This window comes from Mesorhizobium sp. P2_D1, assembly GCF_056404455.1.
Genome location: NZ_JBFUDZ010000028.1, coordinates 1 through 57,671, shown reverse-complemented (window position 1 = coordinate 57,671; position 57,671 = coordinate 1). Strand labels below are relative to the sequence as shown.

Here is a 57,671-nt window from a genome sequence, read left to right as displayed (position 1 = left end):
ACTGGATTTCGGCCAGCTCGGCCGGCAGGTTGTCGGCGGTCGCCTGGCCGGCGGTGAGGATCGCCTCGCTGATCGACCAGCCGCCCTGGTGCGGCAGCATGGAATCGCGCAGCGCCTTGGACGCCATGTACATCATCATGAGCGCGTCGTTGGCGCCGGGCGCGCGCACCGCCGAATGCGCCTGCGGAATGGGCGCCGCGCCGCCCGCCGCGCTCGCCCAGCGCTCCGGTTGGTCGCAGATGAAGCGATAGATCATGGCGTAGGCCGCACCGCAATGCGTGTCCCAGCGCGCCGTGTTGCAGAGCGGCAGCATGTAGAACGGATGGAAGGAGATCATGCCGGCAAGGCCGTCATAATAGCCCTTGGCGGCATGGATCGGCTTTGACCCGCGCACCTTTTCCGCCGGCTCGCCGGTGAAGCGCAGTGTGCCTGGAATGCCGTGGCGCTGCATCGCCGCCTTGGTCGCCAGCAGCCCGCCAAGGCCCGAAATGCCCAGCCCGGAATGCGGGTCGGTATGACCCCCGGCATGTTCGGAGAGGCCTGGGCGCGGACGCTTGACGGTGGCGGCATCCTGGCAATTGCCCGGCACCGCGTCGTATTCGGCGTACATGCCGATGGTCGGGCCGGGACCGTTGGTCCAATGGGCACAGAAGGCGGTGGGCATGCCGCCGGAACCCTCTTCGACGGAAAAGCCTTCGCGCCTCAGCCGCTCCACGTACCAGGCGGCAGATTGATACTCGCGCCATGCGGTCTCGCCGAAGTCGAAAATGGTCCGCGTCCACGCCGACAGCAACGGCTGGATGTCGTCGAGACAGGCAAGGGCGGTTGTTTGCGCCGAGGTGGCCACGGGTTCCTCCATGAGACGAGAAGAAAGCAGTGAAGCGGTTCGCTAGAAAGTGATATGTTTTCCCGGCTCAYGCAAATTCGGTTCACCTGAGGTCTCTTGCGCATACCATCCACCCAGGCGCTGCGTGCGCTCGACAGCTTCGCTCGTCATGGCAGCGTCTGGCGCGCCGCCGACGAGTTGCATCTGACCCGCAGCGCGGTGAGCCATCAGCTTCGCCTGCTTGAACGCGACCTTGGCTTCGATCTGCTCGAACGCATCGGCAAGGGCGTGGCGCTGACGCCGCGTGGCCAGCGCTATGCCAGCGACGTGCGCAAAGCGTTGACCGTGCTGGGCGATGCGGTGACGCGCCATGCCGGCACAGGCGTCGGCGGCTCGTTCAGCATCAGCTGCACGCCGGGCTTCGCCTCGCTGTTCCTGTGCACCCATATCGGCGAGTTCAGGCAGATGTACCCCGATGTCGCGCTGCGCATCCTGACGCCGCGTCGGCTGGATGACGTCAGCAATGCCGACGCCGACGCCTTCATCGCCTTTGGCGTTGGCAATTGGCCGAACCGGGCCGCCGAACTGTTGTGCGAGATTTCCTTTACGCCGCTCTGCAGTCCGATGCTCCTCAACAAGGTCGGCGGATTCTCCAAGCCCGCCGATGTGCTGCGCGCCACTCTCCTGCATCTCGGCGACACCGAGGATTGGGCGCGCTGGCTGGCTCTATCCAAGGTCGAGAACCCCGACCCGGAAGGCGGAATCTTCTTTTCCGACATGAATCTCGTCTTCTCGGCCGCGATCGCCGGCCAGGGAATGGCCATGGGCGACGAACTGACCAGCGGCAAGGCCCTGGCCGAAGGCAGGCTCGTGCGTCCCTTCGACATCGCGATCAAATCGCCGCGCTCCTACTTCCTCGTCTCAGAACACGCCAAGGCGACGCATCCGGTGCTTGACGCGTTTGCCGGATGGCTGCGATCGAAACTCGCGGAGAGCATTGCCAAGGTCATGGCCGACCACGGGCGCCACCGATTGGACAGATGAATGGAATTTGCCGATCCGGCGAAAACTATTTGGTTGCGGTGAGGCCGCACGCTGCCCTACGATTTCTTTTTGGAATTGAGGAAACAGGCAGGATGCAGCAACCCGGCCGGGCCGCAGAGATCAAGGCAATCGGAATCGGCAAGAGCTTTGGCTCGTTCCGTGCGCTGGACAATCTGACGCTCGATATTGGCCGTGGCGAGTTCCTTACCCTGCTCGGGCCGTCTGGTTCGGGCAAGACCACCTTCCTGATGATCCTGGCCGGCTTCGTGCAACCGACCGAGGGCCGGCTGTTCAGCGACGGCGTCGACATCACCGACCGACCGGCCGAACAGCGCGCGGCCGGCATGGTGTTCCAGGGCTATGCGCTGTTCCCGCATATGAGCGTGGAAGCCAACATCGCCTTCCCACTCAAGGTGCGCAAGAAATCGGCGGCCGACATCAAGCGCCGAGTCGGCGAGATGATCGAGCGCGTGGGCCTTAAGGGCCACGAGAAGAAGCTACCGGCGCAACTTTCAGGCGGTCAGCAGCAGCGCGTCGCGCTCGCCCGCGCGCTGGTGTTCGAGCCGGGCGTGCTGTTGCTCGACGAGCCGTTTTCCGCGCTCGACAAGGGCCTGCGCGGCCAGATGCAGGCCGAGATGAAGCGGCTGCACCAAGAGACCGGCACCACCTTCGTCTTCGTCACCCACGACCAGAGCGAGGCGCTGGCGCTGTCGTCGCGCGTCGCCATCTTCAATCATGGCAAACTGCTGCAGGTCGGAGCGCCCGACGAGGTCTACGACAGGCCAGACAACCGCTTCGTCGCCGAGTTCCTCGGCGAGATCAACATGCTGCCGCTGAAGGGGGTGCGCCCGGCCGACAATGGCTCGACCGGCCTCTGCGAAGACCGCGCGGTCTCCATGCGCTGCAAGGCTGAGACGGTGCGCGGCGATGCAATCCTGGCGATCCGGCCCGAATACATGTCGATATCAGGCGAGGCGGCAGCCGGCGAGAACGGCATCGCCGCGACCGCGACCAACTCCACCTATCTTGGCGCGGCAACGCGGCTTGACCTGACGACGCGGCAAGGCGCGAAGGTCACGGTCTCGGTGCCCAACGAGATAGCTGCCGCCGCCTTGAGCAAGGGCAACTCCGTCTGGCTCACCTGGCCTGCGGAAAAGGGTTTCCTCCTTCCGCATGGAGGACAATGACGAACGGTGTGGCGAGATATCGGCGCCACCGCTTTCCGGTACTATCAACGACAAAAAAGGGGAACTGACATGACAAATGACACCAAGAAACAAGCCATCGAGAGCCTGTCCGCAAGGGCAGGGCGCGGCGAGATCTCGCGCCGGCAATTCGCGCAGCTGGCGGCAATCGTGCTGGCCGGCACGCCGATGCTGTTGCGCTCGACCGGAGCCTTCGCCGCTGCGAAGGAACTGGTACTGGTCAACTGGGGCGGCGACGCCATCACGGCCTATGATGCCGCCTATGGCCAGGCCTTCACCAAGGACACCGGGATCACCGTCAAGATGGACGGCTCCGGCCCGACCGAAGGCGCGATCGCCGCGCAGTTCAAGAGCGGCGCGCCGACCTGGGACCTCGTCGACGTCGACCCGTTCTCCGCCATCACGCTCGGCGCGCAAGGCATGCTCGAGCCGATCGACTACAACATCGTCGACAAGAAGAAGATGCGGCCCGGCTTCGGCTGGGACTTTGCCGCTTCGACCTATTTCTTCTCCTATGTCATCGCCTATGATTCCGAGAAATACGGCAAGGACGCGCCGACCGGCATGGCCGATTTCTTCGACGTGAAGAAATTCCCCGGCAAGCGCTCGCTCTACAAATGGGGCGTGTCGAGCTGGGAGGCAGCGCTTCTGGCCGACGGCATCGCGCCCGCCTCGCTCTATCCGCTCGACCTGAAGCGCGCGCACGACAAGATCGCCGCCTTCAAGGAGAACGTCGTTGCCTATTGGGGCGGCGGTGCCGAAAGCCAGAGCGTGCTGCTCAATGGCGAGGCCTCGATGGCGATCGTCTGGTCGACCCGCGCCTCGCTGATCGAGCAGGATTCCGGCGGCAAGATCAAGTTCATCTGGGACCAGGGGCTGATCTCGCCCGGCGCGCTCGCCGTGCTCAAGGGCAATCCCGGCGGCAAGGACGCGGCGATGAAGTTCATCGCCAGCGCCCAGGACCCGCAAAAGCAGCTGGTCATGTTCGACAAGCTCGGCCAGGGCCCAGCAAACCCGGCCGCCGACGCGCTGATCCCCGCCGACAAGAAGCGCATCAACCCGGTCGACCCCGAGAACATGAAGAAGCAGATCGCGCTCGATATGGACTGGTACGCCAAGAACTACGGGCCAGCGCTCGACGAATACACCAAGATCATCTCCGCCTGACCGAGGCAGGGATTATCGGGTCGACATGAGAGCATATCTCTCCGACAGGATGGGCGCGGCGCTGTTGATGGCGCCGCTGCTCCTGTTTCTTGTCCTGGCCTATGCCTGGCCGTTCCTCGGCGTCGTCAAATGGAGCTTTACGCTGCCGACGCCGGGGCTCGGCCAGTATGAGGCGCTGCTCACCGACGATCTGGTGCAGTCGGTGTTCATCCGCACGCTGCGCATCGCGGCGGTCGTCACCGTGGTCTCGGTGGCCGCTGCCTATGCCATCACCGTCGTCTGGGTGCGCGGAACCCCGGCTCAGCGCCTGGTTGCCGAGTTCTGCATTCTCGTTCCCTTCTGGATCTCGGTGCTGACCCGCGCCTTCGGCTGGGTGGCGCTACTGTCCAATCGCGGCCTGATCAACACCTGGCTGCAGGCGATCGGCTTCATTTCCGAACCGCTGGCGCTGGTGCGCAACGAATTCGGCGTCATCGTCGGCATGACGCATTTCCTCATTCCTTTCGCCGTCTTTCCGCTGGCGTCTGCCATGCGCAGCCTCGACGACCGCGTGCTGTTGGCAGCGCGCGGGCTCGGCTCCAGCCGCATGCGCACCTTCTGGTCGGTCTTCGTGCCCATGACCCGCTCCGGCATCATCGGCGCGGCCCTCATCGTCTTCGTGTTTTCGCTGGGCTTCTTCGTGACGCCGGCGATCCTCGGCGGCGGCCGCAGCGTCATGGTCGCCGAGCTGATCTATCTGAGGATATTCCAGAGCCCGGACTGGGGGCTGGGCGCGGCGATCAGCGTCGTGCTGGTGCTGTTCGTCGGCGCGCTGATGGCGCTCTTGTTCCGTTATGTCAGACCGAAGCAATTGATCTGATGCCGACTTATCGCCCCGGTCCCGTCTCCCTAATCATCGCGGCCTTCGTGGCGCTGTTCCTGCTGATGCCCTTGCTCGCCGTCATCCCGGTGTCGCTGACGCCGAGCCGCATGCTGGCCATGCCATCAGGCGAACTGTCGCTGCGCCACTACAGGGCGCTGATCGAGGATCCGCGCTGGATCGATTCGATCCTGCTCAGCATCCGCATCGGCATCGTCAGCAGCGCCTTTTCCACCGTGCTGGCGCTGTGCTTCAGCCTCGGCGTGTGGATGTTCCAGCCGCGTTTCACTGCTGCACTCGTCGGCTTCGTGCTGCTGCCCATGGTCGTGCCGCCGGTGGTCTCGGCCATCACGCTCTACTTCCTGCTCACCTCGATCTCCGGCTTCAGCTCGCTCTTCGGCTACGACACGTGGCTTGGCGTTGCCATGGCCCATTCGGTGATGACGGTGCCCTTCGCCACCGTGCTGATGCTGGTCTCGCTCAGCCAGCTCGACCGGCGCATCGACCTCGCCGCGCGCGGCCTTGGCGCGTCGGTATGGGAGCGAGCCACCCGCATCATCATGCCCAACATCAAGTTCGGCATCATCACCGCGGCACTTTTGTCCTTCGTGCTGTCCTGGGAAGAGATCGGCGTCACGCTGTTCATCACCTCGGTCAACGCCATCACGCTGCCCAGGCTGATGTGGATGGGGCTGCGCGACAACATCGATCCGGCGATCGCCGCGCTTTCCGTGATTCTGATCATCATCACGGTGCTGGTGCTTGCGCTGCGCAGTTTCGTGGTTAGGTTGCGCGGCGTCCGCTGATTGGCAAGCCGGGCAGAATCCGGATACCCTTGGAGGCGATCCCGGCACATGATCGGCAAGCCGCTACGATGAAGGAAAACGATGACCGCGTCCGGCGACTTGCAGCAGGCCTTGTTCCAGAGATTGAGGAGCGATGCATCGCTGTCGGCGCTGCTGGGCGGCGCCGGGCTGCTCGAACACGCGGCCGACAACGCCGCCTTTCCCCACGTAACCTGCGGCCAGACCAGCGCCTTCGACTGGGATACCGGGGTCCAGAACGATGCCGACCAGTTGGTCACGCTGCACGTCTGGTCGAAAACCCATGGCGAGGCCGAAACGCGTGCCATCATGGACAGCATCAAGGCGCGCCTCGCCGACGCGGTGCTGATCATCGGCCCGCGTGGACAGACACGCCTCGTGCTGGAATTCGCCGAGGCCCGCTATGACGAGGACCTGCTCGTGCATCATGGTTTGCTGCGTTTTCGCGCCATAACGCAGGATAGTGACTGATGCGCTTTCAATATGGTCCAAACGGGGTCTAGACTGACACTTCCGGGATTTCGTCGGGTGGGCGGCGAAATTCGATCGGTCGTCTCGCGTTCCAGGGGGTAGCGGGCATGGTCTTGGTGGCGTTCACTGTTCATTTCACGTTCAGCACCGATGCGTTACAACGCCAGCCATGAAAACGCTTCGCTCCCACTTCCGAACCGCGACACTGGCGCTCTGTGCTGCCGGGCTGTTTGCGTCGCAGGCGATGGCGACACCGGTCATCACGCCTGACCAGGGCGGCCCGATCGTTTTGGCGGCTTCCGATTGCTACGCCATCGGCCAGCAGGTGGCCGCGCAGAATGGCGGAACGCTGGCCAAGGCCTCGCAATCGACCCGCGGCGGCCAGCCGGTCTGCGTCATCGTCGTGCTCGTCCCGGGCAAGGACGGGCAGCGTCCGCGCCGCTCCGAAATCGTCGTGCCGCAGAACTGACCAATCTTTCATCTTACAGGCCTTCGTTTCCCAGGCCGCCGGAATCGGCCTATATCTGCCCCCAGCTCATCAACAGGTATCGATTTTCGCATGCGCGTACTCGTCGTCGAGGATGACAAGGATCTCAACCGGCAGATATCGGACGCGCTGGTCGATGCCGGCTATGTCGTCGACCGCGCCTTCGATGGCGAGGAGGGGCATTTCCTCGGCGACACCGAGCCCTACGATGCCGTCGTGCTCGACATCGGCCTGCCGCAAATGGATGGCATTAGCGTGGTCGAGCGGTGGCGTCGCGGCGGCCGCAAGATGCCGGTGCTGATCCTGACGGCGCGCGATCGCTGGAGCGACAAGGTCTCCGGCATCGACGCCGGCGCCGACGACTATGTCACCAAGCCGTTCCACATCGAGGAGGTGCTGGCGAGGCTCAGGGCCCTGATCCGGCGCGCCGCCGGCCATGCCTCGTCCGAACTGACCTGCGGGCCGCTACGCCTCGACACCAAGGCGTCGAAGGCCGATGTCGACGGCGTGCCGCTGAAACTGACCTCGCACGAGTTTCGCCTGCTTGCCTATCTGATGCATCATATGGGCGAGGTGGTCTCGCGGACCGAACTGGTCGAACATCTCTACGACCAGGATTTCGACCGCGATTCCAACACCATCGAGGTCTTTGTCGGGCGACTGCGCAAGAAGATGGGCATCGACATGATCGAAACCGTGCGCGGCATGGGCTACCGCATGCGTGAGCCGGAGGCGTAACTCGGAACCGCTCAAACAAACCGCAAGGACGCCGCTTTCGCTGCGTTTGTGGCCGCGTTCGCTGACGTTCCGTGTGATCGCCTTTTCCACGGTGTGGGCGATCGTGACCCTTGTCATCATCTTCACCCTGATCACCACGCTCTATCGCCAGGCCAGCGAGCGCGGCTTCGACAGCCTGCTTTCGGCGCATCTGTTCAACCTGATCGGCTCCATCGGCATTTCCGACAGCGGTGCGCTCACCGGTGCTCCCGATCTCGGCGACCTCCGGTTCTCGGAGCCGAATTCGGGCTGGTACTGGTCGGTGGAACCTGCTTCGGAAGGCGTGCACGGAGATCTTCACTCGTCGTCGATGACCAAGACGATCCCATCGCCCGATGTCGCCGATGTGCCCTTCAATTCCAGTTTCCAGCGCAGCTATGCGACCGAAGGCATCAACGGCGAGCAGCTCGAAGTGTTCGAGAGCGAATTCGTTCTCGACTCCAAGAACCGCGCCGCGCGCTTCCGCGTCATGGGCAACCAGAGCGAACTCGAACAGGAAATCTCGACCTTCCAGCGCCGCCTGCTGACCTATCTCAGCCTGTTCGGTGTTGGCATGATCGCGATCAACGCGATCGCCATCCTGCTCGGCCTGCAGCCGCTGCGCCGGGTCAGGAATGCACTTGCCATGGTGCGCGAGGGCACTGCGCACAGGCTCGACGGCCAGTTTCCGGCCGAGATCGAACCGCTTGCCAACGAAACCAATGCGTTGATCGAAAACAACAGGCGCATCGTCGAGCGGTCGCGAACCCAGGTCGGCAATCTCGCCCACTCGCTGAAGACGCCGCTGGCGGTGCTGCTCAACGAGGGCCGGGCGCTTGGCGGCGCCAAGGGGCAGTTGATTGCCGAACAGGCCGCTTCGATGCAGAAGCAGGTCGATCACTACCTGCAGCGAGCCCGTGTCGCGGCGCAGCGCGACAGCGTCGTCTACCGCACGCCGGTGGCGCCCCTGGTGCAGCGCATGGTGCGGGTTTTGCAGAAACTCAACCCGCAGACCAACCTGTCGCTGGCGCTGCCGGCGACCGATATCGTCTTCGCCGGCGAGCGCGAAGACCTTGAGGAATTGCTCGGCAATCTGCTCGAAAACGCGATAAAATGGGCCAGGAGCGCGGTGTTGGTATCGGTCGTGCCTTCGACCGGCAAGGACGAGGCGGCCAGCCTGTTTGAGATCAGCATCGAGGATGACGGCCCGGGCATTCCCGAGGACAAGGCGCGCGAGGCGATGAAGCGTGGACGGCGCCTCGATGAGACAAAGCCCGGAACAGGCCTGGGGCTGGCCATTGTCGCCGACCTCGTCAACGAGTATGGAGGCGTTCTGGCGCTCGAACGGTCCGGCATGGGCGGATTGAAGGCGGTGGTGCGATTGCGGAGCCTTCAATGATGCCTTCCCGGATCAATCCGAGTTCGACGGACAGTATTTACTATGGCGGCATGTCGATTGATCCAAGCGGCCAAATTTCCGACAAATATCAATACTATGGCCACGCCGACTTCTTCGATGACGCGGCCCCCGGCTCATCCATGACAGGCTCCAACTCAAGAAAACCGGTTGTTGGCATGAAGATTCGCGTCGCGCTTGTTTCCGCATTGCTGGCCGTTTCCGGCTGCACCACCCTGAGCGGCAAGGGCCCCTCGGTTGCGCCGACGCCGGCCTCGACGCCTCCGTCCGGCGGCAAGGTCACCACGACGATCATTTCGGCAATGGACGGCGGCCTGGTAGGCGGCTCGATCGGCAACGGCCTGAGCGAGACCGAGAAGCGCAGCGCGCTCGAGGCGGAATACAAGGCGCTCGAATATACGACCAGTGGCCAGAAGGTGGCGTGGAAGGGCGACCAGGCCTCGCACTATGGCGAGGTGGTTCCCGGCCAGCCCTACCGCGTCGGTTCGCAGGACTGCCGCCAGTACACGCAGACGGTGTTTGCCGGCGGAGCCGGCGTCACGGCGCGCGGTACCGCTTGCCGCAACGCCGACGGTAGCTGGACGCCGCTGACCTGACGATCAACCGGATCCGGCTGATGTCCGGCCGGTTGATGTCGATCAAGGACATGCGGCGCGCCTGCCGTCAAAGCGTCGCAGGATGCATCTGTTGGCAGGGCATGGCTCTGCCTTTATTGGAAGAACCATGCTGTTTTGGGTCATAGCCGCAATTCTCACGCTGGGTGCGAGCCTGGCGGTGCTGCTGCCGCTGGCCGCCARCTCGAAGGGCGCGTCGTCGACCGGCGATCACGATCTGGAAGTCTATCGCGATCAGTTGTCCGAACTCGATCGCGATGCCGCGCGCGGCTTGATCCAGCCGGCCGAAGCGACTGAAGCGCGCGCCGAGATCGCGCGCCGCATCCTTCGCCTCGACAATGCGGCAGCGGCCGGCAAGGCATCCGTCAGGCAGGCCTCGGTCGCGGCGAGGCTGGTGGCAACCGCGGCCGTTCTGGCGGTCCCGCTGGTCAGCTGGGGGCTCTACAGCCAGCTCGGGTCTCCCGACCTGCCGTCGCAGCCACTCAGTGAACGCTTGGCCAAGAATCCGGCCGACAGTTCGGTGGACGAGTTGGTGGCGCGGGCCGAGGCCCATCTCGCCGCCAATCCATCCGATGGCAGGGGGTGGGATGTGCTCGCCCCCGTCTATCTGCGCATGCAGCGCTTTTCCGATGCTGCGGCGGCCTATCGCAATGCCATTCGCCTCGACGGCGACAGCGCGGTCCGCAGGGCAGGTCTTGGCGAGGCGATCGCCAATGCGGCAGGCGGCATCGTCTCGGCCGATGCCCAGGATGCCTTTGAGGCCGCACTGAAGCTCGATCCGGCCAATGCGAAAGCCAGCTTCTACCTGGCCATGGCGCTGGCGCAGGAGGGCCGCGCCAAGGAGGCGGTCGCGGCCTGGCAGGCGATGCTGGGCAGGCTGCCGCCGGATTCGCCATGGCGCGGTGCGGTCGAACAGGCGCTGGCCAAATCCGGCAGCACCGAAGTCGCCTCCGGCGGCGCCACCAACGGTCCCGATGCCGGCGATGTCGACGCCGCATCCTCCATGTCTCCCGCCGACAGGGAAGCCATGATCAACACCATGGTCGCCGGTCTCGACGACAAACTGCGGCAAAATCCGCGTGACCCGGAAGGATGGATGCGGCTCGTGCGTTCGTATGTCGTGCTCGGCAAGGCCGACCAAGCGCGTGACGCGCTGGGTCGCGCTATTGCCGTCTTCGGAGCCGACAGTGACGAAGCCAAGAAATTCACCGCCTTTGCCGCTTCGCTTGGCCTGACGGCGACGGAGTAGGACTGACATGACGCGCAAGCAGAAACGATTGTCGGTGATCGCGGGCGGACTGGCCTTCCTGGGCGCGGCCACCGGGCTGACCTTCTATGCGCTTGGCCAGAAGGCGTCCTATTTCTACATGCCGGCCGACCTCACCACCGCCAGTGTCCAGCCCGGCCAGCGCATCAGGCTGGGCGGACTGGTCGAAAAAGGCACGATCCAGCGCGGGCAGGGGGCGACGGTCGCCTTTTCGGTCACCGACACGCACAAATCGGTCAAAGTCACCTACACCGGCATCCTGCCCGACCTTTTCCGCGAAGAGCAGGGCGTCATCACCGAGGGCAGTTTCGGCCCTGACGGCACCTTCGTTGCCGACAGCGTGCTGGCCAAGCATGATGAGCGCTACATGCCCAAGGAGGTGGCCGACGGCCTGAAGGCCAAGGGCGTCTGGCAGGAGAGCAAGAGTGAATAAGCCGGTTCCGCAAAGGGATCCCACGGTTTTGCGGCAAGAACCTGCGGCAAAACAAAAGTCTGGGCCCAACCATGGTTGAAACCGGACATTTCGCGCTGGTCCTGGCGTTTGCGCTTTCGCTGGTGCAGACCATCGTGCCGTTGTTTGGCGCACGCCTGAACAACCAGCGCCTGATGGCTGTCGGCGGTCCGGTCGCGGTGACCGGCTTTGCCTTGACGGCGCTGTCCTTCGTGGCGCTCGCGAGCGCCTATGCGAGTTCCGATTTCTCGGTGGCGAGCGTGTGGGAAAACWCGCATTCGCTGCAGCCGCTGATCTACAAGATCACCGGAACCTGGGGCAATCACGAAGGCTCGATGCTGCTCTGGGTGCTGATCCTGACCTTCTTCGGCGCGCTTGTCGCCGCCTTCGGATCAAACCTGCCGGCGACGCTGCGCGCCAATGTGCTTGCCGTACAAGGCGCCATCGGTGCCGCCTTCTTCCTGTTCATCCTGGCGACGTCCAACCCGTTCATCCGGCTCAATCCGGCGCCGATCGAAGGCCGCGATCTCAACCCGATCCTGCAGGACCTCGGCCTCGCCATTCACCCGCCGTTTCTCTATCTCGGCTATGTCGGCTTCTCGATCTGCTTTTCCTTCTCGGTCGCCGCCCTCATCGAAGGGCGCATCGACGCATCCTGGGCGCGCTGGGTGCGGCCGTGGACGCTGGTCGCCTGGATGTTCCTGACCGGCGGCATCGCCATGGGATCGTACTGGGCCTATTACGAGCTCGGCTGGGGTGGTTTCTGGTTCTGGGACCCGGTCGAGAACGCCTCCTTCATGCCGTGGTTGGCCGGCACCGCGCTGCTGCATTCGGCCATCGTCATGGAAAAGCGCTCGGCGCTGAAGATCTGGACGCTGCTGCTCGCCATCCTGACTTTTTCGCTGTCGCTGCTCGGCACCTTCCTGGTCCGCTCGGGCGTGCTGACCTCCGTCCACGCCTTCGCCACCGATCCGACACGCGGCGTCTTCATCCTGTGCATCCTGACGCTGTTCATCGGCGGTTCGCTGGCGCTGTTCGCGCTGCGTGCCTCCCGGTTGACGGCCGGCGGCCTGTTTCACCCGATTTCGCGCGAAGGTGCGCTCGTCCTCAACAATCTGTTCCTGACCACGGCSACCGCGACCGTGCTCGTCGGCACGCTCTATCCGCTCGCCGTCGAGGCTTTCTCGGCCGACAAGATCTCGGTCGGCGCGCCGTTCTTCAACCTGACCTTCGGCCCGCTGATGGCGCCGCTGCTGGTGATGGTTCCGTTCGGGCCGCTGCTGGCCTGGAAGCGCGGCGATGTCTTCGCCGTAGCCCAACGCCTGATGGTGGCCTTTGCCGCCGCCCTTCTGGCGACGCTGGTCACCGCTCTGTTCATCGACGGCGCCTCGGTGTTCGCCGCACTTGGCGTCGGCCTCGCCGTCTGGCTGATCCTTGGCGCGCTCACTGATCTCGCGGTCAAGTCAGGCTTCGGCAACGTTGCTGCCGGGAACGTGGTCAGGCGCCTGCTCGGCTTGCCACGCTCGGTCTTCGGCACTGCCTTTGCGCATCTCGGCCTTGGCCTTACCACGCTCGGCATCGTCGGCACGCTTTGCTTCGGCACGGAAAAAATCCTGTCGATGCATGCCGGCGAAACCGTCGAACTGTCCGGCCACACGCTGCGTTTCGTCGGGCTTTACCCTGCCCAGGGTCCGAACTACAGCGAGGATCGCGGCCGCTTCGAACTGATCGGCGTCAGCGGCAGCGCGATTGGCGAAATCAGCTCTGCCAAGCGTTTCTATCCGGTGCGGCAGATGACGACGACGGAGTCCGGCATCAGGACGATGGGCCTTTCCCAGCTCTACATCTCGCTCGGCGACGAGGGCAAGGACGGCTCCGTCGTGGTGCGCCTGTGGTGGAAGCCGCTGGTGACGCTGATCTGGGGCGGTGGCCTGGTGATGATGGCAGGCGCGGCCATGTCGCTGATGGACAGGCGCCTGCGTGTCGGCGCGCCGTCGCGCCGGCGCAAGCAGGCCAGTGCCGTGCCGTCCGCGGGCCTGCCATGAGCGCACGGCTTTCGCTGACCTCGATCGTGCTGCTGCTGGCGCTGCTTTTCGCCGGCGCGGCACAGGCGGTGAAGCCAGACGAGATGCTGGCCGATCCGGCGCTCGAGGCGAGGGCGCGGGCGCTGTCCGAAGGCCTGCGCTGCATGGTCTGCCAGAACCAGTCGATCGACGAATCCGACGCCGATCTGGCCCGCGACCTGCGCATCCTTGTGCGCCAGCGCCTCGTTGCCGGCGATACCGATCAGCAAGTGATGGACTATGTCGTGTCGCGCTACGGCGAGTTCGTCCTGCTGAAGCCGCGCTTCGAACTGCGCAATGCCTTGCTGTGGGGTACGCCGGTCATCCTGCTGCTCGTTGGCGGCATTTTCATTGCAATGACCGCGCGGTCGCGTCGCACGCTGGCAACAAAATCCCTGTCCGCCGAAGAGCAGGCATCGTTGGACGCCATTTTGCGCCGCGACTGACGGTCGCGAACGTCCCCAAACATTACCAAAATTTCATGCGTCGGAAATAGCGCTGTAATGTGCGCCTCTCTAATTCTGTTTTCCGAGGATGCCGATCAAGGGCGTCCATTTGAAAGAGGATACGAGACCCCATGAGTATTGCCCCCAATTCATATTCCGTCACCCGCAAGCGTCTGATGGCCGCCGTCGCATCCATCGCCGTTGCCGGCGCGATCGGCATCGGTGCGCTGACGACTGGAACAGGGCCCGTTCTGGCCGATGCCGTGCGTGTCGAGGCGCCGCAGGTGCCGGGCTTCGCCGACGTCGTCGAGCGCGTTTCTCCGGCTGTGGTCAGCGTCAAGGTCAAGGCCAAGATCAGCCCGGTGGCCGATGACGGCTCCGATCAGTCCGACGATCCGGACGGCATGAACAACCTGCCCAACAATCCGCAGTTGCGCCGCTTCTTCAAGGAATTCCGTGGTTTTGGCGATCAGAACGGCGAGGGTGGCGGTAACCGCCGCTTCAGCCACCGCGACCACAACAACGACCAGCCGCGACCGGTTGCACAGGGTTCCGGCTTCTTCATCTCCGATGATGGCTATCTGGTCACCAACAACCACGTCGTCGAGGAAGGCTCGGCCTTCACCGTGGTGATGAATGACGGCAAGGAACTCGACGCCAAACTGATCGGCACCGACCCACGCACCGATCTCGCCGTGCTCAAGGTCGACGGCGTCGGCAAGTTCACCTATGTCGACTTCGCGGACGACTCCAAGGTTCGCGTCGGTGACTGGGTGGTGGCCGTCGGCAATCCGTTCGGCCTCGGCGGCACGGTTACCGCCGGCATCGTCTCGGCCCGTGGCCGCGACATCGGCGCTGGCCCCTATGACGACTTCATCCAGATCGATGCTTCGGTCAATCGCGGCAATTCGGGCGGCCCGACCTTCAACCTCAACGGTCAGGTCGTCGGCATCAACACCGCGATCTTCTCGCCGTCAGGTGGCAGCGTCGGCATCGCCTTCGACATTCCGGCTTCGACCGCCAAGCAGGTCGTTCAGGACCTGATGAAGAGCGGTTCCGTGCAGCGTGGCTGGCTCGGTGTCGAAATTCAGCCGGTCACCTCCGACATCGCCGAATCGCTGGGCCTGAAGTCGCAGAATGGGGCCCTGGTTTCCAGCGCCCAGGATGAGGGTCCCGGCAAGAAGGCCGGCATCATTGCTGGTGACGTGATCACCCAGGTCGACGGCAAGGACGTTGCATCGCCGAAGGAACTGGCCCGGCTGATCGGCGCCTACTCGCCTGGCAAGTCGGTCGACGTCACCGTATGGCGTGATGGCAAGAGCCAGACGGTCAAGGTCGACCTCGGCAAACTGCCTTCGAGCGACAAGCAGGCATCGGCCGACCAGCAGCAGCCCGCCGCTCCGGCCAAGCCCGACTCGCTGGCCGATCTCGGCCTGACCGTCACCAAGTCCGAAAACGGCAAGGGACTGGTGGTGACCGATGTCGATCCCGACAGCGATGCCGCCGACCGCGGCATCCAGCCGGGCGACATCATCACGTCGGTCAATTCGACCGAAGTGAATGCCACCGACGACGTCACCAAGGCGATGACCGAGGCGGTCAAGTCCGGCCGCAAGGCCGTGCTGATGCAGATCACCCGCGACGACAACAATCGTTTCGTCGCGCTGCCCGTCGCCAAGGGCTGAGACACGTCTCCGGAGCGTTCTTGCCCTTCTCCATGCGGATGAGGGCGCTCCGGCGGCAGGTTCGACTTTTCCAGTGCGGCGATTTCAACACCCCCGAGCCGCCGTACGGGAAAGCATGGAGGAGTGCGCGTTAGTCAGTCATCGCGCTCTCCCCGGCGGCAGCGGGCTTCCTACCGCCCGCTGCCGCACCTCAAGGCATGTCGTCAAAAAGCGTTTCAGCGGTCTTGGCGCAACGAGGTCTGGACAGGATTTTTATCGCGCGCGGCTTCGGATGATCTTGATCGCGATGCGCTTTGGCAAAGGCCACAATGCAGATGTCTGCCACTCAACCTTCCAGCGAAATCGCGTATAACGGTCCTATGAAGATTCTCGTCATAGAAGACGATCGCGAGGCTGCGGATTACTTGCAGAAAGCCTTCGCCGAGGCCGGTCACACTGCCCATGTTGCCGGAGACGGCGAGACCGGCTTTGCGCTCGCCGACGCTGGCGACTACGACGTGATGGTCATCGACCGGATGATGCCGCGCCGCGACGGCCTGTCGGTCATTGCCGGCCTGAGGTCCAGGGGCAACACGACGCCGGTGCTGATCCTGTCGGCGCTCGGCGAGGTCGACGACCGGGTCACCGGCCTGCGCGCCGGCGGCGACGATTATCTGACCAAGCCCTATGCCTTCTCGGAGCTTCTGGCCCGCGTCGAGGTGCTGAACCGCCGCGCCAGCGCCAAGGAAGCCGAAACCGTCTACCGCGTCGGCGATCTGGAACTCGACAGGCTGTCGCACTCAGTCCGCCGCGCGGCGCGCGAGATCACGCTGCAGCCGCGCGAATTCCGCCTGCTGGAATATCTGATGCGCCATGCCGGCCAGGTGGTGACGCGCACCATGCTGCTCGAAAATGTCTGGGACTATCATTTCGATCCGCAGACCAATGTCATCGACGTCCATGTTTCGCGGCTGCGCGGCAAGATCGAGAAGGGCTTCGACAAGTCCATACTGCATACCGTTCGCGGCGCCGGCTACATGCTGAAGAGCGGCTAGCAGCAGCATGGCCCTTTCCGTGCCAGCCATCATGAAGACGACGGCAGCGCGGCTTTCGGCGCTCTATCTCCTGCTCTTCGCGCTCTGCGCCGTGCTGCTCGTCTTCTACATGACCTCGCTGTCGGCGCGCATGCTGACCGCGCAGACGCAGGAGACCATCAACGACGAGGTGCTCGGCCTCGCTCGCGCCTATCAGCGTGGCGGCCTGCCGATCCTGGTGCGCGTCGTCGAGCAGCGCTCGCGCCAGCCCGGCGCCAACCTCTATCTGATCGCCGACGCCAACGGCCAGATCCTGACCGGCAACGTGCAGAGCCTGGAGCCGGGCGTGCTCGAAACCGAAGGCTGGACCAACAGCCCGTTCTCCTATCAGCGCTTTGGTGAGGGAGAGCTCGAGCGGCAGCGCAATCTGCCGGCGGACCAGAGCACCACTCAATCCGACCCGAACGAAGCGCAGGCGCAGGGCGAAAAGGGCCACAACGCCATTGCGCTGGTGCTTCGGCTGCCCAACCAGATGATCATGCTGGTCGGCCGCGACCTCGGCGAGCCGGAGCGGTTCCGCGCCGTCATCCGCCGCGCCCTGATGCTGGCGCTTGGCATGATGGGGCTGGGCGGACTGCTGATCTGGTTCTTTGTCGGTCGCGCCGCGCTGAAGCGCATCGACAGCGTGTCGGAAGCCAGCCGCCGCATCATGGGCGGCGATCTTTCCGGCCGGTTACCGGTGACAGGCGCCGRTGACGAGTTCGACCGGCTCTCCGAAAACCTCAATTCCATGCTGGCCAGGATCGCCACGCTCAACGAAGGCCTGAAACAGGTTTCCGACAACATCGCRCATGATTTGAAGACGCCGCTGACCAGGCTGCGCAACCGGGCCGAGGCGACGCTTGCGGGCAAGCACAAGACCACCGATTACCGTCAGGCGCTGGAAGGCACGATTGCCGAATCCGACCAGCTGATAAAAACCTTCAACGCCATCCTGATGATCTCCCGGCTGGAGGCTGGGTACTCCTCAGAGAACACCAACCGCGTCGATCTTGCGGAAGCCGTGCGCGATGTCGTCGAGCTCTACGAACCGGTGGCGGAGGAGGCAGGCGTCTCGCTGGAGACAGACGTGCGGGAAACGGTCTTCGTCAACGGCAACCGCGAATTGATCGGCCAGGCACTGTCGAACATCGTCGACAACGCCATCAAATATTCGACCGACTCCAACGCCCAACCGGCCGTGCGCGTGGCTGTTGAGCGGATCGGTACCGAAGTTCGACTGTCGGTTGCCGACAATGGTCAGGGCATTCCGGACGATGGCGACCGTGCCCGCGCGACCGAGCGTTTCGTGCGGCTGGAGAAAAGCCGTTCGCAGCCGGGTTCCGGTCTTGGCCTGAGCCTCGCCAAGGCGGTCATGACCTTCCACAATGGCCGGCTTGATCTCTTGCCTGGCAATCCCGGATTATCCGTGGTCATGAGTTTCCCCTCGCGGGAGGATCACTGATGAGTGCGGCTGCGAAGCAGGTAGAGACGGATTGGCTGCTGAAGCCGCTCGCCAGCCTTGCTCTGCTCGACGAAAATCGGGCGCGGCAAGAGCTGGCCGAGATCACTTCCGCGGCGCGGGAAGAAGGGCTGGCGAGGTTGGCCAATTTCCTGGCCGGCCAGGGGGCAGGCCAGGATTTCCTGGCAGCCGTCTTCGATCTGTCGCCGTTCCTGCGCGATACGGCGCGTCGTCGGCCGCAGATTTTGGACGGCCTGTTCGAACAGACGGTCGAGGCGCGGCTGAAAGCGATCGGCACCGCCATCGGCCAGGCGCATTTGGTCGAGGCGGTCTCGGAATCCGGCCTGATGATGGAACTTCGCCAGTGGAAGGCCGAGGCGCATTTCCTGATCGCGTTGGCCGATCTTGCCGGCGAAGCCGAAACGGCGCTGACGGTGCGGCGGTTGAGCGACCTTGCCGACGCCTGCACCCGCGCTGCCGTCGACTTCCTGCTGCGCGACGCGCATGGCCAGGGCAAGCTCAAGCTGCCGGATCTCGACGATCCGCCGAGGCAATCGGGCTGGATCCTGCTCGGCATGGGCAAGCTTGGCGCGCACGAGCTGAATTTTTCCTCCGACATCGATCTCGTCGTCTTCTTCGATCCGGAAGCGCCCGCCGTCGTCGATCCGCTTGATGCCACCGAGCTGTTTTCGCGCCTGACGCGTCGCCTGGTGCGCATCCTGCAGGACCGCACCGAGCACGGTTATGTCTTCCGCACCGATCTGAGGTTGCGCCCTGATCCAGGTTCGACACCGCTGGCGATCCCGGTCGAGGCAGCGCTGCGCTATTATGAGGCGCGCGGCCAGAACTGGGAGCGCGCCGCGATGATCAAGGCGCGTCCAGTCGCCGGCGACCTCGCCGCGGGCGCTGCCTTCCTCAAGGAGTTGCAGCCCTATATCTGGCGCAAATACATGGACTATGCGGCGATTGCCGATGTCCATTCGATCAAGCGCCAGATCCACGCCCACAAGGGCCATGGCGAGATCGCCGTGAAGGGCCACAACGTCAAGCTCGGGCGCGGCGGCATCCGAGAGATCGAGTTCTTCGTCCAGACCCAGCAGCTCATCGCCGGCGGACGTTTCCCGGAACTGCGCGGGCGAGAGACCGTGCCGATGCTCGGCCAGCTTGCGGCGCGCAGCTGGATTACATCAGACGCCCGCGATGCGCTGGCTCGTCAGTACTGGTTCCTGCGGCGTGTCGAACATGCCGTGCAGATGGTTGCCGACGAGCAGACGCACACGCTGCCGGAAGACGATGAAGGGCTGGAGCGCATCGCCCACATGCTCGGCTTTGCCGACGCCGCCGCCTTTTCCCAGGCCTTCCGCGCCTCGCTGCAACAGGTCGAGCGCCATTACGCCGCCCTGTTTGAAACCGCGCCGGAGCTTTCGACGGGCATCGGCAATCTGGTCTTCACCGGCGATGTCGATGATCCCGACACGCTGCGGACCTTGCACGGTCTCGGCTTTCAGCGGCCGAGTGACATCTGCCGCGTCATCCGCGGCTGGCATTTCGGCCGCTATCGCGTCACCCGGTCGGCGGAAGCGCGCGAACGGCTGACGGAACTGACGCCGGCGCTGCTGCGATCCTTCGGCCAGACCCGCCGGGCCGACGAAGCCTTGATACGCTTCGACGAGTTTCTCGCCGGCCTGCCTGCCGGTATCCAGCTGTTCTCCTTGCTGCAATCCAATTCGGCGCTGTTGAAGCTCATGGCGACGATCATGGGTGCCGCACCCCGGCTGGCGGCGATCATCACGCGCCGGCCGCATGTCTTCGATGGCTTGCTCGACCCGGCCTTGCTGACCGAATTGCCGGACCGTGCCTATCTGTCGGCTCGGCTTTCCGCCTTTGTCGAGGGCGACCGGCCCTATGAGGACGTGCTCGACCGGCTGCGCATTTTTGCCTCCGAACAGAAGTTCCTGATCGGTGTCCGGCTGCTGGCCGGCTCGATCGATCCGGCTCGGGCCGGCCGCGCCTTTTCCGATCTTGCGGATCTCACGATCGAGGCGGCATTGCAGGCGGTGACCGCCGAATTCGCGACACGCCACGGCACGATTGCCGGCGGCGTGGTTTCGCTGCTCGGCATGGGTAAGCTCGGCAGCCGCGAGCTGACCGCCGGATCGGACGTCGACCTCATCCTGCTCTACGACCACGCGCCAAATGCCGAGGAATCCGATGGCGACAAGCCGCTGGCGCCTTCGCATTACTACACCCGCATGACGCAGCGGCTGATCGCGGCCGTGTCCGCGCCAACCGCGGAAGGCGTGCTCTACGAACTCGACCTGCGCCTGCGGCCATCCGGCAACAAGGGGCCCGTGGCCACCCATGTCGATGCCTTCAAGAAGTACCAGCGCCAGGAGGCCTGGACGTGGGAGCACATGGCGCTGTCGCGGGCGCGTGCCATTGCCGGCGATTCCGGCCTGTGCAGCGAGGTCGAGGCGGAAGTGGCGGCAGTGCTTGGCCAGCCGCGCGACGCGGCAAAGGTGATGGCCGGGGCCACGGATATGCGCGCCATGATCGAAAAGGAAAAGCCGCCGCGCGACCTATGGGACATCAAGCTGATCCCCGGCGGCCTGATCGATCTCGAATTCATCGCCCAGGTGGCCGTGCTCACCGGGCAGGTCGAAGCCCGGCCGCGTGCTCCGGCCGTGCCAATTGTACGTGCCCCGGCCGTGCCGCTCGCACGTGCCACCGGCACGGCCGAAATCCTGTCGCGCCTGGCGCCGGGCTTTGCCGATGCTGAGGTCAGGCAGGAACTTGGCGAAGCCTACGCGCTCTATCTGGCGCTGACCCAGATGACGCGGCTGTGCCTCACTGGAGCCTTCGAGCGCGACGATGTTCCGCCGGGGCTTTCGGATCTGCTTCTGGCGGTGACCGATCTGCCGGATTTCGGTGTGCTGGAAGCGCACCTCAAGGAGACGTCGCAAAAGGTCAGGAAGGACTTTGACCTTTTGCTTCGTACGGGATGATCGCGACGAGCGGTTATCTCTGACCGCATCGGGGGTGACGATGCAACAGGAGAAGACCATGAGAACGTCGACCAAACTTGCCCTTGCCTTCGTCGCCCTAGCCGGCGCCGTCGGCACCACGGCCTATGCCGAAAACAATGCCAGTGAAAAGCTGCGCGAGGGCACGATGATGCGCCTCAGCAAGGCGATGAGCGATACCAACGGCACCATCACCTTCGACCAGTTTTCCGACGCCATGAACACGCGGCTGAAGAAACTCGTCGCCGACAATGGCGGCAAACTGACCGTCGCCCAACTCGCCGATGCGCTGGAGAAGGCGCGTTTTGAGCACATGGCCAAACGCATCATCGCCCGCTACGACACCAGGGGCGATGGCACGCTGACATCAGACGACATCACCAGTCGCCAGAAGAAGGTCTTTGCCATGCTCGACAGGAACAATGACGGCAAGATCGAGAAGAGCGAACTGCCGAAAGGCGACCGCTTTGGCCGTCATCGTGAACGGGAAGGCGACGACAACGAAGGCGGCATGCAGTGAGGCTGTCCGATCCAGGCTCCGGCGCGTCAGTCGGAGCCTGTGGTTGCTCAGGCCGCGGCCTTGATCGCCGGCGCGGCCTTCTTGACCGGAATGCGCACCGACACGATCGTGCCGACGCCTTCGGTCGAACGGATTTTCAGCGCGCCACCTTGGAGCTCGGCCAGCGAGCGTGAGATGGCGAGGCCGAGGCCGGACCCGGCATGGCTCTTGGAGAACTGGTTCTGCACCTGTTCGAAGGGACGGCCGAGCTTGCCGAGCGCGTCTTTCGGGATGCCGCAGCCATTGTCCTCGATTGTCAGCACCAGTGCGCCGGAGGTGTTGCGGGCCCTGACCGATATGTGGCCGCCCTGACCGGTGAATTTCACCGCGTTGGACAAGAGGTTGATGACAATCTGCTTGATCGCACGGCGATCTGCGAACAGCGTCAGCGCGTCGGCGATGCGTGTTTCCACGGTGATCGCCTTTTGCGCCGCCTGCAGCGAGACGACGCGAACCGTCTCGCTGATCAGCGGACCGAGGTCGATCTGTTCCTGGTCCAGCGAGAATTGGCCAGCCTCGATCTTGGACATGTCGAGAATGTCGTTGATGACGCCCAGCAGATATTTGCCACTGCTGTTGATGTCGGTGGCATATTCCTCGTAGCGCTCCGACCCCAGCGGACCGAACAGGCCCTGTTCCATCAGTTCGGAGAAGCCGATGATGGCGTTCAGCGGCGTGCGCAGTTCGTGTGACATATTGGCGAGGAATTCGGACTTCGCCCGGTTCGCCGCCTCGGCGCGTTCGGTTTCCTTCATGTATTTGCGGTTGAGGTCGACCAGTTCGCGCGATCGCTCCTCTTCGGCCCGGCGGGCGAGGCTCAGATCATGGATCGTCGCCATCAGCCGGCGCTCGCTGTCGACCAGTTTCTCCTGGTGCAGCTTGATCTGGGTGATGTCGGAGCCGACTGAGACGATGCCGCCGTCCCGGGTCTTCAGTTCGTTGACCTGCAGCCAGCGGCCGTCGGCCAGCTGCCGCTCGAAGGTGGCGCCGCCCTGCAGCCCGCTGGTGTTGGCAAGCCGCCGTTCGGAAGCAAAGGCCAGCATCCGGTCTTCCAGCACCGCGCGCGCGGTGCCCGGCATGACGTCGCGGTCCGAAAGCCCGTTGTCCTGCTGGTATTTGGAATTGCACATGATCAGGCGCTGGGCCGAATCCCACAACACGAAGGATTCGTTGATGTTTTCGATCGCCGTTCTGAGGCGAAGGTCGGCCGCCTCGGACCGCAGTGCCAGATGGCGCTGTTCGGTGACGTCGACGGCGATGCCGATCAACTGAATCTCGGGCGCTTCGGGATCGATGACCTGTGCCCGGGCGCGCATCCACACCCATTGGCCGTCGGCGTGGCGCATGCGGAACACCTGGTCGATATGGTCGATTTCGCGGGCGACGATTCTGTTGGCGAGCTCGAACAGGTCGCCGTCCTCGGGATGGATGATCTCGTCGACCTCGCCGAAGGACAGCATCGTGTCGCACGGCTTGTAGCCGAGCATGTCGTACATCGAGCGCGACCAGTACATCTTGCCACGCACCATGTCCCAGTCCCACAGACCGCAGCGGCCGCGAACCAGCGCCATGTCGATGCGCTGATGCGCTTCGAGATAGATGCGATCGGCCGCCTGCGCGCGTGCCGCCTGACCGAAATAGGCGTAGAGGATGATGATCAGCACGCCGGCCGTCAGCACGAACAGGGTGACGTTCAGCGAGACAGTCTTGCGCCAGGCGTCGAAAACCGCGTCCTGCGGTACCAGTGCCGCCGCGGCACCCTTTCGCCCATTCGCCAGGCTGACCGCCGCATACCAGTCCCGTCCGCCGATGTTGACCTCCATGACGCCTGCGCGGTCGCCGAACATGAACAATGGCTGGCCGCCCTCGACGAGGCCGTCGAGCGAATGGCTCTGCCATGGCACCGAGCGCGGTGTCACCGCGATGATCTTGAAAGCGCTGTCTGTGATGACGAGCACATGGCTGCGGCCCATCGCGCCCTGGCGGCTGGTGGTTTCCAACAGGTCCTGGATGGCGCCCGGCACCGTGTCCGAAGTGATGGCGAGCGAACTCGCCAGTTGACCCGCCGCCAGCGTGAGGATCGCCTTGGCGCTGCGTTCGATATCGTCGCGCTCGTTCATCAGCGACAGGACCCGCAGCGCCGCGATGACGATCAGGAAGGTGATGATGAGGGCAGGTATCGATCGGCGCAGCAGCGGCTCGGCGGCCAGAAGCCGCCGGTAGGCCGGTTCGGCGATGAGCCGCGTGTTCCCGGCAAGGCCGTCGCTTCGCGTCTCGCGATGCGCAAAAACCTTCCCCCCGGGCGCGCCCCACGCGTCCGCCTTCGCCATAAATGGCACTCCCCGAAGTTGCCTATGCTGCTTTGATCCGGCAAACGCCGCACATCCGAATCGTCAGTAAAGAATCAAAGGTGATTCGCCTTGTCCAGTGGTCCGGCGAAAAAAGATTAAAAATTGCCTAAAATAGTGCCGAAACGGCCCTTTCCGGACGAGAGCGCACGCCTACGCCAGCGTGCGATCGACAATATCGCTCAGATCAGCTGACAGGTCTCCGGCTTTCGCGATCGAAAGCAGCGCTTCCCTGGCCTTGGCCTGTCGGCCAGGTTCGAGTGAACGCCACGAGCGGAGTGCCGTCGCCAGCCTCGCGGCCAATTGCGGATTGCGCTTTTCGACCTCGAGCACGGTCTGCGAGAAGAACCGGTAGCCCTCGCCGTCCGCACGGTGGAAGCCGGTCTGGTTGGCGCTGGAAAAGGTGCCGATCAACGAGCGCACCCGGTTCGGATTGTGCATCGAGAAAGCGGGATGAGCGGTCAGCGCGCGCACCGTGTCGACGGCCTGCGGACCGGGCACGCTGGCCTGGATCTGGAACCATTTGTCCATGATCAGCGGGTCGGAGCCATAAGTCGTCTCGAATGCAACCAGCGCCTGGATCGCCTGGGGCGAACCGTGGTGGCGATGCGCAAGCACGGCAAGGGCCGCCGCGCGGTCGGTCATGTTGGTCGCCGATTGGAAATGTCCGGCGGCAAGTGCTGCTCCCCCCGGCTGCATCGAGAGATAGTCCAGCAGGGTGTTGCGCAAGGCCCGTCGTCCGGCGCTCGCCGCATCCGGGCTGAACGCCGCTTTGTCGGCAAGCCTGTCGTAGAGGCCGGCAAAATTGTCAGAGTTGGCCGTGCCTATTGCCAGTGCAAGCGCCTCGCGGGCAGCGTAGATGGCGTCGGGGTCAATGTTGCTGCCGATATCGCGGGCAATGTCGGCTTCGCCAGGCAACGCCAGCGCCAGCGCCCGGTAGGCCGGCTCCAGCGTCTCGTCGGCGGCGATGCCGCCGGCGAGTTCAGTCAGCCGCGACGCGAAAACAGGCTGCCTGCCGCCGAGGATCTCGCGGAAGGCGGCAATCAGCGCGTCGGTCAGCAGCGTGTTGAAGGCCTGCCACCGCGAGAAGGCGTCGCTGTCATGGCGGGCGAGGAAGAACTGGTCGTCGGCCTTCTGCTCGACGGACAGCGTCACCGGTGCCGAAAAACCGCGGTTGAGCGACACCGCCGGGCGTTCGGCAACACCTGAGAACCGCACCATGTGGCGGCGCTTGCGGACATGGATGACGCCGTCCTCGACGCTGGCGCCCTCGACGCCGCTGTAGTCGACCGGCTGGCCACCGGCGCCGATCAGGCCGAAGGCGAGCGGGATGTGCATCAGCCGCTTGCGGCTCTCGGAAGGTGTCGGCGGCACCGACTGCTCGATTTCGAGCATGAACTCCTGCGACGCCGGATTGTGCGTCGAACTTATGGTCAAATTGGGCGTTCCCGCCTGGTGATACCAGAGCGCGAACTGCGACAGGTCGCGGCCGGACGCGTCCTCGAACACCTTGATGAAATCCTCGATCGTCGCCGCGTCGCCGTCGTGCCGCTCGAAATAGAGGTCCATGCCGGCACGAAAGGCATCAGGCCCGAGAATGGTGCGGATCATGCGCACCACTTCGGAGCCTTTCTCATAGACAGTGGCCGTGTAGAAATTGTTGATCTCGCGGTAGCGGCGTGGCCGCACCGGATGCGCCAGCGGGCCCTGGTCCTCGGGAAACTGGTGGGAGCGCAGCGTGCGCACTTCGGCGATCCGCTTGACCGCGCGCGAGCGCTGATCAGCGGAGAATTCGTGGTCGCGGAAAACCGTCAGCCCTTCCTTCAGGCAGAGCTGGAACCAGTCGCGGCAAGTGATTCTGTTGCCTGTCCAATTGTGAAAATACTCATGCGCGATGATCGCCTCGATATTGGCGAAATCGGCGTCGGCCGCTGTCTCCTGATCGGCCAGCACATATTTGTCGTTGAAGATGTTGAGGCCCTTGTTCTCCATCGCGCCCATGTTGAAGTCGGACACGGCGACGATGTTGAAGACGTCGAGGTCGTATTCGCGGCCGAACGCATCTTCGTCCCATTTCATCGACCGCTTCAGGGCGTCCATCGCGTAGCCGGCCAGCTTTTCCTTGCCGGGCTCGACATAGATGCCGAGCTCGACCATGCGGCCGGAAAGGGTGACGAAACTGTCGGCGACTTTGCCGAGATTGCCCGCCACCAGCGCGAACAGATAGGACGGCTTGGGGAAGGGGTCGTGCCATCTAGCAAAGTGCCAGCCATCGCYGATGTCACCCTTGTCGACCAGGTTGCCGTTGGACAAAAGCAGCGGCGCCTCGTCGCGCAGGGCTTCGATGCGCACCGTGTAGACAGACAGGATGTCGGGGCGATCGAGGAAATAGGTGATGCGGCGAAAGCCCTCGGCCTCGCATTGCGTACAGTAGACATTGCTCGAGCGGTAAAGGCCCATGAGCGCTTCGTTGCCCACCGGCGCCAATTCGGTCTCGATGAGCAGCTGGAAGCGCCGCGCGGCCGGCGGCTCGAGGATGGTCAGCTGGTCTGGCGTCACCAGAATATCGGCCGGTTTCGCTTTCTTGCCGCCGATTTCGATGCGCTTGAGCGTCAGCCCGTCGCCGTCGAGCACCAGTGGAGCCGACGCGGATACGCCGTCACGGCGCTCGACCGTGAGCACGGCGGTGACGCGCGTTGCGTCTGGCGAAAGGCGGAAGGTGAGGCTGGTTTGCGGAATGAGGTAATCATTGGGGCGGTAGTCTTCGAGCTTGAAGACCTGGCCGGTGTCCGTGCGCATTCCGTGGGTTTTCCTGTCGATTGCCTTGGCGGCGGATTGTTTCCGCTGGTCCAAGAAATTTGAAGTCCGCGCTCTTTACACGAAACAGCCCCTCGACAAAACTGAGACGGCGCCTATTTCAGGCGTTCCTCCTCCCATTCATCATCACGAGGCCTCCATGACCGTCGTCACGCCGAAATTCGGGATGGGCGCATCCGTGCTGCGGCGCGAGGATGCTGCCTTCATCCAGGGCCAGGGCCGCTACACCGACGACATCCAGCCGGCTGGCGTCCTGCATGGCTATGTCTTGCGCTCGCCGGTCGCCAAGGCCAGCTTCACCATCGGTTCGACCGAGGCGGCGAAGGCAGCACCAGGCGTGCATCTGGTCCTGACCGGCAAGGACCTTGCCCATCTCGGCGATCTCAAGTCCGGCGTCATGCAGCAACAGCCGGACGGCACCAAGGCGCCGACCCGCGACATTCCGGTCCTGTGCCGTGATCGCGTCAACTATGTCGGCGACGCCGTTGCCTTCGTCGTCGCCGACAGCCGCGCCTTGGCGCAGGATGCCGCCGAACTGATCGACGTCGACTATGACAGCGAAGATGCGGCGTCCGGAACGGCGACGGCGCTCGCCGAAGGCACGCCGCTGGTCTGGCCGGAACTCGGCTCGAATCGGGCCTTCTCCTACCATACGGGCGACAGGAAAAAGACGGACGCGGCTTTCGCCAGGGCCGCCCATGTCACCCGCATCGAATTCGTCAACAACCGGCTGGTCTGCAACTACATGGAGCCGCGCTCGGCGATCGGCGAGTGGAACGTTGAGGAGAACCGCTTCGTGCTGACCACGGGGTCGCAGGGCGTGCATTCCATGCAGTACATCCTGGCCAGCCTGTTCAAGATCAAGAAGGACCAGCTGCGTGTCATCACGCCGGATGTCGGCGGCGGTTTCGGGCCGAAGAGCTTCGTCTACCGCGAATATCCGCTGGTGCTCGAGGCGGCGAAGCGGCTTGGCCGTCCGGTGAAATGGGCGGGCGACCGCACCGAACACTTCCTGACCGACGCGCAAGGCCGCGACAATGTCGTGAAGGCCGAGATGGCTCTGGACAAGGATGGCCGCTTCCTTGGCATGAAGGTGGACCTGCTCGCCAATATGGGCGCCTATGTCTCGCAATACGGTCCCTACATTCCCTATATCGGCGTCACCATGTCGACCGGCGTCTACGACATCCAGGCGCTCGACGTGTCGGTCACCGGCCTCTACACCAACACCTGCCCGGTCGATGCCTATCGCGGCGCCGGTCGCCCGGAAGCGGCGTTCCTGCTGGAAAAGCTCGTCGACGCCTGCGCCCACGATCTGGGTCTGCCCGTCGAAGAAATCCGGCGCCGCAATTTCATCCGGCCCGAGCAATTTCCCTACCGCACGCAGACCGGCCGCCTCTACGACACTGGCGAGTTTGAAGGCCATATGACCCGCGCCATCGAACAGGCGGAATGGAAGGCCTTTCCGCAGCGGCTCGAACAGTCGAAAGCAGGTGGAAAGATCCGCGGCCTCGGCATGGCGACCTATATCGAGGCCTGCGCCTTTCCGGGGTCGGAACCGGCGTTTGTCGAACTCAACGGCGACGGCACGGTGACGTTGAAGATCGGCACCCAGACCAACGGGCAGGGGCATGCCACCGCCTACGCGCAGTTCCTGTCGGAAAAGCTCAATCTCGACATCGACAAGATCCATGTCCGCCAGGGTGATACCGATGAGCTGAAGGCTGGCGGCGGCACTGGCGGCTCGCGCTCCATTCCGCTCGGCGGCGTTTCGGCGTCGCGCGCCGGGGAGGATCTGGCCAACAAGATCAAGCGCATCGCCGCCGATGAGCTGGAGGCCTCGGCCGGCGACATCGAATTGTCGGACGGCGTTGCCCGCATCGTCGGCACCGACCGTACGATCGATTTTTCCGCCATCGCCAAGGCCGCCAGGACGCCGGATGATCTCAAGGGGTTCGGCGAGTTCGTGCAGGACGAGTGCACCTATCCCAACGGTACCCATATCTGCGAGGTCGAGATCGACCCCGAGACCGGCACCACCGACATCGTCCGCTACACCATAGTCGACGATTTCGGCGTCACCGTGAATCCGATCCTGCTCGCCGGTCAGGTGCATGGCGGCGTCGTGCAAGGCATTGGCCAGGCGCTGACCGAGGACACCATCTATGGCGAGGATGGACAGCTCTTGACGGCGAGCTTCATGGACTACGCCATGCCGCGCGCCGACAATTTCCCATTCTTCCATTTCGAGACCCGCAACGTGCCTTCGACGACCAATGCGCTGGGCATCAAGGGGGCAGGCGAAGCCGGCACCATCGGCTCGACGCCGGCAGCACTCAATGCGGTGACGGACGCGCTCTGGCGCGCCTACGGTGTCAAGCACATCGACATGCCGGCGACGCCAGCGCGCATCTGGGCAACGATCCGGGGAGCGGCTAGACCATGATCCCGAAAAGTGGGAACCGGTTTTCGGAAAAGATTATGGTCAGGCAAGAAAACAGAGATCCATTCCGATCATATCGGGGTGGATCAGACTCGTGACAGCAAAACCAGGTCAGGCCGTAGCAGCCAGCGACCATCCCGTCGGGCACAGCACGCTCACCGGCATCACGCTCAAGATCGTTTCGGTGGCGGTCTTCGTCGGCATGTCGACCTGCATCAAGGCGGCGGGCACCGTGCCGGCGGGCCAGATCGTCTTCTTCCGCTCCTTCTTCGCCATCTTTCCGATCATTGCCTTTCTCGCCTTCAAGGGAAAACTCGCCACTGCGTTTTCGACCAAGCGCCCGCTCAATCACATTGCGCGCGGTGTCGTCGGCGTCTGCGCCATGGGACTTGGCTTTTTCGCGCTGACGCGGCTGCCGCTGCCGGAGGCGATCACGCTGAACTATGCGCAGCCGCTTCTGGTGGTGGTGTTCAGCTCGATCTTCCTCGGCGAAGCCATCCGCGTCTATCGCTGGAGCGCGGTCGCCGTCGGCCTGGTCGGCGTGTTGATCATCTCCTGGCCGGAATTGACGCTGCTGAGTTCCGACGAGGCGCTCGACGACCAGGAAGTGCTCGGCGTCATTGCCGCTCTTGTCGCGGCGGCGATCTCGGCCGTCGCCATGCTGCTGGTGCGCAATCTCGTGCAAAGCGAGCGCACCGCGACCATCGTGCTGTGGTTTTCGGTGACGGCGAGCGTCATGGCGCTGCTCTCGCTGCCGTTCGGCTGGCAGGCGCTGACGCCGCTCCAGGCGGCTCTTCTGGTTGCTGCCGGGTTCTGCGGCGGCCTCGGCCAAATCCTGATGACTTCGGCCTATCGCCATGCCGAAGCCTCGGTCGTGGCGCCCTTCGAATACACCTCGATGATCCTTGGCGTCGTCGTCGGTTATCTCGTCTTTGGCGACGTTGCCACGCTCAACATGCTTGTCGGTGGCGTGATCGTCATTGCCGCTGGGATCTTCATCATCTGGCGCGAGCGCCAGCTTGGTCTGCAGCGCACCCGCACGCGAAGGGCGACTCTGCCTCAGGGGTGAGGAGAGGTCCGCATAGCGGACGGAAAGCCAATTGCTTGGCTTTCCGAACGACCAGCGCCCGGAGCGATAGCGAAGGGCCGGGTCAGGCTTCCCTGCTACGATCGTTCGGCCCGCTCCTTCGCCAGTCGCACCAGCACCGTCCTCGTCTGTTCGTCGGCCGGGAAAAACGATTCGATCGCCAGTTCCGACAGCGTCACGTCGAGCGGCGTCCCGAACACTGTGATGGTGCTGATGAACGACAGCACCTGATCGCCATGCGCCAGCCTGAGCGGGTGCACTATGGCATTCGGCTCGACCGGCGCCGGCCGGCTGCCGTTCAAGCCGGACGGATAAGTCCGCAGTTCGCGCTCCAGGTCGATCAGCACCGGGTCGCCGCTGGCGTCGTTCTGGTGTTTGAGGCGCTCGAGCAGGTGCGTGCGCCATTCCTTGAGATTGACGATGCGCGGTGCGATGCCGCCCGGATGCAGGCTGAGCCGAAGCACGTTGACCGGCGGTGTCAGCAGCGAAGCCTCGCTGACATCGGCAAGGAAGGGAGCGATGGCGGCATTCGCCGAAACCAGGTTCCAGTGCCGGTCGACGGCGAGCGCCGGGAAGGGCTCGTGTCCCTTGAGCACGATCTCGACGGCCGCCATTGCCGGCGCCAGCGTCGTGTCGCTGAGCGACCGCTCGCCGAAGCTCGGCGCAAAGCCCGCGGCAAGCAGCAACTGGTTGCGCTGCCGGAGCGGGATCGACAATTGCTCGGCCAGATGCAGCACCATGTCGCGCGAGGGCGCGGCACGCCCGCTCTCGACGAAGCTCAGATGGCGCTGCGAGATTTCGGCTTCCATGGCGAGGTCGAGCTGGCTCATGCGACGGCGGGTGCGCCATTCCCGAATGAGGCTGCCGGCGGAATTTTGAAGTGGTGTCATAGGGGCATGGTTAGTGCGGCGAACGGCGCTTTTCAATTACCTGCGAGGTCATGGTTCTGTCCTTCTCCCCTTGTGGGAGAAGGTGGCCGAGCGGAGCTCGGTCGGATGAGGGTGTTGGCAGGATCGCTACTTTGAAGACCAAACACACAGAATCATTAGATTTTTTTACGCCGCGCTTCGTCCAGCACCCCTCATCCGTCTCGGCGCTGCGCGCCGATCCACCTTCTCCCACAAGGGGAGAAGGGAAGGGCGCCAGGCCCTCAACCAATCGCCCGCAGCTTCGCCTTCACTTCGAGAAAATCCCGCCACGCCAGCTTCTTGTGCGCCGGGGCCCGCAGGAGATACGCCGGGTGCAGGGTTGGCATGGCCGGGATGGCGATGCCGGAAGCTGTCGTGTGGACGCGCCAGTTGCCGCGCAGCCGCAAGATGCCTTCCGAAGTGTTGAGCAAGGTCTTGGCTGACGGGCCGCCGAGATTGATCAGCACCTTCGGATTGACCAGCTCGATCTGCCGCTCGATGAACGGCCGGCAGATTTCGGTCTCATGCGGCGTCGGCGTGCGATTGCCCGGCGGCCGCCACGGAATGACGTTGGCGATATAGACCGACGTGCGGTCGAGGCCGATCGCCGCCAGCATTTGGTCGAGCAGCCGGCCCGAGCGACCGACGAAGGGCAGGCCCTCGATGTCCTCGTCGCGGCCGGGGGCTTCGCCCACCAGCATGACGGCGGCCTCCGGGTTGCCGTCGGCGAACACCAGGTTCTTGGCGGTGGCCTTCAGATTGCAGCCGTCGAAGGCCACCATGTGCTGGCGAAGCTCGTCCAGGGTCGTTGCCGTCGTTGCCAGGTGGCGCGCCAGCGCCGCCTGCGCCTCGTCGGGAACCGCAGCGGTTATCGACGGTGCACGCGCCACGGGCGGAAGATTTGCTCTGTCGGCCGGCTCGGGGCGCGACGCGTTCGTCGAACCAGGTGGCGCAACGGCGTCGGTGGACGGCGCCACCGGCCGCTCCGCCGGTTTGGGCGCCTCTGCGAACCGGTTCACCGGCTGGTCTTCAAGCGCCTCGTCGACACCGGCGCTGGCATAAAAGGCCAGCAGGTCGGCAAGGTCCTGTCTGTTGTTTGGGGAAGCGGCAGTCATGGCGGCACATTCGTCCGCATGACGGGAATTTGCAAGGCTGGCCGCTTGCTCTAGCCCGTCGGTATGCGTGGGTCCTGCACCAGATAGAAGGTCCAGCGCGGCGTATAGTCGGTCATCAGGAATTCGAACCTGGCGGTTTTCAGCGGGTCGACTTTACCGTTCTTGAACAGCAGGCGGTCATAGGGTTCGAAATCGCGGTCGAAATCGGCGAAACTGCTCGACCAGATATTGTCGGGTGTCTTGTTGCGCTGGTCGAACGAAAGTCCGTCGCCGAACACGCTTGGCTGGTTCAGGATTTCCTGCAGCTCGAACTGGAATTCAACCCAGGCCTGGCCGCTGTTGTTGAGCACGTCGATGCGCATATACATGACGCCATTGGCGAATTCGCCGGCCTTGCCGAAGGCCTGGATCGGCTTTGTCGTGCGGATGGTGAGCGTTACCGGCGTTGACGAATTCAGCTCTTCGGTGATGACCAGCGGATCGTCCTTGGTGCCGATGCCCGAAGCGCCGGTGATGTGGAAGCCGCCGAGCTCGTCGGAGAAAGAGTAGGCGCCCGTCGCCCAGACTTTCACCTCGTCCGCGGCGACGTGACCCGGTGCCAGCATCGGAAGGGCCAAAAGAAGCGCCCGGCAGGCCCGGCCGGGCGTCGATGGAAAGCGCGTCGATGAAAAGCCGCCTGGCCCAGGAATGCGCATGGCACGAAGTATGGCCGATAAGCGAGCCGTCAAACAATTAAAAACGTAAGCGCAGACGGCTCTGCAAGACGAAAACAGCCACTAGGCCCACGCGATGCGCGACTTTTTGGCCAAAACGGCATTGTCACGTATGCGCCGGTTTCCTGTCGCCAATTGATGCGCTATGCAGCGCGGGAGCCAGCAAGATACCCGAATGGGATAAGCCAGTGCGGAGGGGTAGATGAGCGACATCGAACGCGAAAGCATGGAATTCGACGTGGTCATTGTCGGCGCCGGCCCGGCCGGCCTTGCCGCCGCCATCCGCCTCAAGCAGGTCAATCCCGAACTCTCGGTCGTCGTCCTGGAAAAGGGCGGCGAGGTCGGCGCCCATATCCTCTCCGGCGCCGTCGTCGATCCGATCGGCATCGACCGGCTGCTGCCGGGCTGGCGCGACGAGGAAGGCCATCCTTTCAAGACGCCGGTGACCGACGATCATTTCCTGGTGCTTGGTCCGGCCGGCTCGTTCCGTCTGCCCAATATCCTGATGCCGCCGCTTATGAACAATCACGGCAACTACATCGTTTCGCTGGGCAATGTCTGCCGCTGGTTGGCGACCAAGGCCGAGGCGCTTGGCGTCGAGATCTATCCAGGCTTTGCCGCGGCCGGCTTGCTCTACAATGAGGAAGGCGCCGTCACCGGCGTCGTCACCGGCGACATGGGCGTTGAGAAGGACGGTACGCACGGCCCGGGCTTTGCGCCTGGCATGGCGCTGATGGGCAAATATGTGCTGATCGGCGAGGGCGCGCGCGGTTCGCTCGCCAAGCAGCTGATCGCGAAATACAAGCTGTCCGATGGCCGCGAGCCCGGCAAATACGGCATCGGCCTCAAGGAACTCTGGCAGGTCAAGCCGGAGAACCACCGGCCGGGGCTGGTCCAGCATTCCTTCGGCTGGCCGCTCGACATGAAGACCGGCGGTGGCTCGTTCCTCTACCATCTCGAGGACAACCAGGTGGCGGTCGGCTTCGTCCTCCACCTCAATTACAAGAACCCCTGGCTGTCGCCGTTCGAGGAATTCCAGCGTTTCAAGACGCATCCGGCGATCAGAGGCACCTTCGAGGGTGCCAAGCGCCTCGGCTATGGCGCGCGCGCCATCACCGAAGGTGGCTGGCAGTCGGTGCCGAAACTGTCGTTCCCCGGTGGCGCGCTGATGGGCTGCGCGGCCGGTTTCGTCAACGTGCCGCGCATCAAGGGCTCGCACAATGCGGTGCTGTCCGGCATGCTGGCGGCCGAACATGTCGCCGAGGCGATCGGAGCCGGTCGCGCCAATGACGAGATCTCCTCCTACGAAGCGGCCTGGCGGGCGACCGACATTGGCAAGGACCTGAAGAAGGTGCGCAATGTCAAACCGCTATGGTCGCGCTTTGGCACCATCGTCGGCGTCGGTCTCGGCGGCCTCGATATGTGGCTGAACACGCTGTTCGGCGTCTCGCCCTTCGGCACGCTGAAGCATGGCAAGGCCGACTTTGCGACGCTTGAGCCTGCCGCCCAGCACCAGAAGATCGCCTATCCGAAGCCCGACGGCGTGCTGACCTTCGACCGCTTGTCCTCGGTGTTCCTGTCGAACACCAATCACGACGAAAACGAGCCGGTGCATCTGCTGGTCGGCGACATGGCCCTGCAGCAGCGCTCCGAACACGATGTCTTTGCCGGACCCTCGACGCGCTATTGTCCGGCCGGCGTTTATGAGTGGGTAGACAAGGATGGCAACGCCGCCGCCGATCCGGCGGCGAAGGATGTGCGCTTCGTTATCAACGCGCAGAACTGCGTCCACTGCAAGACCTGCGACATCAAGGATCCGAACCAGAACATCAACTGGGTCCCGCCACAGGGCGGCGAGGGCCCGGTCTACCAAGGCATGTGAGACCCGCGCCGGCGGCACTCTGCCGCCAGTCAACTCGTCGTCGTTGGAAAGGAGCCGGATATGCGCTTGCTCATTCTTTCAGGTCTGGCGATCGTCGGCGCCTTGTGCGGTTCCGCGACGGCTGCATCGGCAGGCGTAAAAATCCTGGTCAAGACGCAGACATACGACATCTCCGGCAAGACCGGAGAGGCTCTGATCGAGTCCATGGACCGCAACGGGCCGAGGCATGGCTTCATGGCTCGCGCCATCGCACAGACCAGCTATACAAAGGCTTGGGAGTTCGACCTTGTTGAGGTCAAGGGCACCTGCCGCATCGGGCAAGTCAACGGAACGCTCAACCTGAATTTTACCTACCCCCGTGTCGCGTCCGCCCTCCCGCCGGCCCTCGACAAGCGCTGGGCGCGTTTCTTCGCCGGCGTTCGCACGCATGAGGAGACCCATGGCGACATTGCCAGGCAGATGATGCGTGCGACCGAGAAGTCGCTCAGGGGCCTGACAGTCCCCAATGACTCCCAGTGTTCCAAGGCACGGCGTGAGGCGCGGCGGCGGATCGACGCGGTTTTTGTCGACTATGAAGCCAGGCAGAATGCCTTCGACGCGCGCGAACACCGGGAAGGCGGTCACGTGGAATATCTGGTCGAGGCCCTGGAGCGGCCTTAGAGCCGGATGGTTTCAGGTCGAATCGACCTGAAACCTGAATCCGCCTCTAACTCAAAGAGATAGAGCATGATGTCGTCCGAAAACCGCTTCACACTTTTCGGCATCATGCTCTAGGGCCAAAAACTCACTCAAATTGGCTGCCCGATCGACGGGAACGAGCACAGAGCGCCAAGCTTGACAGTCAAATGGTCCGTTCCATCAGGACGGACTGCAACATCGGCCCGGGGCCAATGCGCACTTCGATCCGCCCTACCGAGCTGAAGCCCAAGGCTGCATAGAACCCCTCTGCGTTGAGGCTTGACTGGCATTCGAAGCGGCGCACACCGGACGAGCGTGCATCTTCTTCGCAACGCCGGTAAAGCTGGCGCCCGATCCCGCGGCCCAGCCATTCGGGACGAGTGGCGAAATGTCGGATGTGCGCGAGTTCGGGCTTCACCTCGGAGCTTCCCGGACGTTCCCGGGACCAACCGCCGCAGCCGGCGGCAAAGCCATCTTCATTGACCGCGAGATAGTAGGTGCCAGCCGAAAGCAGCGCAGGGTTTGCGCGAGTGATCAAAGGCAGCGCAGCTTCAAGAGTGGTCTGATCGTATGCCGTGCGCATCAGGCCGGGGTATGAAGCGAGAAGCAACTCGCTTACCCCAGGCTCGTCCTCTGGCGTGGCGGGTCTGACGATGAAGGTGGGGGACATGCACAGCACCCCGTATGTTGAACGGGCCGACCTTCGGCGGACCATCGAGCCATGTCAAATCGAACACGCCAAGGGTCCAAACTCTGACCGTAGGGCATGATCCCAAAAAGTGGAATCCGGTTGTCGGAAGGACCATTTTCAAACGGCCTCTAACCCCGATATCCGTTTTGCGAATTTCCGGCCGATATCAGCGACACAGTCGCGGTCTCGCGTTCGTCGGTCGGCTTCTGCTCGTTCAGCCTGAGCGAGAACTCGACCAGCACCGGCAGATGGTCGGAGCCGGTTTCTTCCAGCCGTGTCGCGGAATGAATGGTCACCCCGCCCTTGCTGAAAACCTGGTCGATCGGCAGGCCGGCGAAACGCCGCAGGAAGTCCGGCAGCTTGATGTATGTCCAGGTCGGTCCGGCGGATGGCATGACGGTCAGCCCGCCGAGCGCGGCGACGCGGCGCACTGCGGCGCTCCATGGCACGGCGTTGCAGTCGCCCGCCATGATGGCTGTCTCGCCGAGCGATGAGAGCGATTCGGTAAGCTCACCGATCTGCCAGTGCTGCTCGCGTGGCCAAGGCCAGCTGAGATGGATCGCCGCGACATCGACGCCAATGCCGCCGAAGTCGACGGTCGCTGTCGCCATGGCGCCGCGCCGTTCGCAATGCGGTTCGGTGCCGGCGGCAAAGGGCCGCCGCGAGAGCAACGCGACGCCGAATATGCCGTTGGGGTAGGGGCAGAGGATCCGGTATGGATAGGCGCTGCTGATATAGCCAAGCTCGGTCGTCCACATCGCGGACACCTCGTCGAGGGTGATCACGTCGGGATTGGTCCGGCCGATCAGCGACAGCACCTTCTTCGGCGTTGGATTGTCGTAGCGCAGGTTCATCTGCAGCAGCTTGTAGACCATCTGGCCAGCCGGCTTGGCGACCGCTTCCACAGGCCACAGCTGCGGCAGCGCGCTGATTGTCGTGGCAAAGGCCGCCACGGCAAAGAGCAACGCAGCGGCGGCTTGCAGGCGAAATGTCGTGGCCAGCAGCGGCAGCGCGCAAAGCGCCATCAGCACGGCAAGATGAACGCGGAAATGCGAGAAGGAATCGAAGGCCGGGTGCAAGGCGCCGAAGAACCCGGCGACCAGGGCAACCGAGAACATCATCATCGCGATGAATGCCAGTGAAGCTGCCATGTCTCGACTGCGTCTCATCGGCTCAGGTCTGCACGGGTTGCCAACTATGATGCTGCACGGTTATCGGCAAAAATGCGGCCCAATCAAGATGACTGGATGCCCAATGCATGTCGCCCAAAAGTGCCTAGTGGTTTCAACGAGACACGCTCTAGGCGATGCGCGATCGGCCTATTGGAACGCCGTCTCCGAAAAACTTCTCAGCTTGCGGGAATGCAGCCGCTCCATAGGCATTTCCGCGAGTTTCTCCATAGCCCGGATGCCGATGGTCAGGTGCTGCGCCACCTGCCGCTTGTAGAACTCGGTCGCCATGCCGGGCAGCTTCAATTCGCCATGCAGGGGTTTGTCCGAAACGCACAGCAGCGTGCCGTAGGGCACGCGGAAGCGGAAGCCGTTGGCCGCGATGGTCGCCGATTCCATATCGAGCGCGATGGCGCGCGACTGCGACAGACGCTGCACCGGTCCGCGCTGGTCACGCAGCTCCCAGTTGCGGTTGTCGATGGTGGCGACGGTACCGGTGCGCATGATGCGCTTGAGGTCATAGCCAGACAGGCCGGTGACTTCGGCAACCGCCTCCTGCAGCGCAACCTGGATCTCGGCCAGCGGCGGGATCGGCACCCAGACCGGAAGATCGTCGTCGAGAACGTGATCCTCGCGCACATAGGCATGCGCCAGCACATAGTCGCCAAGCGCCTGGGTGTTGCGCAGCCCGGCGCAGTGGCCAAGCATGACCCAGGCATGCGGCCTCAGCACCGCGATATGGTCGGTAATCGTCTTGGCGTTGGAAGGCCCGACGCCGATATTGACCATGGTGATGCCGCCATGGTTCGGCTTCTTCAGATGATAGGCCGGCATCTGCGGCAGACGTGGCGGCGCAACCCCTTCGCTGGGTGCGCTTTGCCCGCCCTTGGTGATGACATTGCCCGGCTCGACGAATTCGCTATATCCGCCGCCGCCGCCGGCCATCAGGTCGCGCGCCCGGGCAACGAACTCGTCGATGTAGAACTGGTAATTGGTGAACAGCACGAAGTTCTGGAAATGCTGCGGCGTGGTCGCCGTATAGTGCGACAGGCGGTGCAGCGAATAGTCGATGCGCTGCGCCGTGAAGGGCGCCAATGGCCGTGGTTCGCCGAAGGCCACTTCGAATGTGCCGTTGGCGATCTGGTCGTCGGTGCCGTCGAGGTCCGGTACGTCGAACAGGTCGCGGATCGGCCGCTTGATGCGCTCGGCGGCAGAGCCGTCGACATGGGTGCCTTCGAGAAAGGCGAAGTGCAGCGGAATAGGGGTAGTCGATTCCGACACGGTGACCGCGACACCATGGTTGCGCATGATCAGGCGCAACTGCTCGATCAGGTAGCTCTCGAACAGGCCCGGCTGGGTGACGGTGGTCGAAAAATGTCCCGGCGTCGGCATATGGCCGTAGGCCTGGCGCGAGTCGATCTGGGTGAACGAATTGGTGGTGACGCCGATCTCCGGGTAGAAGGCGCGGTAGCGCTTGCTATTGTCGCCACCCGCTGCCGCCAGCGCCGCAAAGGAATCGCGAAGGAACTTGGTGTTGCGGTCGTACAACGCCTGCAGTGCGGCGACGGCCTTTTTGGGGCTATCAAAGCTTTGCCGGCCAAAAGGCTCCGGCATGACGACCGATTCGATGGCTTGTGGGTAGATTCGCTTTTCCATGGCTCAATATAGAGACTTGGATCGGCACTTGGGAGGGGTGTCGCGACCGAAGGCGGCCAAAGCGTCCTTTTTCTTCAACCGCGCTGCAGGCTGACCAGGAGCACGAAGCCAACGCCTGACTTCCTCAAGGCTGGCGCTTCGATCGTCGAGCCGGCATCGGCGCGCATCATCGGCACAGCCAGAACCGGAGCAGCCAGAACCATCAGGATAAGCGCCGCCCGCGGCAGAAGCCGAAGGGTCTTGAGAGTGTTGGCGGCGATGCGGTTCATGGTGTTCTGCTTTTCTTTTCGAGGTCTTGGTTTCTTTGTTCAGTTGCGAAGGTGGGTGGGGCAGGCGAGGCGACAGGTCCTGGAACTGGCTTCGTCCCAGGCGCGGGCCGGACGGCCCGTTTCGGCGACGAGGATGGCGAAGAACATTCCAAACAGGCTCATCAGCAGGCAGACGATGGTGAAGCGGCGAGCAAGCATTGGGTCGTGTCTCCTTCAACACGCAGGAGAATGCCCGAGCGCGACTGAACCGGCTCTGATGCCGGCGTTCATCTGCGGTTCAAATTGGTTGATCGGATTTTGGCGGTGCCGGCGTCAGGCTGGCCGGCGCAGTGTTAGTCGAACCAGGCACGAGCTCCTCGCGCCTGGACAAATAAAAACGGGGCCTATCGAGGCCCCGTTTTCATGTCGTGAGGATGCGGTCGATCAGAGCTTGTGCCAGGTCTGGCTCTTGCAGATCAGTCCGCCAAGCACGCAGCCGCTCATCTTGAGCGAGGTGCCCGACAATGTCGCCTTGCCTGAATAGGTCTTGTCGTTTGCCGGATCGGTGATGTTGCCGGCATATTTGTTGTCGCCGGCGGCCTTGAGCGAGCCGATGGTCTTGCCGGCAAATTTGCCGGACTTGAGCGTGATGGAAAACGTGTCGCTGCCCGCGATGGCTGCGGTATCTCCCGCCTGTGTCTTCCAATTGCCTTCGATAGGATCGGCGCACGCCGCACCCGCCATGATCAATGTGGCCGCCAGGGCCAGGCTCACTTTTCGAAACATGGTCTTCCTCCCTTTGGATATCCGGCCGACGCTCCGCCCTCGCCGGTCTGCCGCTTACGCAAACGTAAGCTAATCCAGCTCCCGGCAAAACAAAAGTGGTGCCGCCGCGTAAGATTCCGGGATTCTGAAGGCGCCCACGCGGGCCGCACGGGCAAGAAAGGAAAGCATCCGCGGATCGTGTTTGTTTCCCGTGGTTAGCGGAGTGTTGATCCCGGCCACAAAAATTTTCGTCGAATTTGAAGAAAACCGGCCCGATTGCTGGTTTTGTATCCTTAATGAATTTCCGCGTTTACCTCTTGTTTTAGCTTTGTTTTCCTCAAATTAAGCACGCCATTTAACGACGGATTCAAGCCTCCACTGCATTCTCGAAAGCATCGGAAGAGCAGCCCGCAAGGACAAACGAAGGCAGCTCTCGGGAGCCAGACAGGGCCAAGAACAGGGGATTGAAATGGCACGTTTTGAAATGCTTGAAGCAGGCTTCGGCGCCATGGGGGCAACTGCCCAGGCCGACATTCTTTTCGAACTGGGCATGATGTATGCGACCGGCCGCGATTGCGAGACCGATGTCGTTGCCGCCCACAAATGGTTCAACATCGCCGCGATCAAGGGTTCGGCCCGCGCTGCGGAACTGCGCTCCGAACTGTCGGCGGCGATGTCGAAGGTCGAGATCGCCAAGGCGCTTCGCGAAGCCCGCGAATGGATGACCATGCACTGATATCCGCCGACCGCGGATAGACCTATCCAAGACAGGGAAGCCCGGGATCAAGACCGCACAGACGGCCAGACCCGGCGGAATGGAAGGCCCCGCAAGACGGTCGACGACCTGGAGCATGGTTTCGGAACCAGGCTCAAACAAGAGATAAGAAGAACGCGGCAGGCCGGCGAGGCTCAGTCGCGCGATGCGGGGAAGGCGAGCGGGATTTCGGGGCGCGGGGGCGCTTGGGGCCGCTTGACGAGCAAAAAGCCACGACCGGCCGAAACAAGGCTGGCGTGGCTTTTTTGCGTGGATGACGTCTTGCAGGCCCAATCGAGTGCTGCCGATGCGCCTAGACAGGCCCGGTGAAGGATGAAATTGTCCCGCCTCTCTGGAAGAAGCGCGGCCGGGCGGCCGCGCGTGAGTGGAGGAGTTCTATCACCATGAAAAAAATGAGTATTTTGAGCGCGGCCGTTTTTGGCCTGATGATGAGTGCGCCGGTCGCATTCGCCGACGACCTCACCTTTGCGGTGGTCGGTCCGATGACCGGACAACTCGCCACCATCGGCGATCAGTTCAAGCAGGGCGCACAGGCCGCTGCTGACGCGATCAATGCGGCGGGTGGTGTCGACGGTCGCCAGATCAAGCTGAGTATCCAGGACGACCAGTGCGATCCCAAGCAGGCCGTGTCGGTCGCCAACCGCATCGTCGCCGATGGCGTCAAGTTCGTCGATGGCCATGCCTGTTCGGGTTCGAGCATCCCGGCCTCTGCCGTCTATGCCGAAGCCGGCGCCCTGATGATGAGCCCGGCCTCGTCAAACCCGGTGCTGACCGACGCGGCGGCCAAGGCCGGCTGGCCGACGATCATGCGCCTTTATACTCGTGACGATGCGCAGGGTGCCTTCATAGGTCCATGGATCGCCAAGAAGTTTGCCGGCAAGAACGTCGTCGTCCTGCACGACAAGAGCGCCTACGGACAGGGCGTGGCTGACGCCGTCAGGGCAACCATGAATGCCGGTGGCCTCAAAGAGGTGTATTATGACGGCATCAATGCCGGCGAGAAGGACTATTCGGCTCTCGTCACCAAGCTCAAGGATCTGAAGGCGGACGTCGTCTATTTCGGCGGTTATCATCCTGAAGCCGGTCTGATCCTGCGCCAGTCGGCGGAACAGAACCTGAAGTTCCAGCTGATCATGCCGGACTCCATCGCTTCGCCGGAATTCTGGCAGGTTGCCGGCCCGGCCGGCGAGGGCACCATGTTCGTCTTCCCGTCGGATCCACAGGCAAAGCCTGAAGCCAAGGCAGCCGTCGAGAAGATTAAGGCCGGCGGCTTCGTGCCGGAAGGCTTCACGCTGTTCTCCTACGCGGTGGTCCAGGCTTTCGCCGAAGGCGTCAAGCGCGCCGGCAGCGACGATCCGGGCAAGGTTGCCGAAGCGTTGAAGAACGGCACGCCGATCAGCACCGTTGTCGGCAACGTCACCTTCGACGAGAAGGGCGACCTCAAGAACGCCAGCTATGACATCAACCAGTGGCATGACGGCAAGTACGCGCCGATTGCGCAGTAGTCGTCGCCTGGCGACCACATAGCATAAGGAAATGGCCGGTTCGTCCCGGCCATTTTTCTTTGTAATTAGTCGTCCGCTTTCGACTGTCAGCTTGCGGCTGCGGTCGGGGCGCTCTGGTCCTCGACGAACCGCACTAGCACCGTCCCATCGGTGACCTGCGCGCCTTCGGTGGCAATCTCGGCGATCACCCCGTCATGCGGCGCGGCGATGGTGTGCTCCATCTTCATCGCTTCAAGGATCAGCAGCGGCTGGCCCTTGATCACCGCATCGCCTTTGGCCGCGCGCACCAGCTTGACCAGCCCCGGCATCGGCGCGCGCAGGCTGCCGGCGCCTGCCGCCGCCTCATCCGCCCGCGCCAGCGGGTCCGGCACAGTGAAGGTATAGCCAACGGCGCCTTCGAACACCGTGATATGGCCGGGCCAGCGGGCGAGGCGTGGCGTGGCGCGAAAATCATGCGCGTTGGCGTTGTCGTAGGGCTCGTCCAGCGCCACCTGGAACCGCCCGTCCGGTCGCATCGAAACCCTTGCCGCGATATCGATTTCGCCGAACTTCAGCCGTGTGCGGCGGGCCACGCTGTGGAAATGCGCGTAGCCGGCAAGCGACGACCAGGGGTCGCTCGACGCCGGCAATGCGCCGGCACCCGAAGCCGCAAGCGCGGCTGCCGCAACGGTTTCATCGCTCGGCGGCGCGACCTCGGTCAGTGCCGGTTGATGCCGGGCGATCAAGCTGGTGTCGACATCGCCAGCGGCAAAGTCCGGATCGGCGGCCAGAGCGACAAGAAAGGCGGTGTTGACGGTCGAGCCGGCGATCTCGGTTTGCGACAGCGCCGCGCCGAGCGCTTCCAGGGCCGCCTGCCTGTCCTTTGCGTGGACGACCAGCTTGGCGATCATCGGGTCGTAATAGGGCGAGATGGCATCACCGGCCCGCACGCCGGTCTCGATACGCATCGTGGCGCCTTCAGGGGCCGCGTCCGGATACTTCAGATGATGCAAGGTGCCGGTCGCCGGCAGGAACCCCTTTGTCGCATCCTCGGCATAGATGCGCGCCTCGAAGGCATGGCCGGTAAGCGCGATCTCGTTCTGCATCTTCGGCAGCTTTTCGTCGCTGGCGACCCGCAATTGCCACTCGACCAGGTCGGTGCCGGTGACCATTTCGGTGACCGGGTGTTCGACCTGCAGGCGGGTGTTCATTTCCATGAACCAGAAGCGGTCGGCCTTCAGGCCTTGCGAGGCATCGACGATGAACTCGATGGTGCCGGCGCCGGAATAATTGATCGCCTTGGCGGCTTTAACCGCCGCATCCGTCATCGCCTTGCGCAGCGCCGGGGTCATGCCGGGTGCGGGGGCTTCCTCGATCACCTTCTGGTGGCGGCGCTGCGCCGAGCAGTCGCGCTCATAGAGATGTACGGCATTGCCGAAGTTGTCGCCGAACACCTGCACCTCGATATGGCGCGGCTTGTCGACATATTTCTCGACCAGCACGCGGTCATCACCGAAAGCGGCCTTTGCCTCGCGGCGCGCACTGGACAGCGCCTCGGAAAACTCATCGGGATGCTCGACCCGGCGCATGCCCTTGCCGCCGCCGCCGGCACGCGCCTTGATCAGCACGGGATAGCCGATCTCGCGCGCCTTGGAGGCCAGCAGCACGATCTCCTGCGCCTCGCCATGGTAGCCCGGCACCACCGGCACGCCGGCCTTTTCCATCAGCCGCTTGGCGGCATCCTTCAGCCCCATGGCCCGAATCGAGGCCGCCGACGGACCGATGAAAACCAATCCCGCCGCCACCACCTGGTCGACGAAATCGGGGTTTTCCGACAGAAAGCCGTAGCCGGGATGGATGGCTTGCGCGCCCGTCGCCAGGGCTGCGGCGACAATCCTGTCGCCACGCAGATAGCTTTCGCCGATGGGCGAGGGGCCGATGCGCACGGCTTCATCGGCCAACTCGACATGCAGGGATTTCGCATCGGCATCCGAATAGACGGCAACGGTGTGCACGCCCAGCTTGCGAGCCGTGCGGATCACACGACAAGCGATCTCGCCGCGATTGGCGATCAGGATCTTGGCGAACATGGAGCCTCCGTAGCCAGAGTTTGCTTCACGCGAAGCAGGCGTTCCTTTGCGCCCCCGTCTGTTCGGGCAAGCATTTGCTCAACACTGGAGAGCACTCCCTTGCCAGCGAGGTGCTCTCCGCAGTGCCCAGTTCTGTCTACTTGGACGCCGCGATACTGCAGGCGCCGCTGGTCTGGAATTTGTATTTCTTGAGACCTCCCTGGCATGATCTCAGCGCCAGGTCTTCCGCTGCCTTCTGGGTCTTGGCATTCAGGTGGACGCCGCAGATGAAGAACTCTGTCATCCGGGCGATCGGGGTCAAAGCATAAGCTGAATGACCGCTGGCCGCGACATAGGCATTGTAACCCTTCCCACAGCCGCCCATTGTGCCGACGGGGAAGTAAACAGGATAGCGGGTATCGCCCTTGCTTCCTGCCAGCGAGCCGGCCATTCCGGCGCCCGTCATCTCGAATATAAGAAAGCCTGCAAGTATCGAAGTCGCCATCCTCTGGCAATATTTCAGTTTCATTTCCGCCCTGTCCCCATTGCACTGTGCAGGATGAGCGATAGCGAATATTTTGCCGCCCCGCCAGCTCGCCAGCGGAGATTCGAGTTTGCCTATGCTGGTGAATCGGTTGGTCCATGCAGTTCAGCTCTTTCGCAGGGCAGCAACGGCCTGCCGGTATAGTTCAGCCGTTTGGTCGTCGAAGCAGCAAAAAGTGACGGTTTCCGGCATTGTTCGTTTCTCGATGAACGTGCTGACCGTGTCGACGGCGATCTGCGTCGCCTCATCTTTCGGGTAGCGATAGACACCCGTCGAGATCGCCGGAAACGCCACCGTGCGGCAATCATTGGCCGTGGCGAGTTCGAGCGAGCTGAAATAGCAGGAGGCCAGCAGTTCGGCTTCGCCCTTGCCGCCGCCTTGCCAGACCGGCCCGACCGTGTGGATGATGTGCCGCGCCGGAAGTTTGTAGCCCTTGGTGATCTTGGCTTCTCCGACCTTGCATCCGTTCAGCATGCGGCATTCGAACTCGAGCTCACGGCCGGCCGCGCGATGAATAGCGCCATCGACCCCGCCACCACCGAGAAGCGAGGTGTTGGCGGCGTTGACGATGGCGTCGACTATCAGTTTGGTGATGTCGCCGGCATGAACCTGGATCCGCAGATGGTCGTTCATGTCACATCCTGAACACGCCGAAGCGCGTCTCTTCGATCTCGGCGTTGAGCGCGGCGGACAGGCTGAGCGCCAGCACGTCGCGCGTCTTCGCCGGGTCGATGATGCCGTCGTCCCAAAGGCGGGCGGACGAGTAGAGCGGATGGCCCTCATGCTCGTATTTCATCAGGATCGGCTTCTTGAATTTTGCCTCCTCCTCGGCGCCCCATTCGCCGCCCTTGCGCTCGATGCCTTCGCGCTTGACCAAGGCGAGCACCGTCGCTGCCTGCTCGCCGCCCATCACCGAGATGCGGGCGTTCGGCCACATCCACAGGAAGCGCGGTGAATAGGCGCGGCCGCACATGCCGTAATTGCCGGCGCCGAACGAACCGCCGATGATGACAGTCACCTTCGGCACCCTGGCGGTGGCCACCGCCATCACCAGCTTGGCGCCGTCCTTGGCGATGCCGCCCGCTTCGTATTTCCGACCGACCATGAAGCCGGTGATGTTCTGCAGGAAGACCAGCGGGATCTTGCGCTGGCAGCACAATTCGATGAAGTGCGCGCCCTTCAGCGCGCTCTCGGAGAACAGCACGCCATTGTTGGCGATGATGCCGACCGGCATGCCATGGAGATGGGCAAAGCCGGTGATCAGCGTAGTGCCGTAGTTCTGCTTGAACTCGTCGAATTCGGAGCCATCGACGATCCGCGCGATCACTTCGCGCACGTCATAGGGCTGGCGCAGGTCCGTCGGCACGATGCCGTAGAGCTCATCGGCTGCGTGAAGCGGCGGAATCGATTTCTGTAAGTGCAGCTGTACAGTCTTGTTCCGATTCAGGTTTTTGACGATACGGCGGCAGATGGCAAGCGCATGGTCGTCATCCAGCGCATAGTGGTCGGCAACGCCGGAAAGCCGCGTGTGCACGTCCGCGCCACCGAGGTCTTCGGCGCTGACGTCTTCACCAGTGGCCGCTTTCACCAGCGGCGGGCCGCCGAGGAAGATGGTCGCCTGGTTGCGCACCATGATCGTCTCGTCGGACATCGCCGGCACATAGGCGCCGCCCGCCGTGCAGGAACCCATGACGCAGGCGATCTGCGGGATTCCGGCCGCCGACATGTTGGCCTGGTTGTAGAAGATGCGGCCGAAATGCTCGCGATCGGGAAACACCTCGTCCTGGTTGGGCAGATTGGCGCCGCCGCTGTCGACCAGATAGATGCAAGGCAAATTGTTCTGCAGCGCGATCTCCTGCGCCCGCAGATGCTTCTTCACCGTCAGCGGATAATAGGTGCCGCCCTTCACCGTCGCGTCGTTGACGACGACCATGACCTCGGTGCCTTCGACGCGACCGATGCCGGCGATCATGCCGGCCGCGGAAATCTCCTCGCCATACATCGACCATGCGGCGAACTGGCCAATCTCGAGGAAGGGCGAGCCGATGTCCAGCAACTGCGCAAGGCGCTCGCGCGGCAACAGCTTGCCACGCGAGACGTGGCGCTCACGTGCCTCCTCCGAGCCACCGCGCTCGACGCTTGCAGCCTTGTCCGCAATGTCGGCGACCAGCGCCTGCATGCGCTCGGCATTGGCGCGAAAGGTGTCGGAGGACGGGGAGATCTGGGTTTGCAATACCGCCATTGCCAAACTCTACGCTTGAGCCAGGAGCTTGCCGTTACGGCGCTCGAAAATCTTGTCGGACAGCAGATTGAAGCCATCCTTGAATGTAACGTCTATTGTCTGCCTGGCCGCGTTTTGCGCCTTCGGATTGCTTGCGTCAAAGACGAACAATTGGTCACGACGCGGCACCGCGAACAAGACGTCGCCGGGGAATTTCGCACTGATCGAAAGCCAGAATTCATCGAGCAGAACGAGGCTCGTTGAAAGCATCGTATTGCCGTCGACGTAGTACAGATGAAGGATATCGGACCCGCCGTCGGAGACGATTTTGGGCAGCCATTTTTTGACGTTGTTCAGCGCTATAACGCGCAAATCAGACAGCGCCCGTGCGGGGAAATCCTTTGGCGCAACGGGTGATAGCGAGTCGGGAAGGTCGGCCATGTATACGACCGCAAGTTCGCCAACCAACGGCTCATACAGCAGATCCATACCCATCGTTTTGAGTTGATCGATATACTGTTGGGTTCGGATCACGGCGACGAGATTGTTCTCTCCGATCTTGGAGAGTTGAGCTTCCGCCAAAGCTCGGGCAAACCGCTCTATGGCGGCGTCGGCGTCTTCATCGGGGTACGAATTCAAGTAGCCAAACAGGTTCGTGACATCCGACCCTAACTCGACATCGTCGATCTTCGAATTGATCCTCGCCGGATCAGATGGATCCGCAGCCACACTGTCTACACCCGGTTGCCGCCTGATGGCGGCAATCACAAGGTCTCTGAATTCCGCTATGTCGGGAAAGCGCTGCTTCTGTGCCTTGGCTCGCCGCGGCAGGCTGGCAAAGAGCGTGGAAAGAATCATCGACAATAGCCTGCGCCTGTTCACGGGATGCACTGGTCGCGGAACCATCTTTCGCCTCGCCTATCTCCGTATGCCGCAGTGGTTGAAGAGACAGCTATTTGCCGTGGCGAGCAATCCACATTGTCACGGACGCGGTTCCAGTCTTTGCGCGGCGACATCACACCCCCTCCGCCATGATTTCCCGCCCGATCAGCCAGCGGCGGATCTCGCTGGTGCCGGCGCCGATTTCGTAGAGCTTAGCATCGCGCAACAACCGGCCGGTCGGATAGTCGTTGGTGTAGCCATTGCCGCCCAGCAGCTGGAGAGCATCGAGCGCCATCTGCGTTGCCTTTTCCGCGGCAAACAGCACGCAGCCGGCGGCATCCTTGCGCGTCGTCTGGCCGCGATCGCAAGCGGCGGCGACGGCATAGACGTAGGCGCGCGCGGCGTTCATCGTCGTGTACATGTCAGCGAGCTTGCCCTGAACCAGCTGGAATTCGCCGATCGCCTGACCGAACTGCTTGCGCTCGTGCACATAGGGGATCGCCACGTCCAGGCACGCCGCCATCAGGCCGATCGGCCCGCCGGCGAGCACGGTGCGCTCGTAGTCGAGGCCCGACATCAGCACCTCGACGCCGCGGCCTTCCTCATGCAGCACATTGTCGAACGGCACTTCGACATTCTCGAACACCAACTCGCCGGTGTTGGAGCCACGCATGCCGAGCTTGTCGAGTTTCTGCGCCACGGAGAACCCGGCCATCGCTTTCTCGACGATGAAGGCGGTGATGCCACGCGATTTCCGATCCGGATCGGTCTTGGCATAGACGACCAGCGTCCCGGCATCCGGCCCGTTGGTGATCCACATCTTCGTCCCGTTGAGCACATAGCGGTCATTGCGCTTTTCGGCGTGCAGCTTGAGCGAGACGACGTCCGAGCCGGCACCGGATTCCGACATCGCCAGCGCACCGACGCGCTCGCCGGAACACAGGGCAGGGAGAAATTTCTCCTTCTGCGCCGGCGTCGCCCAGCGATTGATCTGGTTGACGCAGAGATTGGAATGGGCGCCGTAGGAAAGGCCGACGGAAGCCGACGCGCGGGAGATCTCCTCGACAGCGATAACATGCGCAAGATAGCCCATGCCGCTGCCGCCGAAATCGGGGTCGGCGGTGATGCCGAGCAGCCCGAGCGCGCCAAGTTCGCCCCACAGATGCGCCGGGAATTCGTTCGAGCGGTCGATATCGGCGGCGACCGGCGCGATCCTGTCCTGGGCGAAGCGCCGCACCATATCGCGCAGCGCCTCGATATCCTCGTCATGCCCGAAGCTGAGCGTGTTCGTGTACATGCCTTCCTCCTGCCCGCATGACCCCGAAGATCCCTCTCGATCTTCGAAGGAGCATACGCGAAATCAAAGTGCCGCGGTGTCTCTCGCGCGTCCGAGGGCGCGCGCGCTGCCATGGGTCGTCTCGCCGGCGGTTTCTGCTCCAACCAGGCGCATTGTCATTGAAAGATATGTCGCCGTCACTTCAGTGATCGACAGCCGCTCGCCCGGCCGAAACCAGACGATGACGCCGGTCATCATCTGGATCAGCGCCATGGCCGTCAGCCCGGTGTCATCGATGTTGAAGACGCCGGCCTCGGCGCCATCGCGCAGGATGGCGCGCAGCTCCTTTTCGTAGGCCGTGCGCAGGCGCAGGATCTGCGTCAGCCTTTCGGGCGACAAGCTGCGCAATTCCATGTTCGACACATGCGTGGCATGCCGACGTTCGATGTGAAAAGCGATGTGGTTTTCGACATAGGCGGCGAGCCGCTGCACGGGATCCGTGCTGGTTGGGCGGGCTGCTTCCCATGCGTCGGTCAGGCCTTCCATATGCTCGCGCATCAGCGTGAACAGAAGCCCTTCCTTGGTCGGAAAATAGCGGTAGAGCGCCGCTGCCTGCACGCCGACTTCAGCGGCGAGCTGGCGCATCGACATCGCCTCGTAGCCAAACCGCGCGATCAGATTGACGGCCGCCTCGCGGATGGTCGCTTCGGTCTTTTCGCCGTCGGATCCGGTGGTGCGCGCCATGTCAGCCCCTTTTTGCGGGACAATAATAAAACGAACGTTCAATTAATTCAAGGGTGCCCGAGCCAAATCCGTCGTCATACGACAATCCTGAACCCAACAGAAGCGTTTCCGGCTGCCAACTCCTCGACGTCGACCCTGGAAACCGACGCCTCGGACGGCCCTTTCCACAGTCGCCCGATCATTGTCGAGACTGCTTCATCGAGGCCTGCAATCTGGGTCGTTACTGATCCGTCCGCTTCATTGCGAACCCAGCCCGCAAGGCCAAGGCTCGTGGCCTCGCCCCGTACCCAGATCCTGAAGCCGACGCCTTGCACATTGCCGTAGACGCGCGCCCGTATTTCCCTGCGATGACCAGCCATGAATCTCTCCTAGCCTGTCTCCGTGGAATCTGGCGCATGGCGTAGGGAATGCAACCTGAATTGCGCGCACGACGTTGGGCGCTTCGGTTTTTGAAAGTTAGTTGACTCAGTCCATTAATTTGGGAAAATGGAGCCGCCATATCGGGGTTGGACGCAGATGTTGGACGAACGCAACGCATTGGTGGCGCAGATCCGCCATTTCAACCGGTTCTACACCCGCACCGTCGGCCTTCTCGACGAGACCTTGACCCAGAGCGCGTTCACCCTGACCGAGGCGCGGGTGCTGTTCGAACTCGGCCGCCACAGCCGCCCGGCTTCGGCCGAGATCGCCGGCGAACGCGGTTTCCTGGCCGGAGCATTTCGGCTGGAGAACGGCCCGGCGGCCTCCGAAATCGCCAGCCAATTGCGTGTCGATGCCGCCTATCTGACGCGGATCTTGCGCAAATTTGCCGGCGAGGGGCTGACCGAGGCCCGGACGGATCCCGCCGACCGGCGCCGAAGGGTTCTCTCGCTGACGTCCAGGGGCGAGGCCGCTCTTGCGAGGCTTCAGGCGGCGGCTGATCGGGACACGGCGCGGCTGATCGAAAGCATCCCCGACGACAGGCTGCACGAACTGGGCGGCGCCTTGCGCAAGGCCGGGGAATTGCTGGGTGATCCCGCCAGCGAAAACGGCGCGGTGACCTTGCGGCCGCACCGCGTCGGCGACGTCGGATGGGTCGTGCAGCGGCAGGCCCAACTCTACGCCGATGAATATGGCTGGAGCATCGAGTTCGAAGCCATGCTTGCCGAAATCGGCGCCGACTTCATTCGCAATTTGGTGCCCGGCCGCGATTTCTGCTGGATTGCCGAACGCGGCAGCGGGGAGCCGGTTGGCGCCGTGTTCCTGGTTCATCTGGACGACGAGGTGGCTAAGCTGAGGATGCTGCACGTCGAGGCGGCGGCACGCGGCCTGGGCATCGGCAAGCGCCTGGTCGCGGAATGCGTGAGCCAGGCCCGCGCGTGCGGCTACAAGCGATTGGTGCTGTGGACCAACGACATCCTCGTCGCGGCGCGCGCGATCTATGAGCGCGCCGGTTTCAGGCTGGTCTCGGAGGAGCGCCACCACAGCTTTGGCAAGGACTTGACCGGCCAGACCTGGGAGCTGGATTTGTAAGCGCGATCCGGCCTTGCATGATCCCGAAAAGTGGGTGCCGGTTTTCGGAAGATCGCGCTGAAACAAGAATGTTCCATCCCGATTCCATCGGGATGGAACAGCTCTAATTCCCTCGTGCCGCCGCCAGCGCGCCGGGCAGTTCCTCGGCGAAAATGTCCAGTTCGTGATCCAGTCCGACGCTAACGCGGATGCAGCGGTCGAGCACTGGTACCATCGGCTTGCGGATGAAGACGTCGCGTGACAGCAGGCCCTGCAGCACTTTCAGCGCGAAGGCGCCGTCGCCACCACAGTCGATGGTGACGAAATTGGTTGCCGAGGCCAGCGGCTTCAGCCCGTTCTGTTCGGCTATGCCGGCGATGCGTTGGCGGCCGGCCGCGACCCGCGCCACCACGTTCCGCAGATAGTCCTGATCGGCAAGCGCCTCGACGCCGGCGATCTGCGCCATGCGGCTGACGCCGTAATGGTTGCGGATCTTCTCGAAATCGCGGATCACCTGGGCCTCGGCCACCGCATAGCCGCAGCGTATTCCGGCGAGCCCGTAGGCCTTCGAGAAGGTGCGCATGCGGATGATGTTCGGCCGCGAGATATCGATCGGCGGCAGTGCCGAGGCTGGTCCGAGTTCGCCATAGGCCTCGTCGAGCACCAGCATGGTGGCTTCCGGCAGCGCCTCGATGAAGCGGATGATCTCGCCCGCCTCCCACCAGCTGCCCATCGGGTTGTCCGGATTGGACAGGTAGACCAGCGGTGCCTTGTCCTTGCGCACAGCCGCGAGCAGGCCGTCCAGGCTTTCCCTGTCGTTCTCATAGGGGACGGTGACCAGCCGTCCGCCGACACCGGCGACATGGAAGTTGAAGGTCGGATAGGCGCCGAGCGAGGTGACCACGGCATCGCCGGGCGCCACATACATGCGTGCCACCAGGCTGAGCAGCCCGTCTATGCCTTCGCCGACCACGACGTTTTCGACCTTGACGCCGTGATGCGCGGCAGCCGCCACCTTCAGGTCGTGATTGTCGGGATCGCAATACATCCACATGTCGCGGGCAATTCCAGCCATGCGCTCGATGACGCGCGGCGAAGGACCAAAACTGCTCTCATTGGCGCCGATGCGAGCGCGAAAAGCGCGGCCACGCTCGCGCTCCTGTGCCTCGGGGCCAACAAAAGGCACCGTCGAGGGAAGCGCTGCGACGAGCGGAGTTAGGGGAGGGTGTGGGCGCATGGAGGAAGCTCGCTTGAAACGGGTCTTCTTGCTAGCCTGCCCGCTTGGTCGGTGCAAGTTGCCCGCGGCCTGCAACCGAAATGCTGGATTCCTTCGTCCCTTTTTGCTAGCGAGGCGCAATGAACAATCGTCTGCCGCCAGCCTGGTCCAAGCACCTGAAGGTCCAAACCGGGCCGAAACCCAAGTTCCCGCAGCAAAATCTGCCGCAAGGAAATCCGCCTTCGCGTACACAGGCAGACGACGCGCTGCTGGAGCAGGCGTATCAGTTTCAGCAGGCCAAGCGGCTTAACGAGGCTCAGGACCTGTGCCTTCGGGTGCTGGCGCGCACGCCCAACCATCCACTCGCCCTGTATATTTTGGGGACCGTGTGCATAGGCTACAACGATGAGGCGGCGTTGCGGTATTTCGCACGCGCACTCAACGAGGAGCCAAAGAACCCCTATTACCACCTTGGCCTGGCCTCGGGCTATGTGAAGGTCAGTGAGTTTTCACCAGCAATCGAGCATATGCAGTATGCCTTGGAGTTGCAGCCGAACCTCGTCGAAGCACTTTGCGCATTGGGCGACGCCTATATCCAGTTTGATAAGCCCGAGATGGCTCTGCCGCTCTATGAAAAGGCGCTGAAGACCAACCGCGATCATCCCAAGGTGCGGACAGGACTGGCCCGCGCGCTCAGCAGCCTGGGGCGCATGGACGAGGCCGCCGTCTATCTTAAGGAAACAATCGAACGTCGCATCGCAGTGCCGACTGCCTACAACGACCTTGTACAGACGCAAAAGTTCACCGAAGAGCCAAAGGAACTCCAGTCCATCATTCGTGAACTCGGCAATGCCAAGCTTGATCCGGACGGTTTGGAGAAGCTCCATCTGGCCGCCGGCAAGGTGCTGAACGATCTCAAGCGCTATAAGGAAGCATTCGGCCATTTCAACAAGGCCAAGCAGGCCTCAGGCCGCATCTTCGACATCGACCAATACCGTCGCTGGACGGACTCGCTGATCGAGACCTTCACGCCTGAGATGCTGGCTGCCAGGTCCGGTTACGGTAATCCTTCGGACGCTCCCGTGTTCGTGGTCGGCATGCCTCGCTCGGGAACGACGCTTACGGAACAGATTTGCGCCAGTCATCCCGATGTCCATGGCGCAGGGGAACTGAGCAAACTCAGACGAGTCGCGAATGCGATCGACCTCAAAAAGTCATCGGCCGGACGTTTAGACCAGGTGATCGCGTCGATCACAAAAGACCTGTCCAGAACGTTGGCCGAAGAGCATCTGACCTATCTGAGGGAGCGGGCACCTTCCGCGCTTCGGATCGTGGATAAGATGCCTCATAATTTCGAACTGATCGGTCTTATCGCCATTCTCTTTCCCAACGCGCGCATCATTCATTGCCGTCGTGACGCCATCGACAATTGCGTCTCTTGTTTTGTCCAGAGATTCGGCGAGGGGCACAGTTACAACGCCGACCTGAAGGCACTCGGCCTGTACTATCGCGAATATGACCGCCTCATGCGGCATTGGAATGAGGTTTTCCCGGGCCTGATCTTCGAGAATCAGTACGAAACGTTGGTCGAGGATCAGGAAGCACAGTCTCGTCGGCTTATAGATTATCTTGGGTTGCCTTGGGACGACGCCTGCCTGCGCTTTTTCGACAGGGATGGTTCGGTCAACACGCCAAGCCGCTGGCAGGTCCGTCAACCGATTTACAAATCGTCCGTCAAACGCTGGAAGAATTATGAAAATGAAATTCAGCCGCTGATTGATGCGTTGGGCGACCTGGCGGACAAATAGTCCCAATTCCGAAACTTGCTAACGAGTTCTGTCCGTGCTGAAGCGCGCAATGCACTCGCGACCTGCGCTCTCGAGGCCGAACCAAAGTTAAGACGGTGAACTGCAGCGCCGCATGGACTGGTCGCACAAAGTGCTGAAAAAAACCCGGCGGTTGCCCGCCGGGTTTCGATTTCGACAAGCCGAAACCCGTTAGAACGAGCGCTGGAAGCGGAGGATACCGCCGACGCTGTTCTTCTTGTCGGCGTTGACCCAGTTGCGATTGTCGGCATCGCCAAACTTGCCATCGTGGTTGTAGTCGACTTCGCCCGTGACCGTGAAGCCGGGGACGATGTCGTAGGCGATGTTGGCCGCGACGCCGACGTTCTTGTCGTCATCAGCCGACACCTGAGCGTTGAACGAGGTATTCTCGTTGAACTTGTAGGTGCCGCCGCCCCACACTGCCCAGTTGCCGCCCCACTGCTTGTAGAAGTTGCGGTCGATGTGATCGTCCGAACCATAACCGCCCATGATCCACAGCGTCAGGGCGTCGGACGCTTTCACGTCCAGGCGAACCTTGCCGGTCCACTCTTCCCAGGTGCTGTCGTAGGATGCCACGCCGGTGATGGCACCCCAGCCCTGCGTGTACTTCACGCCGCCGACGACGTCCGGAACGTAGCTGTCGATGGTGTCGTTGCCGGAAGTCGCGTTGAAGAGATAGTTGCCGGCCCCGTCGAAGGTGGCAGCGCCAGCATCACTGGAGCCTTCTTCGAGTGAGACGACGGCCGAGAAGCCGTTGCCCCCGTCGAAATAGTACTGGACGACATTGGTGTCGAAGCCGCCATAGGGGACGATCGTATCCTGGATGACTTCGCCGGCGTAGCCGATGAASGTRTTGAAGGCCGATTCGTCCTTGCCGACGCGGAGACCACCGAGCTGGATCCAGGCGAAGTTCAGCGTGATGCCTTTGTTGTGGGCATCATTGCCGTATGCGTCGCCATAGCCGTTGGAGTTGCCGAATTGGATGCGGGTTTCGGTGTAGGTCTTCAACGTGCCCAGCTCGGTTTCCTGGCCGGTCCAGGTCTTCAGCGTGAAGCGGGTGTTCTTTGCCCACGTGTCCTGCAGCTTGGGATCGCCAAGCTGGTTTTCGGCACGCGCGCCATCGAACGAGCCGACGTCGCCGCCGCCGATGTCGTAACGGACATAGCCGCCGATGCGCAGGCAGGTTTCGGTGCCGGGGATGTAGAAGTAGCCAGCGCCGTAGACGTCGCAGATCTTGACGTATTCAGCGGGCTCCGGCTCGGCGACGACGACGGCGTCGGCGGCGCGCGCACCGGAAACTGCGAGCAGAGCCGCAGCGGAGCCGAGGAGAAGGCTCTTGATGTTCATTTTCTGACCTCCAGTCAGAATCGAACAAAACAGCGTTGCCTTCAGTGCATTTTTGGCACGGAGTTGCGTTCCGACGGAAACGGATTGCCTGCCTATCTATCTGATTTAATGGGATGGTTTTTGATGGGCCGCCTTCGAGGCAGGCAGAGATGGCGGAGAGGATGGGATTCGAACCCACGAGAAGCTTTTGACCTCTACTCCCTTAGCAGGGGAGCGCCTTCGACCACTCGGCCACCTCTCCGTTGCGCCGCTGGATAAAGAAAACCGCCGGCACAATCAACAAGCCCGCGTCATTATATGGAAAAATAAGAACGCACCGAGCTGCGGCTTTCCTTCGATGCGGCGGTTCTGCGGCAGTTTCCTGGCTGGCGACTCGGCGCCTCGCCATGATTCCGTCGGCCGATCGCCGGATTCGACTGGAAACAAGCGGTTGCAGTGGCCCCAATGGTTAACGAGAGCTTTCTGAGTGAGGCCAAATCGTGTCATTTGTGCAACAACGCCAGGGGATAGCAGCCGAACAGCCCTTTCGCCGGTACGATCGTGGTTGAACGCCGCCGTCTCATGGGTAATGTCGAATTCGAAGGAGCGGCGCGGTGCGCATCTTTTTCGGTAGTGGGGATGGGGCAGGGAACGCTGTCCTTCAGCAAAGAATACCCAGACCCGTTTTTTAACTTTTGACTGGAGGTCAGAAAATGAACATTAAGAGCCTTCTCCTCGGCTCCGCTGCGGCTCTGCTCGCAGTTTCCGGTGCGCGCGCCGCCGACGCCGTCGTCGTCGCCGAGCCGGAGCCCGCTGAATACGTCAAGATCTGCGACGTCTACGGCGCTGGCTACTTCTACATCCCCGGCACCGAAACCTGCCTGCGCATCGGCGGCTATGTCCGTTACGACATCGGCGGCGGCGACGTCGGCTCGTTCGATGGCGCGAGAAGCGCTGATCACATGGATGCCGGTGAGAGCAACGACACCTGGCGCAAGCGGGCCCGTCTCTCGCTGAAGACCTGGACCGGCCAGGAAACCGAACTCGGCACCTTGAAGACCTACACCGAAACCCGCTTCAACTTCAGCAACACCCAGCGCGATACGAGCCCTTACCTCAATGAGGCTGGCAACGARAATGCTTCGCTGAACTTCGCCTGGATCCAGCTCGGTGGTCTCCGCGTTGGTAAGGACGAATCGGCCTTCAACACCTTCATCGGTTACGCCGGCGAAGTCATCCAGGATACGCTGGTTCCCTACGGCGGCTTCGACACCAACGTCATCCAGTACTACTTCGATGCTGGCAACGGTTTCTCGGCCGTGGTTTCGCTCGAAGAAGGCTATGGCCCTTACACGATCGACAGCTACGTTCCGCATGTCGTCGGCGGCCTGAAGTGGGCCCAGGGCTGGGGCGCGATCACCGGCGTCGTCGCTTATGACAGCAACTACGAAGAAGTCTCCTTCAAAGCCCGCTTGGATGTGAAAGCGTCTGACGCTGTCACGCTGTGGGTGATGGCCGGTTACGGCACCGACGACAACCTCAGCGACGGGACCTTGGCTTTCCCGGCTGACGGTCGCGGTATGTACAAGCAGTGGGGCGGCAACTGGGCAGTGTGGGGC

The 57,671-nt window shown here is 63.0% G+C and carries 51 protein-coding genes and 1 tRNA gene (1 of these 52 running past the window's edge); 28 read left to right on the top strand and 24 right to left on the bottom strand.

Annotated elements, in window-relative coordinates; genetic code table 11:
• Positions 1-859, bottom strand: the 5' portion of a protein-coding gene (locus tag AC1D0I_RS20235; RefSeq protein ID WP_477397242.1) for a zinc-binding metallopeptidase family protein. The gene continues 746 nt to the left of window position 1, outside the view; only the first 859 of its 1,605 coding nucleotides appear in the window; it begins with the start codon at positions 857-859; the stop codon falls past the left edge of the window.
• 84 nt (positions 860-943) lie between these two features.
• Between AC1D0I_RS20235 and AC1D0I_RS20230 the strand changes: the two genes are divergently transcribed.
• The 15 genes from AC1D0I_RS20230 (at position 944) to AC1D0I_RS20160 (ending at position 15,582) form a co-directional block, all read left to right on the top strand.
• Positions 944-1,870, top strand: a complete 927-nt coding sequence (locus tag AC1D0I_RS20230) for a LysR substrate-binding domain-containing protein (RefSeq protein WP_095089913.1) — start codon at positions 944-946, stop codon at positions 1,868-1,870.
• A 92-nt stretch (positions 1,871-1,962) separates the two neighbouring features.
• On the top strand, positions 1,963-3,057 hold the full coding sequence (locus tag AC1D0I_RS20225; RefSeq protein WP_477304751.1) for an ABC transporter ATP-binding protein: 1,095 nt from the start codon (positions 1,963-1,965) through the stop codon (positions 3,055-3,057).
• Between the two features lie 69 nt (positions 3,058-3,126).
• A complete protein-coding gene (locus AC1D0I_RS20220; protein ID WP_095089917.1) occupies positions 3,127-4,242 on the top strand; it encodes an ABC transporter substrate-binding protein in 1,116 nt (371 codons plus the stop codon).
• Between the two features lie 25 nt (positions 4,243-4,267).
• Complete coding sequence (locus tag AC1D0I_RS20215) at positions 4,268-5,101, top strand: ABC transporter permease (protein ID WP_095089919.1); 834 nt, start codon at positions 4,268-4,270, stop codon at positions 5,099-5,101.
• The gene (locus tag AC1D0I_RS20210) at positions 5,101-5,907 is read left to right on the top strand and encodes an ABC transporter permease (protein WP_477226205.1); all 807 of its coding nucleotides are present in this window, start codon (positions 5,101-5,103) and stop codon (positions 5,905-5,907) included. Before AC1D0I_RS20215 ends, AC1D0I_RS20210 begins: the two co-directional genes overlap by 1 nt.
• Before the next feature lie 81 nt (positions 5,908-5,988).
• Positions 5,989-6,396: a DUF3168 domain-containing protein gene (locus AC1D0I_RS20205; RefSeq protein WP_095089923.1), complete on the top strand. Its 408-nt coding sequence runs from the start codon at positions 5,989-5,991 to the stop codon at positions 6,394-6,396.
• A 169-nt stretch (positions 6,397-6,565) separates the two neighbouring features.
• Complete coding sequence (locus tag AC1D0I_RS20200) at positions 6,566-6,865, top strand: hypothetical protein (RefSeq protein WP_457150988.1); 300 nt, start codon at positions 6,566-6,568, stop codon at positions 6,863-6,865.
• Between the two features lie 90 nt (positions 6,866-6,955).
• A complete protein-coding gene (locus tag AC1D0I_RS20195) occupies positions 6,956-7,621 on the top strand; it encodes a response regulator transcription factor (RefSeq protein WP_023812809.1) in 666 nt (221 codons plus the stop codon).
• Positions 7,605-9,038, top strand: coding sequence for an ATP-binding protein (locus AC1D0I_RS20190; protein WP_477397240.1), 1,434 nt, complete (start codon positions 7,605-7,607; stop codon positions 9,036-9,038). Before AC1D0I_RS20195 ends, AC1D0I_RS20190 begins: the two co-directional genes overlap by 17 nt.
• A 176-nt stretch (positions 9,039-9,214) precedes the next feature.
• The gene (locus AC1D0I_RS20185) at positions 9,215-9,652 is read left to right on the top strand and encodes a hypothetical protein (RefSeq protein WP_477304761.1); all 438 of its coding nucleotides are present in this window, start codon (positions 9,215-9,217) and stop codon (positions 9,650-9,652) included.
• 127 nt (positions 9,653-9,779) lie between these two features.
• Complete coding sequence (ccmI, locus tag AC1D0I_RS20180; RefSeq protein ID WP_477397238.1) at positions 9,780-10,919, top strand: c-type cytochrome biogenesis protein CcmI; 1,140 nt, start codon at positions 9,780-9,782, stop codon at positions 10,917-10,919.
• Positions 10,920-10,926: 7 nt separating this feature from the next.
• The gene (gene ccmE / locus AC1D0I_RS20175; protein WP_095089931.1) at positions 10,927-11,370 is read left to right on the top strand and encodes a cytochrome c maturation protein CcmE; all 444 of its coding nucleotides are present in this window, start codon (positions 10,927-10,929) and stop codon (positions 11,368-11,370) included.
• A 71-nt stretch (positions 11,371-11,441) separates the two neighbouring features.
• Complete coding sequence (locus tag AC1D0I_RS20170) at positions 11,442-13,433, top strand: heme lyase CcmF/NrfE family subunit (RefSeq protein ID WP_477397236.1); 1,992 nt, start codon at positions 11,442-11,444, stop codon at positions 13,431-13,433.
• The gene (locus tag AC1D0I_RS20165) at positions 13,430-13,897 is read left to right on the top strand and encodes a cytochrome c-type biogenesis protein (RefSeq protein WP_477397234.1); all 468 of its coding nucleotides are present in this window, start codon (positions 13,430-13,432) and stop codon (positions 13,895-13,897) included. The genes AC1D0I_RS20170 and AC1D0I_RS20165 overlap by 4 nt, the downstream gene beginning before the upstream one ends.
• 131 nt (positions 13,898-14,028) lie before the next feature.
• Entirely contained in the window at positions 14,029-15,582 is a 1,554-nt protein-coding gene (locus tag AC1D0I_RS20160; protein WP_457150981.1) for a Do family serine endopeptidase, read from the top strand.
• A 190-nt stretch (positions 15,583-15,772) separates the two neighbouring features.
• On the opposite strand, the gene AC1D0I_RS20155 is transcribed toward AC1D0I_RS20160, so the two are convergent.
• Positions 15,773-15,907, bottom strand: a complete 135-nt coding sequence (locus tag AC1D0I_RS20155) for a hypothetical protein (RefSeq protein ID WP_477397233.1) — start codon at positions 15,905-15,907, stop codon at positions 15,773-15,775.
• A gap of 34 nt (positions 15,908-15,941) precedes the next feature.
• Here AC1D0I_RS20155 and AC1D0I_RS20150 point away from each other — a divergent pair, with 34 nt between their 5' ends.
• Genes AC1D0I_RS20150 through AC1D0I_RS20135 form a run of 4 tightly spaced genes read left to right on the top strand, consistent with a single transcriptional unit; the run spans position 15,942 to position 21,639 of the window.
• Positions 15,942-16,616, top strand: coding sequence for a response regulator transcription factor (locus AC1D0I_RS20150; protein WP_167392270.1), 675 nt, complete (start codon positions 15,942-15,944; stop codon positions 16,614-16,616).
• Between the two features lie 7 nt (positions 16,617-16,623).
• The gene (locus tag AC1D0I_RS20145) at positions 16,624-18,099 is read left to right on the top strand and encodes a sensor histidine kinase (RefSeq protein WP_477397231.1); all 1,476 of its coding nucleotides are present in this window, start codon (positions 16,624-16,626) and stop codon (positions 18,097-18,099) included.
• On the top strand, positions 18,099-21,101 hold the full coding sequence (locus AC1D0I_RS20140; RefSeq protein WP_477397229.1) for a bifunctional [glutamine synthetase] adenylyltransferase/[glutamine synthetase]-adenylyl-L-tyrosine phosphorylase: 3,003 nt from the start codon (positions 18,099-18,101) through the stop codon (positions 21,099-21,101). The genes AC1D0I_RS20145 and AC1D0I_RS20140 overlap by 1 nt, the downstream gene beginning before the upstream one ends.
• Positions 21,102-21,159: 58 nt before the next feature.
• The gene (locus AC1D0I_RS20135; protein WP_477397227.1) at positions 21,160-21,639 is read left to right on the top strand and encodes an EF-hand domain-containing protein; all 480 of its coding nucleotides are present in this window, start codon (positions 21,160-21,162) and stop codon (positions 21,637-21,639) included.
• Between the two features lie 47 nt (positions 21,640-21,686).
• On the opposite strand, the gene AC1D0I_RS20130 is transcribed toward AC1D0I_RS20135, so the two are convergent.
• Positions 21,687-24,008 carry a PAS domain-containing sensor histidine kinase gene (locus AC1D0I_RS20130; RefSeq protein WP_477397225.1) on the bottom strand — a complete coding sequence of 774 codons (2,322 nt, stop codon included), beginning with the start codon at positions 24,006-24,008 and terminating at the stop codon, positions 21,687-21,689.
• Between the two features lie 171 nt (positions 24,009-24,179).
• Positions 24,180-26,825: an aminopeptidase N gene (gene pepN, locus AC1D0I_RS20125; protein ID WP_477397223.1), complete on the bottom strand. Its 2,646-nt coding sequence runs from the start codon at positions 26,823-26,825 to the stop codon at positions 24,180-24,182.
• A 157-nt stretch (positions 26,826-26,982) separates the two neighbouring features.
• Here pepN and AC1D0I_RS20120 point away from each other — a divergent pair, with 157 nt between their 5' ends.
• Together AC1D0I_RS20120 and AC1D0I_RS20115 are read left to right on the top strand one after the other, a co-directional pair.
• Positions 26,983-29,289: a xanthine dehydrogenase family protein molybdopterin-binding subunit gene (locus AC1D0I_RS20120; protein WP_477397221.1), complete on the top strand. Its 2,307-nt coding sequence runs from the start codon at positions 26,983-26,985 to the stop codon at positions 29,287-29,289.
• Positions 29,290-29,380: 91 nt separating this feature from the next.
• Positions 29,381-30,355, top strand: a complete 975-nt coding sequence (locus tag AC1D0I_RS20115) for a DMT family transporter (protein WP_477397219.1) — start codon at positions 29,381-29,383, stop codon at positions 30,353-30,355.
• Positions 30,356-30,450: 95 nt separating this feature from the next.
• On the opposite strand, the gene AC1D0I_RS20110 is transcribed toward AC1D0I_RS20115, so the two are convergent.
• The 3 genes from AC1D0I_RS20110 to AC1D0I_RS20100 form a co-directional block, all read right to left on the bottom strand.
• Positions 30,451-31,263 (bottom strand): helix-turn-helix domain-containing protein, encoded by an 813-nt coding sequence (locus tag AC1D0I_RS20110; RefSeq protein ID WP_477397217.1) that lies wholly within the window; start codon positions 31,261-31,263, stop codon positions 30,451-30,453.
• Positions 31,264-31,523: 260 nt separating this feature from the next.
• Entirely contained in the window at positions 31,524-32,396 is an 873-nt protein-coding gene (locus AC1D0I_RS20105) for a uracil-DNA glycosylase (protein ID WP_477397215.1), read from the bottom strand.
• A 50-nt stretch (positions 32,397-32,446) separates the two neighbouring features.
• Positions 32,447-33,091 (bottom strand): hypothetical protein, encoded by a 645-nt coding sequence (locus AC1D0I_RS20100; RefSeq protein ID WP_095081741.1) that lies wholly within the window; start codon positions 33,089-33,091, stop codon positions 32,447-32,449.
• Between the two features lie 220 nt (positions 33,092-33,311).
• On the opposite strand from AC1D0I_RS20100, the gene AC1D0I_RS20095 reads away from it, so the two are divergent.
• The gene (locus AC1D0I_RS20095) at positions 33,312-34,991 is read left to right on the top strand and encodes an electron transfer flavoprotein-ubiquinone oxidoreductase (RefSeq protein WP_477397213.1); all 1,680 of its coding nucleotides are present in this window, start codon (positions 33,312-33,314) and stop codon (positions 34,989-34,991) included.
• A gap of 60 nt (positions 34,992-35,051) precedes the next feature.
• Positions 35,052-35,651 carry a DUF922 domain-containing protein gene (locus AC1D0I_RS20090; RefSeq protein ID WP_477397211.1) on the top strand — a complete coding sequence of 200 codons (600 nt, stop codon included), beginning with the start codon at positions 35,052-35,054 and terminating at the stop codon, positions 35,649-35,651.
• Between the two features lie 181 nt (positions 35,652-35,832).
• On the opposite strand, the gene AC1D0I_RS20085 is transcribed toward AC1D0I_RS20090, so the two are convergent.
• The 6 genes from AC1D0I_RS20085 to AC1D0I_RS20060 all read right to left on the bottom strand — a co-directional run bounded on the left by AC1D0I_RS20085 (position 35,833) and on the right by AC1D0I_RS20060 (position 40,219).
• Complete coding sequence (locus AC1D0I_RS20085; protein ID WP_477397209.1) at positions 35,833-36,339, bottom strand: GNAT family N-acetyltransferase; 507 nt, start codon at positions 36,337-36,339, stop codon at positions 35,833-35,835.
• A 149-nt stretch (positions 36,340-36,488) separates the two neighbouring features.
• Positions 36,489-37,511, bottom strand: a complete 1,023-nt coding sequence (locus AC1D0I_RS20080) for an endonuclease/exonuclease/phosphatase family protein (RefSeq protein ID WP_477397207.1) — start codon at positions 37,509-37,511, stop codon at positions 36,489-36,491.
• A 168-nt stretch (positions 37,512-37,679) separates the two neighbouring features.
• Entirely contained in the window at positions 37,680-39,143 is a 1,464-nt protein-coding gene (locus AC1D0I_RS20075; RefSeq protein ID WP_477397269.1) for an AMP nucleosidase, read from the bottom strand.
• Between the two features lie 116 nt (positions 39,144-39,259).
• A complete protein-coding gene (locus tag AC1D0I_RS20070) occupies positions 39,260-39,454 on the bottom strand; it encodes a hypothetical protein (protein WP_140717102.1) in 195 nt (64 codons plus the stop codon).
• Positions 39,455-39,493: 39 nt separating this feature from the next.
• The gene (locus AC1D0I_RS20065; protein ID WP_167458833.1) at positions 39,494-39,652 is read right to left on the bottom strand and encodes a hypothetical protein; all 159 of its coding nucleotides are present in this window, start codon (positions 39,650-39,652) and stop codon (positions 39,494-39,496) included.
• 225 nt (positions 39,653-39,877) lie between these two features.
• Positions 39,878-40,219 carry a DUF2147 domain-containing protein gene (locus AC1D0I_RS20060; RefSeq protein WP_095081730.1) on the bottom strand — a complete coding sequence of 114 codons (342 nt, stop codon included), beginning with the start codon at positions 40,217-40,219 and terminating at the stop codon, positions 39,878-39,880.
• A gap of 448 nt (positions 40,220-40,667) precedes the next feature.
• On the opposite strand from AC1D0I_RS20060, the gene AC1D0I_RS20055 reads away from it, so the two are divergent.
• Positions 40,668-40,934 (top strand): SEL1-like repeat protein, encoded by a 267-nt coding sequence (locus AC1D0I_RS20055; RefSeq protein ID WP_010915070.1) that lies wholly within the window; start codon positions 40,668-40,670, stop codon positions 40,932-40,934.
• A gap of 422 nt (positions 40,935-41,356) precedes the next feature.
• Complete coding sequence (locus AC1D0I_RS20050) at positions 41,357-42,478, top strand: ABC transporter substrate-binding protein (RefSeq protein ID WP_457153860.1); 1,122 nt, start codon at positions 41,357-41,359, stop codon at positions 42,476-42,478.
• 86 nt (positions 42,479-42,564) lie between these two features.
• Here the strand turns inward: AC1D0I_RS20050 and AC1D0I_RS20045 are convergent, their stop codons facing one another.
• The 8 genes from AC1D0I_RS20045 to AC1D0I_RS20010 form a co-directional block, all read right to left on the bottom strand.
• Complete coding sequence (locus AC1D0I_RS20045) at positions 42,565-44,547, bottom strand: acetyl/propionyl/methylcrotonyl-CoA carboxylase subunit alpha (protein ID WP_477397205.1); 1,983 nt, start codon at positions 44,545-44,547, stop codon at positions 42,565-42,567.
• A gap of 136 nt (positions 44,548-44,683) precedes the next feature.
• Complete coding sequence (locus tag AC1D0I_RS20040; RefSeq protein WP_477397204.1) at positions 44,684-45,055, bottom strand: hypothetical protein; 372 nt, start codon at positions 45,053-45,055, stop codon at positions 44,684-44,686.
• Between the two features lie 120 nt (positions 45,056-45,175).
• Positions 45,176-45,703, bottom strand: coding sequence for an O-acetyl-ADP-ribose deacetylase (locus tag AC1D0I_RS20035; protein WP_477397202.1), 528 nt, complete (start codon positions 45,701-45,703; stop codon positions 45,176-45,178).
• 1 nt (position 45,704) lies between these two features.
• Complete coding sequence (locus tag AC1D0I_RS20030; protein WP_477397201.1) at positions 45,705-47,312, bottom strand: carboxyl transferase domain-containing protein; 1,608 nt, start codon at positions 47,310-47,312, stop codon at positions 45,705-45,707.
• Positions 47,313-47,321: 9 nt separating this feature from the next.
• Entirely contained in the window at positions 47,322-48,149 is an 828-nt protein-coding gene (locus AC1D0I_RS20025) for a DUF1444 family protein (protein WP_477397199.1), read from the bottom strand.
• Positions 48,150-48,306: 157 nt separating this feature from the next.
• Positions 48,307-49,470, bottom strand: a complete 1,164-nt coding sequence (locus AC1D0I_RS20020; protein WP_477226228.1) for an isovaleryl-CoA dehydrogenase — start codon at positions 49,468-49,470, stop codon at positions 48,307-48,309.
• A 63-nt stretch (positions 49,471-49,533) separates the two neighbouring features.
• Positions 49,534-50,193 (bottom strand): TetR/AcrR family transcriptional regulator, encoded by a 660-nt coding sequence (locus tag AC1D0I_RS20015; RefSeq protein ID WP_457153681.1) that lies wholly within the window; start codon positions 50,191-50,193, stop codon positions 49,534-49,536.
• Positions 50,194-50,267: 74 nt separating this feature from the next.
• The gene (locus tag AC1D0I_RS20010; RefSeq protein WP_457153682.1) at positions 50,268-50,552 is read right to left on the bottom strand and encodes an acylphosphatase; all 285 of its coding nucleotides are present in this window, start codon (positions 50,550-50,552) and stop codon (positions 50,268-50,270) included.
• Between the two features lie 157 nt (positions 50,553-50,709).
• Here AC1D0I_RS20010 and AC1D0I_RS20005 point away from each other — a divergent pair, with 157 nt between their 5' ends.
• Positions 50,710-51,705 (top strand): bifunctional helix-turn-helix transcriptional regulator/GNAT family N-acetyltransferase, encoded by a 996-nt coding sequence (locus AC1D0I_RS20005; protein WP_477397197.1) that lies wholly within the window; start codon positions 50,710-50,712, stop codon positions 51,703-51,705.
• A gap of 103 nt (positions 51,706-51,808) precedes the next feature.
• On the opposite strand, the gene AC1D0I_RS20000 is transcribed toward AC1D0I_RS20005, so the two are convergent.
• Positions 51,809-52,921 (bottom strand): pyridoxal phosphate-dependent aminotransferase, encoded by a 1,113-nt coding sequence (locus AC1D0I_RS20000; protein WP_477397195.1) that lies wholly within the window; start codon positions 52,919-52,921, stop codon positions 51,809-51,811.
• A gap of 119 nt (positions 52,922-53,040) precedes the next feature.
• On the opposite strand from AC1D0I_RS20000, the gene AC1D0I_RS19995 reads away from it, so the two are divergent.
• Positions 53,041-54,708, top strand: a complete 1,668-nt coding sequence (locus tag AC1D0I_RS19995) for a tetratricopeptide repeat-containing sulfotransferase family protein (RefSeq protein WP_477397194.1) — start codon at positions 53,041-53,043, stop codon at positions 54,706-54,708.
• Between the two features lie 189 nt (positions 54,709-54,897).
• On the opposite strand, the gene AC1D0I_RS19990 is transcribed toward AC1D0I_RS19995, so the two are convergent.
• Together AC1D0I_RS19990 and AC1D0I_RS19985 are read right to left on the bottom strand one after the other, a co-directional pair.
• Positions 54,898-56,073 carry a porin gene (locus tag AC1D0I_RS19990; RefSeq protein WP_477397192.1) on the bottom strand — a complete coding sequence of 392 codons (1,176 nt, stop codon included), beginning with the start codon at positions 56,071-56,073 and terminating at the stop codon, positions 54,898-54,900.
• 150 nt (positions 56,074-56,223) lie between these two features.
• A tRNA-Ser gene (locus AC1D0I_RS19985) sits at positions 56,224-56,314 on the bottom strand.
• A 451-nt stretch (positions 56,315-56,765) separates the two neighbouring features.
• Here AC1D0I_RS19985 and AC1D0I_RS19980 point away from each other — a divergent pair.
• The coding region (locus AC1D0I_RS19980; RefSeq protein ID WP_477397190.1) for a porin at positions 56,766-57,671 on the top strand (906 nt) is incomplete at its 3' end.

Coding starts and splice junctions, on each gene's coding strand:
- AC1D0I_RS20225 (WP_477304751.1), top strand. CDS start 1,963: ATGCAGCAACCCGGCCGGGCCGCAGAGATCAAGGCAATCGGAATCGGC.
- AC1D0I_RS20020 (WP_477226228.1), bottom strand. CDS start 49,470: ATGTACACGAACACGCTCAGCTTCGGGCATGACGAGGATATCGAGGCG.
- AC1D0I_RS20005 (WP_477397197.1), top strand. CDS start 50,710: ATGTTGGACGAACGCAACGCATTGGTGGCGCAGATCCGCCATTTCAAC.
- AC1D0I_RS20035 (WP_477397202.1), bottom strand. CDS start 45,703: ATGAACGACCATCTGCGGATCCAGGTTCATGCCGGCGACATCACCAAA.
- AC1D0I_RS20110 (WP_477397217.1), bottom strand. CDS start 31,263: ATGACACCACTTCAAAATTCCGCCGGCAGCCTCATTCGGGAATGGCGC.
- AC1D0I_RS20090 (WP_477397211.1), top strand. CDS start 35,052: ATGCGCTTGCTCATTCTTTCAGGTCTGGCGATCGTCGGCGCCTTGTGC.
- AC1D0I_RS20185 (WP_477304761.1), top strand. CDS start 9,215: ATGAAGATTCGCGTCGCGCTTGTTTCCGCATTGCTGGCCGTTTCCGGC.
- AC1D0I_RS20055 (WP_010915070.1), top strand. CDS start 40,668: ATGGCACGTTTTGAAATGCTTGAAGCAGGCTTCGGCGCCATGGGGGCA.
- AC1D0I_RS20065 (WP_167458833.1), bottom strand. CDS start 39,652: ATGCTTGCTCGCCGCTTCACCATCGTCTGCCTGCTGATGAGCCTGTTT.
- AC1D0I_RS20165 (WP_477397234.1), top strand. CDS start 13,430: ATGAGCGCACGGCTTTCGCTGACCTCGATCGTGCTGCTGCTGGCGCTG.
- AC1D0I_RS20070 (WP_140717102.1), bottom strand. CDS start 39,454: ATGAACCGCATCGCCGCCAACACTCTCAAGACCCTTCGGCTTCTGCCG.
- AC1D0I_RS20195 (WP_023812809.1), top strand. CDS start 6,956: ATGCGCGTACTCGTCGTCGAGGATGACAAGGATCTCAACCGGCAGATA.
- AC1D0I_RS20200 (WP_457150988.1), top strand. CDS start 6,566: ATGAAAACGCTTCGCTCCCACTTCCGAACCGCGACACTGGCGCTCTGT.
- AC1D0I_RS20000 (WP_477397195.1), bottom strand. CDS start 52,921: ATGCGCCCACACCCTCCCCTAACTCCGCTCGTCGCAGCGCTTCCCTCG.
- AC1D0I_RS20015 (WP_457153681.1), bottom strand. CDS start 50,193: ATGGCGCGCACCACCGGATCCGACGGCGAAAAGACCGAAGCGACCATC.
- AC1D0I_RS20030 (WP_477397201.1), bottom strand. CDS start 47,312: ATGGCGGTATTGCAAACCCAGATCTCCCCGTCCTCCGACACCTTTCGC.
- AC1D0I_RS20080 (WP_477397207.1), bottom strand. CDS start 37,511: ATGGCAGCTTCACTGGCATTCATCGCGATGATGATGTTCTCGGTTGCC.
- AC1D0I_RS20010 (WP_457153682.1), bottom strand. CDS start 50,552: ATGGCTGGTCATCGCAGGGAAATACGGGCGCGCGTCTACGGCAATGTG.
- AC1D0I_RS20100 (WP_095081741.1), bottom strand. CDS start 33,091: ATGCGCATTCCTGGGCCAGGCGGCTTTTCATCGACGCGCTTTCCATCG.
- AC1D0I_RS19995 (WP_477397194.1), top strand. CDS start 53,041: ATGAACAATCGTCTGCCGCCAGCCTGGTCCAAGCACCTGAAGGTCCAA.
- AC1D0I_RS20120 (WP_477397221.1), top strand. CDS start 26,983: ATGACCGTCGTCACGCCGAAATTCGGGATGGGCGCATCCGTGCTGCGG.
- AC1D0I_RS20160 (WP_457150981.1), top strand. CDS start 14,029: ATGAGTATTGCCCCCAATTCATATTCCGTCACCCGCAAGCGTCTGATG.
- AC1D0I_RS20220 (WP_095089917.1), top strand. CDS start 3,127: ATGACAAATGACACCAAGAAACAAGCCATCGAGAGCCTGTCCGCAAGG.
- AC1D0I_RS20130 (WP_477397225.1), bottom strand. CDS start 24,008: ATGGCGAAGGCGGACGCGTGGGGCGCGCCCGGGGGGAAGGTTTTTGCG.
- AC1D0I_RS20045 (WP_477397205.1), bottom strand. CDS start 44,547: ATGTTCGCCAAGATCCTGATCGCCAATCGCGGCGAGATCGCTTGTCGT.
- AC1D0I_RS20050 (WP_457153860.1), top strand. CDS start 41,357: ATGAAAAAAATGAGTATTTTGAGCGCGGCCGTTTTTGGCCTGATGATG.
- ccmE (WP_095089931.1), top strand. CDS start 10,927: ATGACGCGCAAGCAGAAACGATTGTCGGTGATCGCGGGCGGACTGGCC.
- AC1D0I_RS20140 (WP_477397229.1), top strand. CDS start 18,099: ATGAGTGCGGCTGCGAAGCAGGTAGAGACGGATTGGCTGCTGAAGCCG.
- AC1D0I_RS20210 (WP_477226205.1), top strand. CDS start 5,101: ATGCCGACTTATCGCCCCGGTCCCGTCTCCCTAATCATCGCGGCCTTC.
- AC1D0I_RS20075 (WP_477397269.1), bottom strand. CDS start 39,143: ATGCCGGAGCCTTTTGGCCGGCAAAGCTTTGATAGCCCCAAAAAGGCC.
- AC1D0I_RS20040 (WP_477397204.1), bottom strand. CDS start 45,055: ATGAAACTGAAATATTGCCAGAGGATGGCGACTTCGATACTTGCAGGC.
- AC1D0I_RS20135 (WP_477397227.1), top strand. CDS start 21,160: ATGAGAACGTCGACCAAACTTGCCCTTGCCTTCGTCGCCCTAGCCGGC.
- AC1D0I_RS20215 (WP_095089919.1), top strand. CDS start 4,268: ATGAGAGCATATCTCTCCGACAGGATGGGCGCGGCGCTGTTGATGGCG.
- AC1D0I_RS20095 (WP_477397213.1), top strand. CDS start 33,312: ATGAGCGACATCGAACGCGAAAGCATGGAATTCGACGTGGTCATTGTC.
- AC1D0I_RS20025 (WP_477397199.1), bottom strand. CDS start 48,149: ATGATTCTTTCCACGCTCTTTGCCAGCCTGCCGCGGCGAGCCAAGGCA.
- AC1D0I_RS20085 (WP_477397209.1), bottom strand. CDS start 36,339: ATGTCCCCCACCTTCATCGTCAGACCCGCCACGCCAGAGGACGAGCCT.
- AC1D0I_RS20105 (WP_477397215.1), bottom strand. CDS start 32,396: ATGACTGCCGCTTCCCCAAACAACAGACAGGACCTTGCCGACCTGCTG.
- AC1D0I_RS20150 (WP_167392270.1), top strand. CDS start 15,942: ATGAAGATTCTCGTCATAGAAGACGATCGCGAGGCTGCGGATTACTTG.
- AC1D0I_RS20060 (WP_095081730.1), bottom strand. CDS start 40,219: ATGTTTCGAAAAGTGAGCCTGGCCCTGGCGGCCACATTGATCATGGCG.
- AC1D0I_RS20205 (WP_095089923.1), top strand. CDS start 5,989: ATGACCGCGTCCGGCGACTTGCAGCAGGCCTTGTTCCAGAGATTGAGG.